Origin of the sequence: Bradyrhizobium sp. USDA 4538 (genome assembly GCF_024171045.1) — a bacterium.
GTDB lineage: Bacteria > Pseudomonadota > Alphaproteobacteria > Rhizobiales > Xanthobacteraceae > Bradyrhizobium > Bradyrhizobium australafricanum.
In genome coordinates this window covers 8,628,630-8,685,864 of sequence record NZ_JALJZE010000001.1, presented here as the reverse complement: position 1 = coordinate 8,685,864, position 57,235 = coordinate 8,628,630, and the positions used below count along the sequence as shown (strand labels likewise).

Below are 57,235 nucleotides of genomic sequence, written 5' to 3'. Positions count from 1 at the left end.
CAACGCGACCAGGGCCGGCTCACGGTTCGTGAGCGCATCGACAAGCTCGTCGACCAGAGCAGCTTCCATGAGGTCGGTGCCATCTCCGGCATCGCCGAATATGACGAGAGCAACGAACTCAAGCACCTGACGCCGGCGAACTGCGTGTTCGGCCGCGCCAGGGTCGACGGCCGCACCGTCGTTGTGGTCGGCGACGACTTCACCGTGCGCGGCGGCTCGGCGGATGCATCGATTTCCGCCAAGCCGTTGATGGCGGAGGAGATGGCGCACGACTTCCGCCTGCCGATCGTTCGCGTGATCGAGGGCTCCGGCGGCGGCGGCTCGGTGAAGACGATCGAGACCAGGGGCGCGGCCAATCTGCCCGGCGGCGTCGGCGGCACGCGCTGGTACTGGTACACGACCGCCAATTTGGCGCGCGTGCCGGTGGTCGGTCTCGGGCTCGGCTCGGTCGCGGGCCTCGGTGCCGCACGGCTTGCCGCCACGCACTACTCGGTCATGACCAAGAGCTCCGCGATGTTCGTCGCCGGCCCGCCGGTGGTGAAGCGCCTCGGTCAGGATCTGACCAAGCAAGAGCTCGGCGGCGCCGACATCCAGACCCGCGCCGGCGCGATCGATCAGGCCGTCGAGACCGAAGAGGAGGCGTTCGACTACGCGCGGCGCTTCCTGTCCTATCTGCCGTCGTCGGTCTACGATCTGCCGCCGACCATTCCCTGCACCGACGATCCGGAGCGTGCAGAGGAATCGCTGCTCACCGCCGTGCCGCGCAACCGCCGGCAGGTCTACAAGATGCGGCCGATCATCGATGCCGTCGTCGACAAGGGCTCGTTCTTTGAGGTCGGCACCAATTTCGGCCGCCCGATCATCACCGGATTGGCACGGATCGAGGGCAGGGCGGTGCTGCTGCTCGCCAGCGATCCGTTCCACTATGGCGGCTCGTGGACCGCGGACGCCTGCCAGAAGGTGGTGCGCTGGGTCGACTTCGCCGAGACCTTCCATCTGCCGGTGGTCTATCTCATGGATTGCCCGGGCTTCATGATCGGGCTCGAGGCGGAGAAGACGGCGACCATCCGCCATGGCGTGCGGGCGATGGCGGCGGTCAACCAGAGCACGGTGCCCTGGTGCACCATCATCATCCGCAACGCCTTCGGCGTCGCCGGCGTGGTGCATCAGCCGGCCAACCGCTTCTCGATGCGCTATGCGTGGCCGTCGGCCTATTGGGGCTCGCTGCCGCTGGAAGGCGGCATCGAGGCGGCCTATCGCGCCGAGATCGATGCGGCCGCCGATCCCGCCGCCAAACTGCGCGAGATCGAGGATCGCCTCAACAAGCTGCGCTCGCCGTTCCGCTCGGCCGAGAAGTTCTGGGTCGAGGAGGTGATCGATCCGCGCAAGACGCGCTCGCTGCTCTGCGAGTTCGCGCGCCTCGCCGAACCGATCCGCAAGGCTGGTCCGCCGAGCAACATGTCGACGCGGCCGTAAGCGGCGCCTCAATCGTCATTGCGAGCGCAGCGAAGCAATCCATATAACCATGTGCTGAGGTATGGATTGCTTCGTCGCTGCGCTCCTCGCAATGACGACACGTATTTACTCCGCTTCGCGATGCACGTCGTGGATCACGATGCCCATGCCGTTCTCGGGCATCTTGATCCATTCGCGCCGCTTCAGCGAGCGCTTGGTGTCCTCGTGCCCGCTCACCCAGTGCTCGCGCATCGAGGTGCCGGAGAATTCGTGATCCTTGGCGTCGCCCTCATAGGCCTTCTGCTGATAGATCAGCTGCAATAGCGTGATGCCCGGCAACCGGGCGTTTGCCTTCTTGAGCTGGCGCTCCTCGTCCGACAGCTGATCGTCGGGGATTTTTCCCAGCGCATTGTGCAGGGCGGTGCGCAGATTGTAGGTCTTGCGATAGACGTCGGTGTTGTAGCGGGTGCGCGACGAATACATGATGTCCTTGTGCCGGGCCATCACGTCCTGGATGTCCCGCGGCAGCGCGCCGCGCGCCGAGAACAGGTCGACCTGGAACACCAGCGAATTCATGTTGTCTTCCTGGTCGAGCAGATGCTGCAGCGGCGTGTTGGACACGATGCCGCCGTCCCAGAAATGATCGGTGCCGACCTTCACCATCGGCAGCGCCGGCGGCAGCGCGCCGCTCGCCATGATGTGCTCGGGAATGATCTCGTCATGGGCATTGTCGAAATAGATGAAGTTGCCGGAGAGCACGTTCACTGCGCCGACCGCGAAGCGTATCTTCTTGGAATTGATGCGGTCGAAATCAACCAGCTCGAGCAAGGACTCGCGCAGCGGCGTGGTGTCGTAGTAGCTGGTGGCGGTGCGCGCGCCGGCCGGGCTGAACCACGGATTGGCCTGGTGCGGGGTGAAGAAGCCGGGTTGTCCGAGCGTGGTCGTCAGCCATGAGCTGGTGAAATTGCGCGCCTTGCGGAAGACGTCGCCGTCCGGAGTGTAGTGCCAGATCTTGCGGCTGGTGATGCGATCCCAGAATGTGTGCAGCCGCTCCAGCCGCTTTTCGGGCGGATTGCCGGCGATGATCGCCGAGTTGATCGCGCCGATCGAGACGCCGCAGACCCAGTCCGGCTCGATGTTGGATTCATGCAGCGCCTGATAGACGCCGGCCTGATAGGCGCCGAGCGCGCCGCCGCCCTGCAGGACCAGGGCCACACGATCGCAGCCTTCTGGACGCCAGCCCGGCGTCGCGTGTTCGACGTCGTCGAAATGCGGGGTTCGCGCGTCCATATCAGACACTCCAGAAATTCGCGGCGAGAATTCAGCGCGCCGATGACGCCGTGATGACAATTGCGGCGGCCGCGCAAGGCGCATCCGGCATGGCTGCCTGCATGGTTAGCATTGGCCCCAGTAGCGCGACGCGGGTCACGACGCGTAACCGCGGTCATGCGCCTGACGGAAATTCCTCACATCGCTGTCAATCTCGGCCGTTAGCTTCCGCGCAAACTTTTCAAACAGGGGTTATTGCGATGCGCAGGGAAGATCTGCTCAAGCTTCCGTCGATGCCGGCCGCCGGCCCGAGCTATCCCGCCGGTCCGTATCGCTTCATCGATCGCGAATTCCTCGTCATCACCTATGAGACCGATCCGGAGTTGATCCGCGCCGGCCTGCCCGAGCCGCTGGAGTCGATCGAGCAGGCGATCGTGCATTACGAATGGATCAAGATGCCCGACAGCTTCGGCTTCGGCAGCTACACCGAGTCCGGCCTCGTGATCCCCGCGCGCCTGCATGGCGAAGAGGTCAACTTCGTCTGCCAGATGTATCTCGACGATGATCCGCCGATCGCGGCCGGCCGCGAGATCTGGGGCTTTCCGAAGAAGTACGCTCATCCCAAGCTCGAGATCGTCAAGGACACGCTGACCGGCACGCTGGAATATGCCGGCCAGCTCGTTGCGATGGGCACGATGGGCTACAAGCACGAGAGCATGGCGGGCAATGGCGACGTCACCCGCGCGACGCTGTCGAAGACGCAAGTTAATCTGAAGATGATCCCCGGCGTCGACGGCCATCTCGAGGTCTGCCAGCTGGTCGCGATCAACTTGACCGACATCGTCGTCAAGGGCTCCTGGATCGGACCCGGCCGGCTTCACCTGGTGCCGCATGTCAATGCACCGGTCGCCGATTTCCCGGTCAAGCGTGTCGTCGGCGCGCACCACTTCCTCGCCGATCTGACGCTGCCGTTCGGCCGCGTCGTGCATGACTACAACAAGGAGGCTGCGGAGGCGGCGCCGACCGGCCTGGCCGCGGAGTAGGGCGGTCGCTGACATAAAACTGTAACAGGCGCGTCCTCCTATGTTGCGTCGAAGGGACGCGCTTGCTCAGCGTTGCGCGTGGGCGAGGTCTTGAACATGTCATTTCGCGCGGTTGCGTTATCGATTGCCTTGGGGGCGGGCCATGCTGGCTGATCCACCTCCCGCTCCGGTCGGGTCGCTGCTGACCCGCGAGGCGGTCCCCGGTCTGGTCTGGGCGTTCCGCCTGCATCACGACGGCCGTGCCGAGGCGCTTCCGATCGATGCGCCGATCGAACCGAGCCATGACGGAAGGCTGTGGCTGCACTTCAACCTGACCGACGTTCGCACCCGGGCATGGCTCGCCAACATGCACATCCCGCAGCTGGCGCGGGACCTGCTGCTGTCGAATGACAATTTCCAGCAGATCCACGTCGTCGACAATTGCGTCTACGGCGTGTTTTCCGATCTGGTGCGGGATATCGACGCCGCGACCCGGGAGACCGGCTTTCTCCGCTTTGCGATGACCGAACGCCTCCTGGTCAGCGGCCGCCATCAGGCGCTGTGCTCCGCCGATGCGACACGCCGCGTGCTCGAGGGCGGCCATCGCGTCGGCAGCGTCGCGGCGCTGCTGGAGAAGATCGTCGACGAGATCGCCGACACCATGGACCGCATGGCCGACAAAATCGGCACCGATATCGATGCGATCGAGGAGCGGGTGCTCGCCGAGGATACCGGATCGGAGCTGCGCAAGAATCTGAGCCGGATGCGCCGCACCTGCGTGCGCCTGCATCGCCAGCTCGCCGGCCTGCGCGTGCTGTTTCACCGGCTCGAGCAGAAGAACACCGACAATCTCAGTCCGGCGCTGCGGCTGCAGGCCGGCAAGCTCGCGCAGCGGCTCGACGGCCTCGACCACGACATCGTGGAACTGCACGAGCGCAGCCGCCTGCTCGAGGAGGAGCTGCGCTTCAAGCTCGAGGAGGAGAGCAACAAGCACCTCCACGCGTTGTCCGTCGTCACCATGATGCTGCTGCCGCCGACGCTCGTCACCGGCATCTTCGGCATGAACACCAAGGGATTGCCGTTGACCGACGTCGACAGCGGGTTCCTGGTCGCGGCCGGCCTTCTGATCGGGTCGGCGCTGCTGGCTTATCTGCTGATGCGGCGGCTCGGCATCGTCAAATAGCGCGAGCGCACCGCGGTATTCCCGATGTGCAGAGTTCTTTCCCGCGCGATGTTGGTGGCCGCGGCCCTCGCGCTCGGCGCGCCGGCGCATGCGGAGGACAAGCCGGCCGCCGACCGGATTGCGGATACGCGGGCTGCGCTCGAGGAGGCCGGCTACCAGTTCAGCCTGACCTATATCGGGGAGGGTTTTGCTAACGTCTCCGGCGGCGTCAGCAATGGCGCGGCCTTTACCGGCCGTCTCGATCTCGGCACCACCATCGACCTCGAGAAGGCGATCGGCTGGACCGGCGCGACCTTCCACGCCAACATGTACCAGATCCACGGCGACGGGCTGTCGCGGAGCTATGTCGGCAACCTGTTCCTGGTGTCCGGCGTCGAGTCGTTGCCGGCGACGAGGCTCTATGAATTCTGGATCGAGCAGAAGCTGCTCGGCGGCAAACTCTCGGTGCGCGTCGGCCAGCAGGGCTCGGACGTCGAGTTCATCGACAGCCAGTACGACGACATCTTCATCAATTCGGCGCTGGGCTGGCCCGGCATTGTCGGCACCATTCTGCCGGCCGGCGGACCGTCGCCGCCACTCGCCGTGCCCGGCATCCGGATCAAGGCCAATCTGTCCGACCGCATCACCGCCTATCTGGCGCTGTTCGACGGTTCGGCTTCGCCGCCGCAGGGGACGGACGATCCGCAGATCTTGAACGCCCACGGGCTGAATTTCCGGGCCAACGATCCGCCGTGGTGGATCGGCCAGCTCAAATACAAGTTCGAGATCGGCGAGAGCCGGCTGCCGGCGACCATCACCGGCGGCGCCTGGTATCACATGGGCTCGTTCGCCGACCAGCGCTTCTCGGCCGACGGGCTGTCGCTCGCCGATCCCGACAGCTCCGGCGACACGCGCTGGCTGCGGCGGGACAACGGCATCTTCATGGTCTACGAGCAGTTGCTTGCGCGCGCCAGGCCGGACGCTGACAAGGGCGTCGCGTTCTTCATGCGCGCCTCGGTCAGCCCATCGGACCGCAACCTGATCAGCACCTATGTCGACGGCGGCTTCCTGTTCACCGGCTTCAGCGAGACATATCCGGACGATCGGTTCGGCATCGCCGCGATCTATGCCAGGATTTCGGACGCCGCGCGTGCGCTCGACCGCGACACCCAGATCTTCACGGGCACGCCGTATCCGATCCGCGACTACGAGGCGATTCTCGAGATCACCTACCAGCACGTGGTGAACCCGAATTTCACCATGCAGCCGATGTTTCAATACATCGCCCATCCCGGCGGCGGCGCCGTCGATCCCAACGATCCGACGCAAACGCATCGGATCAAGGACAGCGTGGTGTTCGGGATGCGCACCATCCTGTCGTACTGACCGGCGCACGTCGCGCGGGAAGCGACCTCAGGCCGCGACCGGCTTCGGCACCGCCACCGATTTCGGCTGCGGCCGCGCGATCGCCAGCGCGATCAGCGCGGCAAAGATGCACAGCGCACCGGCAATGAAGAACGCCGGCAGGTAACTTTGATAGATCGTGCGCGACAGTCCGGCGCCGAACGCGGCGGCGCCTGCGCCGAGCTGGTGGCCGGCGAAGATCCACCCGAACACCAGATTGGCGCGCTCGGCGCCGAAGCGCTGCGCGGTGAGGCGCACCGTCGGCGGCACCGTCGCGATCCAGTCGAGGCCATAGAACATCGCGAACAGCGACAGTCCGTAGAACGTGAAGTCGGAGAACGGCAGGAACAGCAGCGACAGCCCGCGCAGGCCGTAATACCAGAACAACAGATAGCGGTTGTCGTAGCGGTCCGACAGCCAGCCCGAGACGATGGTGCCGAAGAAATCGAAGATCCCCATCGCGGCGAGCAGGCTCGCTGCCTGCACCTGCGGGATGCCGTAATCGAGGCACATCGGGATCAAATGAACCTGGACCAGGCCGTTGGTCGAGGCGCCGCAGACGAAGAAGGTCGCGAACAGGATCCAGAACACCGAGGATTTCGCGGAGTCGCGCAGCGTGCCGAGCGCGGCGGCCACGATCGGCGCATTGGCCGGTGGCGGCGCGGCAAGCGGCGCGGTGCCCTCGTCGCCGAACGGACGCAGGCCGACGTCGCTCGGCCGGTCGCGCATCACCATCAGCACGGCAAAGGCGGCGACGCCGAGCATGACGCAGACCAGCCCAAGCGCGACACGCCAGCCGTAGCGCTCGGTCAGTGTCGCAAGCAGCGGCAGGAAGGCGAGTTGGCCCGTCGCGACGCTCGCGGTGAGGATGCCGACCACGAGGCCGCGCCGCGCCACGAACCAGCGTGCCGCGATGGTCGCGCCGAGCACCAGCGCGGTCATCCCGGTGCCGATTCCGATCACGACGCCCCACAGCAGGATGAGCTGCCAGACCTGGGTCATGGCGAGGGAGGCCAATAGGCCGCAGACCACGATCAGCTGCGCCGCCAGCGTCACGTTGCGCAGGCCGTAGCGGTTCATCAGCGCGGCGGCGAACGGCGCCATCAGCCCGAACAGGATGAAGCGGATCGACAGCGCCGAGGAAATCTCGGCGGTGGACCAGCCGAACTCTTTCTGCAGGGGCACGATGAACACGCCGGGCGCTCCGACGGTGCCGGCGGAGATCAGCGCGGCAAGGAAAGTCACGGCCACCATCACCCAGCCGTAGTGGATGTTGCGGCGGGCGAGGGTGGAAGCAAGCCAGTTCGAGATCATTGTGTTCCGGATCGATTGCGGTGAAAGCTTTGCGTGATGCGCAATATGGCACGGAGGAGCCATGTCTAAAATGCCATAGTTCCCTCGTTTTCGGACTCAGACGCCAGGCCGTCGTACTGCCTCATGGACGCCTTTCATAACTAGCCGTCATTGCGAGGAGCGAAGCGACGAAGCAATCCATCGTTCGGTTTGTGAAAAGAGATGGATTGCTTCGCTTCGCTCGCAATGACGGCATACCGGATCAGTGCGCGACCCGCTCCACCGCGATCGCGGTGGCTTCGCCGCCGCCGATGCACAGCGCGGCAACGCCGCGCTTCAGGTTCTGCGCCTCCAGCGCGTGCAGCAGCGTCACGATCAGCCGCGCGCCGGTGGCGCCGATCGGATGGCCGAGCGCGCAGGCGCCGCCGTTGATGTTCAGCCTGTCCCTGGGAATGCCGAGGTCGCGCTGCGCCGCCATCGCGACCACCGCAAACGCCTCGTTGATCTCGAACAGGTCGACATCGCCGACGCTCCAGCCGACCTTGTCGAGCAGTTTTCTGATCGCCGGGATCGGCGCCGTCGTGAACCACTGCGGCTCCTGGCTGTGGGTGGCGTGGCCCTTGATCTCGGCCAGAACCGGCAGTCCGTCGCGATCGGCGAGCGAGCGCCGGCTGAGGATCAGCGCTGCGGCGCCGTCGGCATTGGCCGAGGAGGCGGCCGGCGTGATGGTGCCGCCCGCGCGGAACGCCGGCTTCAGGCCGGGGATTTTTGCCGGATCGACCTTCAGCGGGTGCTCGTCATTGGCGACGATGCGCGGGCCGGCCTTCTCGGCGAGCGTGATCGGCGCGATCTCGGCCTTGAAGGCGCCGCCCTCGACCGCCTTGCGGGCGCGGCTCAACGTCTCCATCGCGAACGCGTCCTGGTCGGCGCGGGTGAACTGATAGGCCTCCGCGGTCGCCTCGCCGAAATCGCCCATCGAGCGGCCGGTCTCGTAGGCGTCCTCGAGCCCGTCCATCATCATGTGATCGATGATGCGGTCGTGGCCGGCGCGATAGCCGCCGCGCGCCTTCTGCAACAGATACGGCGCATTGCTCATGCTCTCCATGCCGCCGGACAGCACGATCTCGGCCGAGCCGGCCTTGATGATGTCGTGGGCCAGCATGGTCGCCTTCATGCCGGAACCGCAGACCTTGTTGACGGTGGTGGCGCCGGTGGCATCCGGCAGTCCGGCGCCGCGCGCGGCCTGGCGGGCAGGGGCCTGGCCTTGGCCGGCGGGCAGCACGTTGCCCATGAACACCTCGTCGATGCGCTCGGGCGCAAGTTTTGCGCGTTCGAGCGCAGCCCCGATCACATGCGAGCCGAGCTTGTGCGCCGGCAGCGGCGCGAGCTCGCCCATGAAGCGGCCGAGCGGGGTGCGGACGGCGGAGAGGATGACGACGGGATCGGTGCTGGTTGCCATGGCAGGAGTCCCTTCAATGCCGGGAATTTGATTGAATTATTGTCATCATATAATGCAATGCAAAAAATGCAACTGCGGCTCTCATGACAAAATGTCGTGTTCGCATGAGCTGGGGATGGGATCGTTCCGCCATCACCAATGTCCTCCTGGCGAAAGCCAGGACCAATAACCACCGACTTGTGTTGTTGGAGGGTAGCGGCCCCAGCATAGCGAGGCAATTCGCATTCGGGATAATGGGTCCTGGCCTTCGCCCATAGGCGCTAAGATAGTTTGATCATAGTCTGATAGTGGCGCTTATGTCTGGGTGGCTCGCGTAGATGTCGCCGGAGAGCGTGACTGGCTCTGCAGAGTAGAGCGATTGCGGGCTGTGGAATGATCGCTTGCCGTAGCGAAGCTACGAGCTGGCGCAGCAGACGCCACGTCACTGGGTGGGTCAGGCGGCGTCGGCCAAGCGGGGAGAGTCTTCGAGTTCGTCGACGAGCGGCTCGAGCAATAGAATGATCAGCAGATGAGCGAGGATATGGGGTCTGGCGGACCGCTCGTCGGTTCCGGGAGGTCCCTTCAGGCCAATCAGGCTTTTCAGCCGCTTGAAGCCGAGCTCAATGCGCCATCGCAGCCGATAGAGGGCGAGGATATCTGCAGTCGTGAAGTCCTCTGGCCTGAGTGAGGTCACCAGGATCACCCAATCTGCGGCGTCAAGTGTTTGCCTGGAGAGCTGATGACCTCCCTTTTGTGCAGTCCGGCGCGCCTTGCGTCGCGCAGCCGCAGCAGCTTGCGCCGGCTTCTTCGCGGCAACCAGACGCACTGCGAGCGGCGGCGCACCTGACTTGCGCTTTATCCAAATCGGCCGATCGATCAGGCCACGCGCCGAGGCGTTGCGCAGTTCGGCAGTGAGGTCAACAAGATTACCTTCGGCATCGAGCCAGCGCGCGCTCTTCCAGCCGGCCCGGATCACGAAGTCCGCATCGGCATCGACGAGATGCGCCATGCGCTCCGGTTGCAGATAGGCGCGATCGGCAAGACGGATCTCACCGGCAACCGCCGGTATCCGATCCAGCGTCTCGCCCGCTCGCTGATCGGTCAGTTCGAAGTGACCAAAGCGCTCCTGCGGAAGATCGAACGCGCTATGGATACGCCACACTGCGTTCTTGTTCCTGCCGCTCGTCCCAGCCTTGGGGACCGTCGTGGCGTCAACAATACGGATCAGACGACCGCGGCTCGCCTTCGGCGCCGCGGCGGCAAGCGCCTGCTCGACCAAGATTGCCAGCCAATCTCCGCACTGACGTAAGCGATACAACAGAGCCACGTTGGAGATATCGACAAGCCCAACCGACGTGGCCCATGCCGCCGTCAACCGCAGCCCTTTCTCACCAAGGCAATAAGCCAAGATCAGGCGCAGCAAGTCGACCGCATTGCTGATCTCCCGCGGACGGACAAACGCCTTCGTCTTGCGCGCGCTAATGTTCAGAGCCTCGGCTCCGCCAAGTCGGGCGACAACGCGCGCCCAATCTTTGTTCACAAGCGATTCGTGTGCCATTCCATCTTGGAATCACAAGCGAATCCAAGGCGCAAATCCTATTTTAGCGCCTATGGGCCTTCGCCAGGACGACGAGGATGGTCCTCGATTCATGACGATGCCGGGGAGAATGAGAGCGCACGGTTGCTTCCCAGGCGTCGTCTCTGCGAAAGCCAGGACCCATACTCCGCAGCGGATATTGTGAATGGGACTCGTTGTTCGGGCGTCGCTCAACAATGACGGCCTGTGGTTATGGGTCCCTGCTCCCGTGCGCAATTGCGCACTAGGCAGGGACGACACCGAATAGGTGTCCGCATCTCGACCCACGTTCGTGACGATCGCGATTCGCCCCTCGATCGGGTGAGACGGACAAACCATACACTGGATTGGTCTTCGCTTGCGTCGTCGGGCAGTCAGTGATTGAGAATTTCGCAGGGCGGCGGCATCCGAGCTTGTCTGCGATCTGATCTAATCAAACCGCCAGGCGCCGAGCAGAAATCGTCGCTTCGGCGCGGAGCCCGCTTGTTTCTGCACGTCCGGCAGGTCGACGGCATAACGCCGCATCAGCAGCCGGATTGCGATCGCGATGATTACAAAGGGCATCAGGTAGATCGCGAAAACTTCGAAGGCGTTCATGTCGTCCTCCGCTGCCTCGGAACAGGCATGCTAGCACGACCACCTCGCGGGCAGCTAAAACTGTACCGGCGCCGCTGAGTTGGCGTTAACCGAATTCCCGAGCGCCGATCAATTCAAGGTTGCGGAATACGGGTCTGTTTACCGATCCGGCGCTAGGGCTGGCGGATTGTGCAATGGAAAGTCCCACCGCAATGTCCGTGATCGCCGTCGAGCAGCCGTCCGCCCGCATTCCGCTCTCCGTCAAGATCGGCTTCAGCGCCTTCATGGCTGTCCTGGTGCCGGTGTACACCTACTGCTACGGGCCGACCAACTTTCTGTATTTCTGCGATGTCTGCCTGATCCTCACCTTGATCGGGGTCTGGACCGAGAGCGCGCTGTTGATTTCGATGTGTGCCGTCGGACTCCTTGTGCCGCAAACATTTTGGGTGATCGACTTTCTCGCCCATGTCGCCGGCTACTCGCTCACCGGAATGACCGACTACATGTTCGACCAGAACCTGTCGCTGTTCCTGCGGTTCCTGTCGGGCTTCCACGGCTGGCTGCCGTTCCTGCTGCTGTTCCTGGTCTGGCGGCTCGGCTATGACCAGCGCGCGCTGATCGCCTGGGGCGTGCTGGCATGGGCGCTGCTGCTGATCTGCTACTTTGTGATGCCGGGACCGCGGCCGGACCCGGGCATGACCCCGGTCAACATCAACTACGTCTTCGGCACCAGCGACAGGGCGGCGCAAGGCTTCGTGCCGCCGCTGGTGTGGCTGGCCGGCCTGATGATCGGCCTGCCACTGCTCGCCTTCATACCCACCCATTTCATGCTGCGGCGCGCCGCGCCGCCGATGTAGGGCCTGCGCTTCGCGAGGCTACGCCATCACGTCGCTGCGGATACCATCGCGCATGGCCGCATGCGGCGGCCTCGATTGACACCAATCGACTCGGCGCTACGCTGACGGAACAGAGCGTTTTCCCAAGCGACTCGAGACGAATTCAAAGCGCCGCAAGCACGACCAAGAAGCAAGACCCAGAAGAACAAGGAAAAGGGCAGGACACGCCGTGACACGCGTCATCGCGTCTTGAGCGGGACCACGCGGACCTCCGCGCTCGCGCCATTTCGCATCCGCAGCTATCGCTTTCAATGGCCGTCCGATCTGCTCACCTCCTGGGCGTTCGAGGTCGAGACGCTGGTGCTCGGCTGGTACATCATGGTCGAGACCGGCTCGGTGCTGCTGCTGACCGTGCTGGCGTCGCTGCAATATGTCGGCACCCTGGTCGCGCCGGTCGTCGGCATGATCGGCGACCGCATGGGGCACCGCGATCTGCTCGCCGTGATGCGCTTTGCCTATACGGTGCTCGCCGGCACCATCATGACGCTGGCGCTGACCGGGCATCTCGCCCCGCTGAACGTCATGATCATCGTCGCGATCATGGGTGTGATCCGCCCGTCGGATCTCGGCGTGCGCGGCGCGCTGCTCGCCGACATCATGCCGCCGGAGCAGCTGGTCGGCGCCATCAGCCTGACGCGCACCACGCAGGACTCGGCGCGTATCGCAGGAGCCCTGACCGGGGCCGGATTGTTCGCGGCGCTCGGCATCGGCTATGTCTATGTCGGGATCGCCGGCTTCTATTTCGTCGCCGCCATCCTGATGCTCTGCATGAGCCGCCCCAAGTCGCATGGCACGACCGATCTCGCGGCGGGCGACGCGCCGGGTTCAAAGCTGCTGCGCGACCTCAAGGAGGGCATCGTCTATGCGTGGAGCGGCCCGGGCATGCGCGCCGCCCTCTGCGTCGCGTTCCTCGCCAACCTCACGGCGTTCCCGCTCACCAACGGTCTGTTGCCCTATGTCGCGCGCGACATCTTCCATACCGACCAGACCGGGCTCGGCTATCTCTCGGCCAGCTTTGCGGTGGGCTCGCTGATCGGCTCGATCACGCTCAGCATGGCCGGCGGGGTACGCATCGCGCGGCTTCTGATCGGCGCGACGCTCGCCTGGTACGCCATGCTCCTGGTGTTCGTCGAGCTCCGGACCATGCCGGTCGCGATGGCTTGCCTGCTGCTCGCCGGCATCGCGCAAAGCATGTCGATGATCTCGGCCGCCGTGATGCTGATGCGCAATGCCAGCGCGCATCTGCGCGGCCGCGTCATGGGCGTGCGCATGATGGTGATCTACGGCCTGCCGCTCGGGCTGCTCGCCGCCGGCAGCCTGATCGACCTGATCGGCTACACCGCGACCGGCACGCTGCTCGCCGCCGCCGGCTTCATCGCCATGCTGGCGATTGCGCTGCACTGGCGCGCCGACCTCTGGCCGACCCACGCCCCGGCCAACGCCCGGTGAGGGGCGCGGCGCGATGCCGCGCCGCGGTCGCCGATGCGCCAAAAGGACGCGACAGCGCGGGCAAGCTGTCGTAGATCATTTTCTACGCTCCCATTTCCAGTGCCAAGTTCCAGTGCCAGGCCTTTTTCGTTTGATATTGTAATGCTCCGTCTTTTGACCCGCCTTGGACTGCGCTTCGACGACATCGTCGAGGAGCGCCGATTTGTAGACCAGTACGTGCGGGGCAATATCGGCTGGACGCAGGTCGCGATGCTGCTCGGCGCCTTCACCTATGCCGGATATGCGTTCTGGGATTGGGTGCTCTATCCCGACGTCGTGGCGACCACGCTAGCGATCCGCGGCGGGGTCGCCGTGCTGGTCCTGCTGCCGCTCACCGCCTTGCTCTCGGTGCCGGCGATGAAGCCGTGGGCCGAGACGATCTTCCTCGTCTATTGCGTCGTTCCAGGCTGCGTGCTGCCGAGCGTCTACCTCGTGCTGCCCTCCGGATTCACCTATGCGGCACCCGGCGTGATGATGGTAATCCTGTTCGTCTCGACCATGCTGCCGCTGCGGATCGGGCCGCTGGCCGTGTTCTGTCTCACGACGTGGATTGCGCTGTGCATCGCTGAATCGCTCGGGCCGGCGTTGCCGCCGGGGCTGCGCTTCATCAATCATTCCCTGGTCCTCAACGCCTTTGCGCTGTCGCTTTACGCCGTCGCCGCCCGCGAGTTCCGCGCGCGCCGGCAGTTTCGGACGGCGCAGGCGCTGAAGCAGGAGAAGGAGCGCTCGGAAGCCTCGTTGCGCGATCTGCACGCGACGCAATCGCAGCTCGTGCAGGCCGAGAAGCTGGCCTCGCTCGGGCAGCTCGTCGCCGGTGTCGCACACGAGGTCAGCACGCCGCTTGGCCTGGCGCTGACCACGTCGACGACGATGGAGGCGGACCTTCGCGCGATGGGCGAGGCGCTGAACGGCGCAGCCGTCCGGCGCTCCGACCTGACAAGGGGCATTGCACGGATCGAGAACGGCCTTCGACTGACCTCGGAAAACCTGCATCGGGCATCCGAGATGGTGCACAGCTTCAAGCAGGTCGCCATCCACCAAGCCGACGAGGAGCGCCATACATTTGAGCTCGGCGGATGGCTCTCCGAGCTGATCGCAAAGCTCGGGCCGCTGCTGTCCCGTCAGGGATTGATCGTCGAACTCGACTGCCCGCAAGGCATCGTTCTGAACAGCTATCCCGGCGCGCTGGCGCAGGTGATCAGCAACCTGGCGTTCAACGCGGCGGCGCACGCTTATCCCGACGGCCGCGGCGGACGCTTCACCATGACGGTGACGCAGCCGGATCAGGCGCTCGCCCGGATCGCCTGCGCCGACCAAGGCGTCGGCATCCGCGAGGATCTGCAGGCCCGCGTGTTCGATCCGTTCTTCACCACCGGGCGGGAGCGGGGCAATATCGGCCTCGGCCTGCACATCGCCTTCAATACCGTGGTGTCGTCGCTCAGCGGCCGGATCGCGCTGGAGAGCGAACCGGGCCGCGGCACGCTGGTGCTGATCGAGATCCCCGTCTCGAGCTGAGCGGGCGGGCCGACCTCGGGCCGGTGCAGGTGCCTGCGAACGCGCGGCGAAGGTCACCCGCAGCAGCGTAGCCCGGATGAGCGAAGCGATATCCGGGGCATCCGGCCCCGCGTGTGTCGGCGCTCATGCGGGCTACAGGTGCTACAAGCTTCAGCAACTCATGGGGAGTGGACGATGTGTTCCGACTTGGCAGCGCTGCTACCAAGAGACAAATTCGATACGGAGAGGGCCGAGGCCATCGTCGCCTTGGGTTTCCCAGCTGTCGAGCCGATCGTTCCGGCCCTGCTTGAATGGATGCAGGACATGAACTGGCCGGTCGCTCGAGTGCTGCAGCCATTTTTGGCGGGGATCGGTACGCCGCTCTATCCGCACCTTCGACGCATTCTGCAAACAGATGACGACGTTTGGAAGAATTGGACGCTGCGCTTCATCGTTGCGCAATCAGCAGAGCTGCAAGCAAAGCTTAGGACGGACCTTGAACGCCTTGCCACCAGCCCGACGGCAGGTGAACAGGCAGAAGAACTTGATATCGTCGCCAAGGACCTCTTGAGTTGACAGGCGCTGCTAAGCTAGTCGCATTCAGTTACCCGTAGCCCGGATGAGCGAAGCGAGATCCGGGGCATCCGGCCCCCGCATGTCGCTTCGCTCATGCGGGCTACAGATGACATGTCGCGGCGCTCATACGGGCCACAGGTGCTGAACCGCTACCGCTTCCGGTCCAAAAACCCCTGCAGCAGGCGCTGCGGCTCGCCGGTCTGGAACGACTTTCCGAACACGCCGACGCTGAGGTTCACCGACTCGGTCAACGGCAGCTCTTCCCATTGCCGCAACAGGTCCTTCTGGATCCGCAGCGCCTCGGGGCCGCACTCCAGCAGTGCATTGACGGTGTGCTCGACGGCGTCGTCGAGGCCGCCGGGTTTTGCCACGGTGTCGACCAGGCCCCAGGCGAGCGCAGTTTTGGCGTCGATGTTCTCCGCGGTCATCATCAGCCAGCGGGCGCGGCCCCAGCCGATCAAGCGCGGCAGCAGTGCGGCGTGGATCACCGAGGGGATGCCGACGCGCACCTCGGGCATGCCGAACATCGCGTCATGCGCGGCGACGCGGACGTCGCAGGCGGCCGCGACCTCGAGGCCGCCGCCGAGGCACCAGCCGGGCAGGCGGGCGATCACCGGCGCCGGGAATCTGCGCACGGCCTCGCAGAGGTCGCGCAGCCGGCTGATGAATGCTTCGGCGGATGTCTGGTCGAGCGTCGCCATTTCCTTGATGTCGGCGCCGCCGATCATGCTGCGCTCGCTTTCGCCGGCCAGGATCACCGCGCGGATGCTCGGATCGGCGGCCAGATGCTCAAAACCCTCGCGCACGCCGTTGGTGACCGCGGAACTCACGATGTTCAGCTTGCCGGCGTTGCAGATGGTGAGGCGGACGACGCCTCTGTCGTCGCGGGCGATGCCGCAGTGGGGATTGAGCATGTCCATGGAAAAGCCCCGGCGCAGGAATGGATCGACAAGTCATTTCGGGATGGTGCGCAAGCACCAGACCCGGAATCTCGAGATTCCGGGTCTGGTGCTTGCGTCGCCCCGGAATGACTTGCGCCATGTCCCGGACAAAGCATGGCTCTGTCAAGGGACCGGGTGCGGCGGTTGCGCCGAGGGATGCGGATCTATAGAATTATATGCGTCATATAAATGGAGCCGTCATGACCGCCGCCGAAAGCATCGATCTTCGTTCGCCCGATCTAACGCGCACCCGCGTGGTGGAATGGCAGGCGCCCGGACCGGTGGCGAAAGCGGCGCTGCCGATGTCCGGGATCGAGGCGATGCGCGCGATCCGCGACGGCCGGTTGCCGCCGCCGCCGATGGCCAAGCTGATCGGCTTCCGCATGGCCGTGGTCGAGCAGGGGCGCATCGTGATGGAACTCGAGCCGCATGAGAGCCTGGAAAACACCATCGGCCTGCTGCACGGCGCCACCGCCGCGGCGCTGCTCGATACCGCGATGGGCTGTGCGATCTCGACCATGCTGCCGGCGGGGCAGACTTCGGTGACGCTCGACCTCAAGCTGACCTATCTGCGGCCGCTGTCGGCACGGTCGGGCACCATCAGCGCCGAAGGCAAGGTGATCAAGCTCGGGCGCCAGACCAGCTACACCGAGGGCTTCGTCCGCGACGACAAGGGCAATCTTGCGGTGCACGCGACCGCGATGTTTTCGATGCTCGGCGGGGAACCGAAAGTGGCCGACAAGGCGAAATAACTGCAGCATTCCGGCCGCAAATCTGCTATTATATGATTAGAAACATTCCATGAGACCGGCATGCGCTATTCGAAAGAACACAAGCAGGAGACCCACGCGCGGATCGTCAAGAAGGCCGCGACGCGGCTGCGCGAGCGGGGCGCCCACGGCATCGGCGTCGCCGACCTGATGAAGGACGCCGGCCTGACCCATGGCGGCTTCTACGCGCATTTCGACTCGCGCGAGGCGCTGGTGATCGAGGCCTTCAGCTACGCGATGGACCGCGCCATAGAGCGCTGGCGCAAGGTCGCCGCGGACACGCCGCCGGAGAAGCGGCTTTCGACCATCATCGACGGCTATCTTTCGGCGGTGCACCGCGACGATCCCGGCCAGGGCTGCGCGATCCCGGCGCTCGGCGCCGAGATCGCCCGCGAGAGCCCGAAGACCCGCAAGGCGTTTGCCCTCAAGCTCGACCAGATGATCGACATGATGGCCGACCAGATCATCGACGTGCCGCGCAAGACCGCCCGCAAGCAGGCGATGGCGACGCTGGCGACCATGATGGGCACCATCGTGATGTCGCGCATCGCCGGCAGCGGCGAAATGTCCGACGAGATCCTGTCGGCGGGCCGCGAGGCGGTGCTGGGGCGCGCCGCTGGGGCCAAGGCACCGGCGAAGAAGAAGGTGAATTAGCGCTTTAAGCGCCAACTGGCGCGGCGCGCCTAATACTCGGTCCGTCACCCTGAGGAGCGCGCATCGCGCGCGTCTCGAAGGGTCGACGGCCACCAGCCGGGCCGTGCATCCATCGAGACGCGCTACGCGCTCCTCAGAGCCTGACTGAAAAATGAGTGAGTGATCTCAGTGGGGTGTGATTCCATCGGATTTGCAGAGATTCGAGGGAGAGCACGATGCCCTGGACCAAGATCACTCGGGAGCAATATCGGCGGGACGATCTGCGTTATGCAAGCGATATGACCGATGCGGAGTGGGCGCTGATCAGACGCCTGTTGCCGCGAGCGAACCGGCGCGGCCGGCCGCGTAAGACGGAGCTGCGTCGTGTGATCGAAGCGATCCTCTATATCGTTTCGACCGGCTGCCAGTGGCGGGCGTTGCCGCAGGAGTTCCCGCCCTATTCGACGGTGCAGGGCTATTTTTATAGATGGCGGGATACAGGCCGGTGGCAGAGGATTGTCAGCGTGCTTGTCCGACGGGCGCGAAAAAAGCTTGGACGGACACCGAAGCCGACGGCAGCCGTGATCGACAGTCAAAGTGCGCCGACCACCCAAGCTGGCGGACCGCGCGGCTACGATGCAGGCAAGCGCATCTACGGCCGCAAGCGGCATATCGTGACGGATACCAATGGCCTCCTCCTCGGGGTTCATGTTCATCCGGCCAACGTTCAGGACTGCCATGGCGCCGTACCGCTGCTGAAGAACGTGCGGATGAACTTCCCCCGGCTGCGCCACGTCTTTGCCGACCGGATCTACCGCGGAAATCAACTCCTCGACGCGCTCTCAGACTGCGGTCCATGGACTGTCGAGATCGTCGAGCGGCCTCAAGGCGTCAAAGGCTTCCAGCTTCTGCCGAGGCGGTGGGTGGTTGAACGCACATTCGCTTGGTTCGGCAGATGCCGCCGCCTCGCCAAGGACTTCGAGGCGACGGTGGCAACCGAAGCTGCCTGGCTGCTGATTGCACACATCAGGCTCCTGACCCGCAGACTCGCGGCTGCTGGTAAGGTTGGGTGACTTATGAGTCAGACTCTCAGGATGACGGGAATAACACGGTGTCCGCCTCACACCCCGCTGAACAGCGCGCGCTCGGCTTCCACCGTCTCGTAGATGTAGTCCGCCACCGCGCGGATGCGGGCGAGGTCCTTGCTGTCGGCGTGCATCAGCAGCCAGAAGGTGCGGGAGATCCGCACCTCGTCCGGCAGCACCGGCTGCAACTCGGGGTGGGCCGTTGCCATGAAGTGCGGCAGCACGGCGATGCCGAAGCCGGCGATGGTGGCGTTGAGCTGCGCGATCAGATTGGCGCTGCGGAATTTCGCCGAGATCTTCGGCGAGACCTGCGGCAGATAGTCGAGCTCCGGCGTGAACAGGAGCTCCTCAATGTAGCCGACGAAGCGGTGCCGCGGCAGGTCGGCGCGCGCAACAATTGCCGGCGCCTGGGCGAGATAGGCGGGTGCGGCATAAAGCCCGAGCGTGTAGTCTAGGAGCTTGCGGCCGACGATGCGGCCTTCCTTCGGCATGGTCAGGCTGATCGCGATGTCGGCCTCGCGCTTGGAGAGCGAGAACAGCCGCGCGGTGGCGACGAGCTGCAGATCGAGATCGGGATACCGCTCGGTGAACTTGACCAGCCGCGAGGCCAAAAAGTGGCTGCCGAAGCCGTCGGGCGCGCCGATCCGCACCGTGCCGGTGAGGTGGGCGCGCGAGCCGCCGACCGCCTCCTGGTTGGCGACGATGGTGGATTCCATCGCCTCCGCGCTGTCGGCGACGCGCTGGCCGGCCTCGGTCAGCAGATAGCCGGTCTTGCGCCGATCAAACAGTTTTGCGGAGAGGTGGCGCTCCAGCCGGTCGACACGGCGGATCACTGTGGCATGATCGACGCCGAGCTGCTTGGCGGCAGCCGAAACCGACCCGCCGCGCACGATGGCAAGCACGAAACGGAAGTCGTCCCAGTCGATTGTGCCGCCGCCTTGATCCAGCATTTCCGCACATCTATGGTGCAATTTATCGGACTTGAATCCCATAAAATGCAGGGTCAATAGGGTTTGTAAAGCGATCCCGCCGCGAGGAGCGGCGATTCAGGTGCTTCAGGGAGGTTTTTCCATGCGCTCAATCGGACATTTCATCGGTGGCAAGGAGGTCAAGGGCACGTCGGGCCGTACGGCTGACGTCTTCGAGCCGATGACCGGCGACGTCCAGGCCAAGGTGGCGCTGGCCTCCAAGGCCGAGCTCCGCGCCGCGGTCGAGAACGCCAAGGCCGCGCAGCCGGAATGGGCCGCCACCAACCCGCAGCGCCGCGCCCGCGTCATGATGCGGTTCCTCGAGCTGGTGCAGCGCGACTACGACAAGCTCGCCGAGCTGCTGGCGCGCGAGCATGGCAAGACCGTTCCCGACGCCAAGGGCGACATCCAGCGCGGCCTCGAGGTCGCCGAGTTCGCCTGCGGCATCCCGCATCTGATGAAGGGCGAGTACACCGAGGGCGCCGGCCCCGGCATCGACATCTATTCGATGCGCCAGCCGCTCGGCGTGGTCGCCGGCATCACGCCGTTCAACTTCCCGGCGATGATCCCGATGTGGAAGTTCGCGCCGGCGATCGCCTGCGGCAACGCCTTCATCCTCAAGCCATCGGAGCGCGATCCCGGCGTGCCGATGATGCTCGCCGAACTGATGATCGAGGCGGGCCTGCCGGCCGGCATCCTCAACGTCGTCAACGGCGACAAGGAGGCGGTCGACGCCATCCTCGACGATCCCGATATCAAGGCGATCGGCTTCGTCGGCTCGACCCCGATCGCGCAGTACATCTACGAGCGCGCCGCGCAGACCGGCAAGCGCTGCCAGTGCTTCGGCGGCGCCAAGAACCACGCCATCGTGATGCCGGATGCCGACATGGACCAGACGGTCGATGCGCTGATCGGCGCCGGCTACGGCTCCGCCGGTGAGCGCTGCATGGCCGTCTCGGTCGCGGTGCCGGTCGGCAAGACCACCGCCGACCGCCTGATGGAGAAGCTGATCCCGCGCGTCGAGTCGCTCAAGATCGGCACCTCGGTCGATCCGTCGGCCGATTACGGCCCGCTGGTGACCCGCGAGGCGGTCGAGAAGGTCAAGAGCTACATCGACATCGGCATCAAGGAAGGCGCGACGCTCGCGGTCGACGGCCGCGGCTTCAAGATGCAGGGCTACGAGAAGGGCTTCTATCTCGGCGGTTCGCTGTTCGACAACGTCACCAAGGACATGCGGATCTACAAGGAAGAGATCTTCGGCCCGGTGCTCTCGGTGGTGCGCGCCCACGACTATCACGAGGCGCTGGCGCTGCCGTCCGACCATGACTACGGCAACGGTGTCGCGATCTTCACCCGCGACGGCGACGCCGCGCGCGACTTCGCCGCCAAGGTCAATGTCGGCATGGTCGGCATCAACGTGCCGATCCCGGTGCCGATCGCCTATTACACCTTCGGCGGCTGGAAGAAGTCCGGCTTCGGCGACCTCAACCAGCACGGTCCGGACTCGATCCGCTTCTACACCAAGACCAAGACGGTGACCTCGCGCTGGCCGTCCGGCGTCAAGGAAGGCGCGGAGTTCTCGATCCCGACGATGAAGTGATTTCCGGGAACGTCATTGCGAGCGCAGCGAAGCAATCCATCTATCCCCCGCGTGGAAGATTGCTTCGTCGCTTCGCTCCTCGCAATGACGGTGGGGTAACCTTCAGGGCTAGGCGGCGAGATGCAGTTCGCTCTCAACGAGGACCAGATCGCGGTTCGCGACATGGCGCGGGCGTTTGCGGCGGAGAAGATCGCGCCGCACGCGCTCGAATGGGACGAGACAAAGCACTTTCCAGTCGACGTGATGCGCGAGGCGGCAGGCCTCGGCATCGGCGGCATCTATATCAAGGACGATGTCGGCGGCTCGGCGATGACGCGGTTCGACGCGGCGCTGATCTTCGAGGCGCTGGCGACGGGGTGCCCGACCACGTCGGCCTTCATCTCGATCCACAACATGGCGTCCTGGATGATCGATGCCTACGGCAACGACATCCAGCGCCACACATGGCTGCCGAAGCTCTGCACCATGGAGCTGATCGCGAGCTACTGCCTGACCGAGCCGGGCGCCGGCTCCGACGCGGCCGCGCTGCGCACCCGCGCGGTGCGCGACGGCGATCATTACGTGCTCAACGGCCAGAAGCAGTTCATCTCCGGCGCCGGCAGCACCGACCTGCTGGTGGCGATGGTGCGCACCGGCGGCGACGGTCCGGGCGGCGTCTCGACGCTGGTGATCGACGGCAAGACGCCGGGCGTGTCGTTCGGCGCTAACGAGCGCAAGATGGGCTGGAATGCGCAGCCGACCCGCGCTGTGATGTTCGAGAACGCGCGCGTGCCGGTCGCGAACCGGCTCGGGGAGGAGGGCATCGGCTTCAAGATCGCGATGGCCGGCCTCGACGGCGGCCGCCTCAACATCGCGGCGTGCTCGCTCGGCGGCGCGCAGGCGGCGCTCGACAAGGCGTTGGCCTACATGAAGGACCGCAAGGCATTCGGCAAACGCCTCGACGAATTCCAGGCGCTGCAATTCAAGATCGCCGACATGGCGACCGAGCTGGAAGCCGCACGCACCTTCCTGTGGCGGGCGGCCGCCGCGCTCGACCGCAAGGATCCGGACGCTTCCATGCTGTGCGCGATGGCAAAACGGTTTGGCACCGATGTCGGCTTCGAGGTCGCCAACCAGGCGCTGCAGCTGCATGGTGGCTACGGCTACCTCAGCGAATACGGCGTCGAGAAGATCGTGCGCGATCTGCGCGTGCACCAGATCCTCGAAGGCACCAATGAAATCATGCGGCTGATCGTGTCGCGCAAGTTGATCGAGGGCGCGCGATGAATGATGCGGCAGCAGCCGAGGGCGACCTGATCGCGCGCAAGGAAGGTTCTGCCGGCATTATCCGGCTCAACCGGCCGAAGGCGATCAATGCCGTGACGCTGGAGATGTTCCACGACATCGACAGGGCGCTCGATGCGTTCGAGGCCGATCCCGATGTCGCTGTCATCGTGCTGGAGGGCGCGGGCGAGCGTGGCCTGTGCGCCGGCGGCGACATCCGCGCGCTCTGGGAGAGCTCGAAGGTCAAGGGCGATCTCGGCAAGATCCTGTGGCGCGACGAATACATCCTCAACGCGCGGATCAAGAAGTTCCCAAAGCCCTATGTCGCCTTCATGGACGGCATCGTGATGGGCGGCGGCGTCGGGCTGTCGGCGCATAGCCGCCACCGCGTGGTGACGGAGCGGACCAAGCTCGCGATGCCCGAGGTCGGCCTCGGTTTCTTCCCCGATGTCGGCGGCACCTATCTGCTGTCGCGCTCGCCGGGTGAGATCGGCACCTATTTCGGGCTCACCGGCACCACCATGAACGGACCCGATGCGATCTACGCCAAATTCGCCGACGCCGTGGTGCCGAGCGCAAAGCTGCCGGCGCTGCGCGAGGCGCTGACCAAGGTTACGCCGGGTACGAGTTCGGCCGAGATTGATCGGCTGATCGGAGGCTTCGCCACTAGCGAGAGGGCTGGCCCTGTCGCCGCGATGCAGGCCAAAATCGACGGCTGGTTCGCACACGGCCGGATGGAGGACGTCGTCGCCGCGCTGACGGCCGACGGATCGGATATGGCGCAGGCCACGCTAAAGACGCTCAGTGAGAAGTCGCCGCGCGGCATGGTGGTGACGCTGAAACTGCTGCGGCTGGCGCGCGCGACCGCGACGCTGGAAGAGTGCCTGAAGCGCGAATATCGCGCCGCGCTCGAGGTGTTCGCCAGCGACGATTTCCGCGAGGGCGTGCGCGCAGCCGTCATCGACAAGGATCGCAATCCGACATGGTCGCCGGCCGGGATCGAACAGGTGACGCCGGAGATGCTCACGCCTTACTTCGCCGAGATCGGCGCTGACGAATTGAAATTTCCCGACAGCAAATAGAAACGTCGCAAGCGGAGGACTTCCCATGGCAAACGTCGCATTCATCGGGCTCGGCAATATGGGCGGGCCGATGGCCGCCAATCTGGTCAAGGCCGGCCACAAGGTGACCGCGTTCGATCTGGTCGCAGCGTCTCGCGATCAGGCCAGGAGTGATGGCGCCGCGATCGCCGAGAGCAGCGTTGCTGCGGTGAAGGGCGCCGATGTCGTCATCACCATGCTGCCGGCCGGCAAGCACGTGCTCGGTGTCTGGAACGAGGTGCTGCCCGCGATGGCCAACGGCGCGCTGATCATCGACTGCTCGACCATCGACGTCGAAAGCGCAAAAGCAGGCGCATGTGCTGGCTGCCAAGCACGGCATGGCCTCGGTCGATGCGCCGGTCTCCGGCGGCACCGGTGGCGCCAAGGGCGCGACGCTGACCTTCATGTGCGGCGGCGAGCCGAAGGCATTCGCGGCCGCCCAGCCGATGTTGGCAAACATGGGCAAGAAGATCGTGCATTGCGGCGCGGGCGGTGCGGGGCAGGCGGCCAAGATCTGCAACAACATGATCCTCGGCATTTCCATGATCGCGGTCGGCGAGGCTTTCGTGCTCGCCGAAAAGCTCGGCCTCTCGCACCAGGCGCTGTTCGACGTCGCCTCGACCTCGTCGGGACAGTGCTGGTCGCTGACGACCTATTGCCCGGTTCCCGGCCCGGTGCCGACGTCGCCGGCCAACAACGATTACAAGCCGGGTTTTGCTTCGAACCTGATGGTCAAGGACCTGACCCTGGCGCAGGACGCCGCCAATGCCGCCGGCGCGGTCACGCCGCTCGGCAAGCACGCGCAGGAGATCTATAAGACCTTCGACGCGTCGGGCCACGGCGGGGTCGACTTTTCCGGAATTATCCAGCACGTTAGGGCCCTTGCCCCGAAGTAAATCGCCGTCATCCTGAGATGCGAGCGGAGCGAGCCTCGAAGGATGGAAAGATGGTGTCCGTGGCCATCCTTCGAGACGCCGCGCAATGCGCGGCTCCTCAGGATGACGACAGAATACGTGGTGAAGCCGGATGACCACATTTCAGGACGCACGCGCCTTTCTGCTCAAGCACCGCACCGACTACGACGCCGCGGTGAAGGGATTTCGCTGGCCCGATCCGGTGCCGTTCAACTGGGCGCTCGATTGGTTCGATGCCGAACTGGCGCGAAATCTTGACAGCCGCGACCGGCCGGCGCTGTGGATCGTCGATGCCGCCAGCGGCAACGAGACCAAGCTTTCCTTCGCCGAGCTGTCGCGCCGCTCAAGCCAGGTTGCAAATTTCCTGCGCGCGCAGGGGCTGAAGCGCGGCGATCATCTGTTGCTGTTGCTCGGCAATGTCGTGCCGCTGTGGGAGACCATGCTGGCGGCGATGAAGCTCGGCGTCGTCGTGATCCCCGCCACCACGCTCTTGACCGCGGATGAATTGCGCGACCGGCTCGATCGCGGCAAGGCGAGGGCGGTGGTTGCCACGCAGGATCAGGTCGCGAAATTCGCAGGCCTCGGCAGCGACAAGCTCGTCCGCATCGTGGTCGGCGCGACACAGGCGCAGGACGGCTGGCTGCCGTTCGAGGATGCCGCCAAGCAGTCCGACGCATTCACGGCCGATGGCCCGACCAAGGCCGACGACCCGATGCTGCTCTATTTCACCTCGGGCACCACGGCAAAGCCGAAGCTGGTGCGGCACAGCCAGCGCAGCTATCCGGTCGGCCATCTCTCGACCATGTACTGGATCGGCCTGCAGCCCGGCGACATCCATCTCAACATCTCCTCGCCCGGCTGGGCCAAGCATGCCTGGAGCTGCTTCTTCGCGCCGTGGAATGCCGGCGCAACGATCTTTATCGCGAACCAGCCACGCTTCGAGGCGAAAGGACTGCTCTCGATCATCGGCCGCTGCGGAGTGACCACGCTGTGCGCGCCGCCGACGGTGTGGCGGATGTTCATCCAGGAGGACCTTGCGAGCTTCAAGGTCTCGCTGCGCGAGGTGTGCGGCGCCGGCGAGCCGCTCAATCCGGAGATCATCGACCAGGTCAAATCTGCCTGGGGGCTGACCATCCGCGACGGCTACGGCCAGACCGAAACCACCGCGCTGGCCGGCAACTCGCCGGGACAGAAGGTCAAGGTCGGCTCGATGGGCCGGCCGCTACCGGGCTATCGCGTGCAGGTCACCGACAATGACGGCCACGCCGCGAAGGAAGGCGAGGTGACCTTGCTGCTCGGCGCGGATCGGCCGGCGGGCCTGATGCAGGGCTATCAGGGCGACGACGGCAAGCTGATCGGCACCGACGGCGAGATCTATCGCAGCGGCGACGTCGTGTTCACCGATGACGAGGGGTATCTGACCTTCGTCGGCCGCACCGACGACGTGTTCAAATCCTCCGACTACCGCATCTCGCCGTTCGAGCTGGAAAGCGTGCTGCTGGAACATGACGCGGTGGCCGAAGCCGCCGTGGTGCCGAGCCCGGACCCGATCCGGCTGGCGGTCCCGAAGGCCTATGTGCTGCTGGTATCAGGCGTCGAACGAACGCCGGAGACCGCGCTGTCGATCTTCAAACATTTGCACACGCGGCTCGCACCGTTTAAACGCATCCGCAAGCTCGAGCTGGTCACCGAACTGCCGAAGACGATTTCTGGAAAAATCCGTCGCGTGCAGTTGCGCCGGCTCGAACACGACGATGTCAGAAGCGATGCGTTGCGCGGGGTCGAGTTCCGCGAGGAAGAATTTCCGGAGCTGCAGAAGGTGCGGACCTCCGGTTAGCAGAGGTTAGCCAATGAACGAAGTCTGGAAGAAGCCGCCGGTGTCGCTGGAAACCTACCAGGGCATGGTCGGCAAGGAGATCGGCGTGTCCTCGTGGCACCTGCTCGATCAGGGCCGCATCGACACCTATGCCGACGTGATCGAGGATCACCAGTTCATTCATGTCGATCCCGAGCGCGCCAGGAAGGAGACCGCCTTCGGCACCACGATCGCGCATGGCTTCCTGACGATGTCGCTGATGTCGATCATGTCCTACGAGGTGATGCCGGTGCTCGAGGGCACCGCAATGGGCGTCAATTACGGCTTCGACAAGCTGCGCTTCATCTCGCCGGTGCGCTCGGGCAAGCGCGTCCGCGGCCGCTTCGTGCTGGCCGAAGCCACGCTGCGCAAGCCCAAGGAGTTGTTGTCGCGCACCAACGTCACGGTCGAGATCGAGGGCGAGGAAAAGCCCGCGCTGGTCGCCGACTGGCTCGGCCTGATCTATTTCAGCTGAGGGTCACAAGACGCGGTTGTGTTGCAACCGCGAAGGGTTGCGCCACCTGTCCCGCAAGCGGGGGAGGTGCAGCGAGTCACCCCAATCTGATTTTTTTGGCGATGCTCTGCTCTGGCCCATGTGGCGCATTGACGGCTGTGTTCCCTGGTGTCCATGATGCCCGCTTTAGGCGGTGCGGTCCCGGGAGTGGCAGCCATGGTGCAAAACATCGTCGCCGGAATTGTCGTAGTCGCTTTGATTGTGATCGGTGCGATTAGCTACGCTCAAGAGCATCACGAGTGCTGGAGCGGACATCTGCTCAAAAGCCTGAAACCCTGCGGGTCGATGACCCCTTCGGTCTAGCGCGCCCGCTGGCCGTCCTTGGCTGCCCCGGCCGGGCTTGACCCGGCCATCCATCGCTGCTCAAAAGTCTCCAACCTTTTCATGCCGCTCGGGCACTAACCCTCTCCCCTTGTGGGAGAGGGTGGCGAAATCGAGCGGAGCGAGATGAAGCCGGGTGAGGGGTCTCTCTCCGCGTGCTCATCCGTGGAGAGAACCCCTCATCCGGCGCGCTCGCGCGCCACCTTCTCCCACAAGGGGAGCAGGGAAGTCAGAGCAGGAATGACAAGCATGGCAATCAGGTTTGACGGACGCGTCGCTATCGTCACCGGCGCGGGCAATGGTCTCGGACGGGCGCATGCGCTGGGGCTCGCCGGCCGCGGCGCCAAGGTGGTGGTCAACGATTTCGGCGGCGCGCGCGACGGCACCGGTGGGTCGCTGTCGCCGGCCGAGACCGTGGTCGAGGAGATCCGGAAAGCCGGCGGCACCGCGATGGCCGACGGCGCCGACGTCTCGAACTTCGAGCAGGTCACCGCGATGGTCGAGCGCGCCACCAAGGAGTGGGGCAGCGTCGATCTCTTGTGCGCCAATGCCGGCATCCTGCGCGACAAGTCGTTCACCAAGCTCGAGGTCGCCGACTGGGCCAAGGTGCTCGACGTGCATCTCACCGGCACCTTCTTCTGCTGCAAGGCGGTGTGGGCCGGCATGCGCGAGCGCAATTACGGCCGCATCGTGCTGACGACCTCGTCGTCCGGCCTGTTCGGCAATTTCGGCCAGGCCAATTACGGCGCGGCGAAGGCCGGCATGGTCGGCCTGATGAACGTGCTCGCCGAAGAGGGCCGCAAGAACAACATCAAGGTCAACACCATCTCGCCGACCGCTGCGACCCGCATGACCGAGGAACTGCTGCCGCCGCAGGCGCTGGCGCTGATGAAGCCGGAAGCGATCACGCCCGCGGTCGAATTCCTGCTCTCGGAAGACGCACCGACCCGCACCATCATGGGCGCCGGCGCCGGCTCGTTTGCCGTGATCCGCGTGCTGGAGACCGAAGGCGTCAACCTGCCGCAGTCCGAATGGACGCCGGACGGCGTCGCCGCGCACTTCAACGCGATCAGCGACATGTCGACCGCGAAGGCGCTGCAGGGCGCGTTCGAGCAGACGCAGAAGTATGTCGCCCAGGCCGCCGCGCGGGCCGGGATCAAGCTCTGAGCATGACCGTCGCCGTCATCGGAGCCGGGCCTGCCGGCCTGATGGCGGCGGAGGTGCTTGCGCACGGCGGCGCTGAGGTCACCGTCTACGACGCGATGCCGTCGGCGGGCCGCAAGTTTCTGATGGCCGGCCGCGGCGGGCTCAACCTGACCCACTCCGAACCGCTGCCGGATTTCCTCAAACGCTATCGCGAGGCAATGCCGCGCTTGGCGGCTGCGGTCGAGGCATTTCCGCCCGATGCCTTACGCGCCTGGAGCGATGCGCTGGGGCAGCCGACATTCGTCGGCAGCAGCGGCCGCGTATTCCCCGAGGCGTTCAAGGCGTCGCCCCTGCTGCGCGCCTGGCTACGGCGGCTCGATTCCGCGGGCGTCGCGTTCACATTCCGGCATCGCTGGGTTGGATGGGACGCGCGCGGGGGACTGCTGTTCGAGACGCCGGACGGCCAGCGCACAGTCAATGCCGATGCAACCGTGCTGGCGCTCGGCGGCGCGAGCTGGCCGCGGCTCGGCTCGGACGGCGCCTGGGCGGAGATCCTCACCGCGAAGGGCGTCGCGGTGGCGCCGATCAAGCCAGCCAATTCCGGCTTCACGGTTGCGTGGTCGAATATCTTCCGCGACCGGTTCGAGGGCCAGCCGCTCAAGGGCGTCGCGCTCACGATCGGCTCGCATACGGTGCGCGGCGAGGCCATCGTCACCGATGCCGGCATCGAAGGCGGTGCGATCTATGCGCTGTCGGCGGAATTGCGCGAGGCGGTGCTCGCCAAGGGAACGGCGACACTGACGGTGGCGTTGCGGCCCGATGCTGCGGGCGACGAACTGGTCGCGCGTCTGTCGGCGCCGAAGGGCAAGCAATCCCTTTCCAATTTCCTGCGCAAGGCCGCGCAGCTCTCGCCGGTCGGCATCGGGCTGTTGCAGGAGGCGACCGTCGCCGCCGGCCGTTCGCTGACCGCGCTGCCGCCGGCGGAATTGGCCGAGCTGATCAATGCGGTGCCGATCAAGGTGTCAGGCGTGGCACCGATCGCTCGCGCGATCTCGAGCGCCGGCGGGATCAGGTTCGACGAACTCGACACGCAGTTCATGCTGCGGCGGCTGCCCGGCGTCTTCGTGGCCGGCGAGATGCTCGATTGGGAAGCGCCGACCGGCGGCTATCTGTTGCAGGCGTCGTTTGCAACGGGCGTCGCCGCCGGGAGGGGGGTGTTACGATGGTTCGTGCCGAAATCGTAGCTCTGTAGGATGGGTAGAGCCAACGGGGCCGCGCTTTGCGCGGACCCGTTGGCTCTACCCATCCTACGCGATGCCGCTCATTCCGAGCCCGTCTTCGTCGCGATGTCCGTGATCAAGCCGAGCACACCGAACGCTGCGGCCACTGCGCACACCGCGGTCCAGCCACCAAAGCTCCACGCCGCGGATGCCGCTGCCGCGCCGACGGCGCCGCCGATGAAGAACAGCGCCACGAACAGGCCGTTGATGCGGCCGCGCGCCTCGGGGCGCAGCAGGTTGACGGCGCGGCGGCCGAGCGTCTGGTCGGTGGTGATGCCGAGATCGAGCAGGATGGTGCCGAGGCTCAGCGCGACGAGTGCTGCAATCCGCGACTCCAGTACGCCGGCCCAAGCGCACAGCGCCAGCGATGCCGATATCAGCAGGTGCGAGCCGATCAGCATCGGCCGTGCCAGGCCACGGTCGCCCCAGCGGCCGGCCAGCGGTGTCGCGACAGCGCCGGCAACGCCGATCAGCGCGAACAGCGCGATCCCCCTGGCGTCGAGCTTGAACGGCGCATCCGGCAGGCGCAGCGCCACGGCGGCCCAGAACGCGGTGAACGAGGCCATCACCAGCGCCGCGGTCCAGGAGCGGACGCGCAGCACCGGCTCCTCGCGCAGCAGTGTCGGGAACGAACGCAGCAGCGCGCCGTAGCTGACCTTCGCTGCCGGCTGCAGCGTCGGCAGGGTGCGCGCCAGCGCGCCGGCGAGCACCGTCATCAGCACGGCCGAGGTGACATAGTAGCCGCGCCAGTTCCAGCTGTTTGCGATCAGACTCGCCATCGGCCGCGACAGCAGGATGCCGATCATCAGGCCGCTCATCACATCGCCGATCGCCTGTCCCCGGCGCTCCGGCGGCACCATCGACGCCACCAGCGGCACCACCATCTGGATCGCGGCGCACGACGCGCCAAGGATGAAGGTGGCGGCCAGCAGGATCAGCGGCGTCGGCGCCATCGCGGTGCCGATCGCCGCGACGATAGCGCAGGCCAGCGTGCGCAGGATCAGCCGCTTGTTCTCGACGAGGTCGACCAGCGGTACCAGCAACAGCAGCCCGAGCGCGTAGCCGAGCAGGGTCAACGTCGAGATCAGGCCGGCCTCTAGCGCGGTCATGCCGAGCGAGCGGCCCATCAGGCCAACGAGGATCTGCGGCGCAAAGAGATTGGTGACGACGGTGCCGGTCGTGATGGCGCCGATCCAGATCAGCGGACGCACGGCGACGGTGCGCGCCGGGGAGAGTTTGGTGGCTTCGGAGATGGTCATGGGACCTCGCGATGGAGTGGCGAGGCCCCCTTTAGGGGATCGGGATAATATGCTACAATTCAAATAAGATGATGAAGAATATGCGAGATTATTATGAACACCCATGACCTCGTGGCGTTCGTCGCCGTCGTCGAGACCGGATCGATCGTCGCGGCCTCGGCGCGGCTGAACCTGACCCAGCCCGGCGTGACGCGGCGGATCCAGAATCTCGAGGAGATGCTCGGCGCGCAGCTGCTCGACCGGCTATCGAAGCCGCTGAAGCCGACGGCGGCGGGAATCGAGGCCTATGAGCAGGGCCGCCGGCTGCTGCGCATGCTCGACGATCTCAAGTCAGGCGTCGCCAATGACGGCGTGGTGCGCGGCGAGTTCAGGCTCGGCCTGACACCGTTTCTGTCGGAGGCGGGGCTGACCGGACCGCTCGACGCGGTGCGCGGCGAATTTCCGGCGCTGGCGGTGCGTGTCGTCTCGGGCTGGTCGCCCAACCACATGGAGCGGGTCAGCCGCAACGAGCTCGATGCCGCGGCGATCTGCCTTCCTGACGGCACGGCGCCGCCCGACGATCTCGCGGCCTGCGATCTCGGCGCGCAGCCGGTGGTGTTCGTCGTTGCGCGCGACATGAAGACGCCGAAGTCGGTCGATCTCGAATGGCTGTCGCGGACCGGATGGGTGATCAACCAGGACGGCTGCGGCTTTCGCCAGACGCTGAAGCGTCAATTCGATGCGGCGCATCTGCCGTTCAACATCGCGGTCGAGGCGCTCGACAGCGAGCTGCGCCTCTCGCTGGTGGCGCGCGGGCTCGGCATCGGCCTCGTGACGCCGGTGGCGCTGAAACGAAGCCCGATCCGCAGCCGGCTCAAGGCCGTGAAGATCGCCGATTTCAATCCCGCAGTCCGCGCCTGGATCGTGCATCGCCCGCCGGCCGGCCGCCTGGCGCGGCCGATCGAGGTGTTTCGCGCGGCGCTGGATCGCGAGCTGCAGGCGCTGATGCGGGAGTAAATGCGGAGTTCGTAGATTCCATGGGGCGGTGAGCGTGGCCTTTCCGATAGATTTGGGTTTCCACACTCGAACCATCGGAGAAGTCAGATGCAAGCATCGACCGCAGGGACGCCCACCGCCAGCCATTGTGGCACAATTTTTGTTGCGATCGAACTCAGTCAGAAGACGTGGCTTGTGACGCTGCACAGCCCGGACCGGGATCGGATGTCGCGCCACAAGCTGCAAGGAGGCGATCACGCCGAACTGCTGGCGTTGATCGAACGGACCCGCGCCCGGGTGGCGGAGAAGCTCGGATCGGTGCCGCGTGTGGTGAGCTGCTATGAAGCCGGCTATGACGGCTTTTGGCTGCACCGGCTGCTGGAGGCGGCCGGGATTTTGAACTTCGTGTTCGACCCCGCGAGCATTGCGGTGGAGCAGCGGGCACGGCGAGCAAAGACGGACCGGATCGACGGCGAGCTATTGCTGCGCACGCTGATGGCCTATTTGCGGGGTGAGCCGCGGGTGGTCCGGATCGTGCGGGTGCCGCGCGTGGAAGCGGAGGATGCCCGGCGCGCCAGCCGCGAACGCGACCGCCTGGTCACCGAGCAGACCGCCCACAGCAACCGGATCAAGGCGTTGCTGCGTCTTCGGGGGATGGCGGTCGGCAATCCGCGGCGGCGCGACTGGCTTACCTGGCTCGAGCGGCAGCGCGACTGGCAGGGCGAGGCGCTGCCGCCGCATCTTCTGGCCGAGATCAAGCGCGAGCACGCCCGGCTGATGCTGGTGTGTGAGCAACTCGCGGCGCTGGAGCAGACCCAGGCTGCGGACACTTCTCCGGCGGTTCCGACGCCGATGGTCGAGCGACGAGATCAATTGCAGCGGCTCAAGGCGCTCGGCCCGGCCTTCACGGCAACGCTGGTGAACGAGCTGTTCTACAAGGACTTCCGCAACCGCCGCGAGGTCGCCAGCTATTGCGGATTGACGCCCAGTCCCTGGAAGAGCGGCGGCACCGATCGCGAGCAAGGCATCAGCAAGGCCGGCAATCGGCGCGCCCGCCACAAGGCGATCGAACTGGCCTGGCTGTGGCCTCGTCATCAAGGCGACAGCACGCTCAGCCGCTGGTTCCGCACCCGCACCGCCGACGCCGGCAAGCGCGCCAAACGCATCGCCATCGTCGCGCTGGCGCGCAAGCTGATCGTGGCATTGTGGCGCTATCTCACCACCGGCCTCGTCCCCGACCAGGCCGTGATCAAGGCGTAAAACCGACCACCCCACCACGCGCCGCGGCTTCGCCGCGCTCCGTGCGGGATGGATGATGACCGTGCCATCCTAGGGCTTCAACCGCCGTTTCGTAGATGGGTCTCATCCTCGCCAGGCTTCCTCGCCGCAAGCATGCGGAAAGTGGGTACGGATCAAACAATCCGACCGGATATGAGGTGATGCAGTGAACTGCAGCAATCTTCGGAAGCCAATCCCTGTTCGTTGCCCGGTCGTCGCGCTGCGCTACGCTCGGCTCCGCGCGCCGCCCTCTTGCCGTCAAACACCAACCCAGACCTCGCGAAGAGACTTGACTCACAAATCCCCATATGAGGATGGGTAGAGCGTGCGAAACCCATCAAGTCGAACCCGCGGCACCATGATGGGTTTCGCTACGCTCTACCCATCCTACAAGGTCTGTGTATGCGGCTACCGCAATTTCCCCCGCGCCGTCACCGGCAGCGCACCGATGATCTCGTCGCCGCGAACCATCACGACCTCGTCCATCATGTTGACGACGACGCAGACGTGATTGGGCACGATCCGCACCACGTCGCCGACATTGGGCCGCGTGTTGCTGCGAGACAGATCGAGGAAGCCGTGCTCCTCGGCGAAGCGCGCGATCCTGGCCTCCGGATGTTCGAGGATCAGGCCGTGGCCTTCGAGGCCGCCGGTGTCCGAGGTCAGCGTCTTGGAGCCGGCATCGAGGATGCCGCGCTCGGGGCCGGCGCGGCTGACGACGGTGGAATAAATATGCAGCGCGCAATCGTCCCAGGTCGCGACGCGGGCCGCGACCTGCATGCGGTCGTTGTAGATGTAAGTACCGAAGCGATGCTCGGTGCCGCCCTTCAGTTTGCCGAGGTTCTTCAGGTTTGGCGTGCCGCCGGTGGAGACGATGGTCGCGTCGAGGCCGTGGGCGCGAACGCCGGCCAGCGCCTCGTCGTAGAATTTCTGCGCGTCGGCCCAGCCGGTCTCGGTCGGGTACAGCATGAAGCCCGCGAAGCTGAGGCCCTTGGAGGCTGCGATCTCCCGCGCCAGCGCGATCGCCTCGGCCGGGGTCTCGACGCCGGCGCGCTTGCGGCCGGTGTCGCATTCGACCACCACCGAGAGCGGCCGGCCGGAGGCGGCTGCGGCCTTCGGCAGGTCGCCGACGACGACGGAATTGTCGGCGGCGACGGTGACGTTGGCCTTGCCTTGCAGCGCGCCGAGCCGCGCCATCTTCTCGTCGCCGAGCAGATTGTAGCTGATCAGGATGTTGTCGATGCCAGCGTCCGCCATGATCTCGGCCTCGCCAAGCTTCTGGCAGGTGATGCCTTTGGCGCCGGCCTTGATCTGCAGCTGCGCCAGCATCGGGTTCTTGTGCGTCTTGATGTGCGGGCGGTTGGCGACGCCGGCCTCGTCGCAGGCCTTCTGGATGCGCGCGATGTTGCGCTCGACCCGGTCCATGTCGATCACGGCGCAGGGCGTACCGTATTCCTTGGCGATCTTGGCGGCGAGGGGCGTGGTCATCGGGGCGGCTCCATTGCAGAGTTTCCGTCATTGCGAGCGGAGCGAAGCAATTCATCTGTCCGCGTTTGCAGATGCATGGATTGCTTCGTCGCTTCGCTTCTCGCAATGACGGCAAGAATCATTGTGTTCATGCCTGTTCGATCTCTTCGCGCAGGACTTCGAGTTCGAGCCAGCGGTCCTCGGCGGCAGCGAGCTCTTGCTGCGCCTTTGCGATCGCGGCCGAGGCGGCGTCGAATGTCTTGCGATCCTTCGTATAGAGATCGGGATCGTCGAGCAGCTTCTGCTGCTTGGCGATCTCGTTGTGCAGCTTGTCGATCGTCTTCGGCAAGGTTTCCAGCGCGTGCTTCTCGTTGAAGCTCAGCCGGCGCCTCGGTGCTGCTTCGGGCGCCGCGGCCCTGGCTTCCTTCTTCTCTTCGGTCGCGGCTTCCGCCTTCACCGTCTCGCGCTTCACGTCGGCGCCGCGCTGCGCCAGCATGTCGGAATACCCGCCGGCATATTCGATCCAGCGTCCCTGGCCTTCGGGCACGATCACCGAGGTCACGACGCGGTCGAGGAAGTCGCGGTCGTGGCTGATCAGGATCACGGTGCCCTCGTAATCGCCGAGCATGTCCTCGAGCACGTCGAGGGTTTCGAGGTCGAGGTCGTTGGTCGGCTCGTCCAGGATCAAGAGGTTCGACGGCTTGGCCAGCGCGCGCGCCAGCATCAGCCGGCCGCGCTCGCCGCCGGAGAGCGCTTCGAGCGGCGTGCCGCGCTGCTCCTGCGCGAACAGGAAATCCTTCATGTAGCCGATGACGTGCTTCGACTTGTCGCCGACCATGACGTGATCGCCGCGGCCGCCGGTCAAGGCTTCGGCCAGCGTCAGCTTCGGGTCGAGGCTTTCGCGATGCTGGTCGAGCGTCGCCATTTCGATATTGGCCCCGAGCCGCACCGAACCGGAGTCGGGCGGATCGTTGCCGATCAGAAGATGCACCAGCGTGGTCTTGCCGGCGCCGTTGGGACCTACGATGCCGAGCCGGTCGCCGCGCTGGATCCGGGTCGAGAAGCCGTCGACGATCTTGCGCTCGCCATAGGCCTTCACGATGTTCTTGGCCTCGATCACCAGCTGGCCGGACTTTTCGGCTTCGGCGGCGGCGAGCGTGGCATTGCCGGTGGCGCCTCGATAGTTGCGGCGCTGGTCGCGCAGCGCGAAGAGATTGCCGAGCCGCTTGACGTTGCGCTTGCGGCGGCCGGAGACGCCGTAGCGCAGCCAGTGCTCCTCGTTGACGATCTTGCGGTCGAGCTTGTGCTGCTCGCGCTCTTCCTCCGCCAGCACCTCGTCACGCCACGCCTCGAAGGCGCCGAAGCCGCGCTCGATCTGCCTGATCTGGCCGCGGTCGAGCCAGGCCGTGGTGCGCGACAAATTGGTGAGGAAACGGCGGTCGTGGCTGATCAGCACCAGCGCGCAGCGCCGGCTTTCCAGTTCGCCCTCGAGCCATTCGATGGTCGGCAGATCGAGATGGTTGGTCGGCTCGTCCAGCAGCAGGATATCGGGCGAGGGCGCCAGCACGCGGGCCAGCGCCGCGCGGCGCGCCTCGCCGCCGGAGACATGCGCCGGGTCTTCCTCGCCGCTGAGGCCGAGCTGTTCGAGCAGATAGCGCGCCTGGTAGTGGTCGTCGCCGGGGCCGAGGCCGGCCTCGACATAGGCGAGCGTCGTCTTGTGCTCGCCGAAATCCGGCTCTTGCGGCAGGTAGCGGATGGTGGCGCCCGGCTGCACGAAACGGCTGCCCGCGTCCGGCTCGACCAGGCCGGCGGCGATGCGCAGCAGCGTCGACTTGCCGGAGCCGTTGCGGCCGATCAGGCAGACGCGCTCGCCCGCGGAGACCGACAGCTCGACGCCGGTGAGCAGCGGCGTGCCGCCGAAGGTCAGGCTGATGTCCTTGAGTTGGATGAGAGGGGGCGGAGCCATCGCGCTAACCCTGCTGGCTCGCCTGCGCCTGCTCGGCGCGGCGGCGCTGGATGCGGCGGATGGTCTGGTCGAGCGTCGACAGGAAGGTCGAGCGGTCGCGCGGCGAATATGATTTCGGCCCGCCGGTGATCTCGCCCGACGAGCGCAGATCGGTCATCAGGTTGCGCACCGCGAGCGTCATGCCGATTGACTGCTCCGTGAACGGCTTGCCGTTCGGCGCGATCACGTCGGCGCCGGCCTTGACGCAGCGGCTCGCCAGCGGGATGTCCGCCGTGATCACGATGTCGCTCTCACGCGCGCGTTCCGCGATCCAGTCGTCGGCCGCATCCATGCCGGAACCGGCAGCGATGCGCTCGATCAGCGGATCCTGCGGCACGCGGATGAAATTGCCCGCGACCACGCTGACGGGCACGCCGTGCCGGATCGCGACGCGATAGATCTCGTCCTTCACCGGGCAGGCGTCGGCGTCGACATAGATGCGGGTGGGAGCAGGGGTTTCAGTCATCGATTCCAAGGTTGGCAGACGCGGCCTGCGTGTACTCCATCGGGCGGAAAATTGCGAGCAAAACGAGAGGCTTGTCACGCTGACCGGTTCGACTACGATTGCCTGAGAAAAACAACGGAAATAAGGGGAAACCCCATGGATTCGAAGACGGCTTCGCTGACCTACCGCGTCTCGGCCTATAACACCTCGAAACTGTCGGAGAACAAGATCCACGACGACACGGTGGCGCGGAAGTTCGGCTTTTCCGGCGGGCTGGTGCCCGGCGTCGACGTGATGGCCTACATGATGCACCTGCCGGTCGAGAAATGGGGCCGCGATTTCCTCGCGCGCGGCCTGATCGAGGCACGCTTCGTGAAACCCGTCTATGACGGCGAGATCGCGGAATTAACCGGCCAGGAGACCGGCAATGGGCTGACGATCGAACTCCACAGCCGCGGCGAGCTCTGCGCCACCGGCACCGCATCGCTGCCGGCCTCCGCGCCGAAATTCGTGCTCGATGACTACAAGCAGGTCGCCGCGGTCGCCGAGCGCAAGCCGGTCAGCGCCTCGTCCTATGATGAGGGCAAGTGGCTCGGCACCATCCCGCGCGACTGGTCGGGCGATGCCGCGAAGGAGTATCTCGCCGATATCAGGGAGACCGATCCGATCTATCTACGCGAAGGTCTCGGCCATCCCGGCCTGCTGCCGCGGGTGATGAACAAGGTGCTGGTCGACAATGCGATCCTCGGGCCCTGGATCCATGTCGGCACCCGCATGCAGCTGCTGTCGGCGGGCAAGATCGGCGACGAGCTGACCGCGCGCGCCAAGGTGACGGGCAATTACGACAAGAAGGGCCACCGCTTCGTCGAGCTCGACGCGCTGGTGCTCGGCAACGGTGTGCCGCTCGCGCATTGCTGGCACATCGCGATCACCCAGCCGCGCGAGCAGGCCGCGGCGTAACTTTCCACCTCTCCCCGTTCTTAATGGGGAGAGGTCGGATCGCATCGCAGATGCGATCCGGGTGAGGGGCAAGGCACAATTCCAGTTACAACGACCTTGCTCGCCGGATGGAGCCCCTCACCCCAGCCCTCTCCCCGCAAGAGCGGGGCGAGGGAGCAGGAGAGACCTTATGCCGCGCTCGCCTTGGCGTCATGGATCGCGCGCCAGACGCGTTCGGGCTTCAGCGGCATGTTGATGTGCTTGATGCCGTACTCCGACAGCGCGTCGACCACGGCGTTGACGATGCAGACGAGGCTGCCGGCGCAGCCGGCCTCGCCGCAGCCCTTGGTGCCGAGCGGGTTGGATTTCGCCGGCGAGGGATGATCGCCGACCAGCATCGACGGCACGTCGCCGGCACGCGGCAGCGCGTAGTCCATGAACGAGCCGGTGATCGGCTGGCCGGAGGCGTCGTAGCTGACTTCCTCCATCAGCGCCTGGCCGATGCCCTGCGCGACGCCGCCATGCAGCTGGCCCGCGACGATCATCGGATTGACCACGACGCCGAAATCGTTGACCGCCGAGTAGCGCACGATCCGCGTCACGCCGGTGTCGGGATCGATCTCGACCTCGGCGACGTGGCAGCCGTTCGGGAACGTCGACGCCGTCTCCTTGGTGGCGTGATCGACGTCGAGCGTGTCCGGCGTGCCTTCCGGCATCTTGCCGGCGCGCATCCGCTCGGCGAGCTCCATGATGCCGATCGAGCGGTCGGTGCCGGCGATGGTGAAGCGGCCGGCGCCGAATTCGATGTCGGCCTCGGAGGCCTCCAGCATGTGCGCGGCGGCCTTCTTGCCCTTCTCGACCACGAGCGCGGAAGCCTCGACGATCGCTTGTCCGGTCGCGGTGATCGAGCGCGAGCCGCCGGTGCCGTTGCCGAAGCGCACCAGATCGCTGTCGCCCTGTTCGAGCGTGATCTTCTCGAAGGGGACGCCGAGCTGGTCGGACAGCACCTGCGCGAACGGCGTGGCGTGGCCCTGGCCGTAATCCAGCGTGCCGGTGGTGAGCTTCACCGAGCCATCGGGCTCGAAGGTGATCTTGCCGAGCTCGCCACTCGGCGGCGCGGTGACCTCGAGATAGGAGCCGACGGCGATGCCGCGCAGCTTGCCGCTCTTCTTGCTCTCCTTCTTGCGCTTGGCGAAGTTGTCGTAGTCGGAGATCTCCAGCGCCTTCTGGAACACGCCGGCGAAATCGCCGCTGTCATAGGTGACGCCGGAGGCCGCCGGGAACGGCAGCTGCGACGGCTTGATGAAGTTGCGCTTGCGCAGCGTGAAGCGGTTGATGCCCATCTCGTCGGCGGCCGCATCGATCAGCCGCTCCATGTAGTAATTGGCCTCGGGCCGGCCGGCGCCGCGATAGGCGCCCATCAGCGTGGTGTTGGTCAGGACCGTCTTGATATCGACGCCGAGCAGCGGCGTGCGATAGACGCTGGCGAGGTTCTTGCCGGTGTTGAGCGACAGCGGGCCCGGCGCGACGCCGGTGATATAGGCGCCGAGATTGCCGTAGCCGGACAGCCGCACCGCGAGGAACTTGCCGTCGGCATCGAGCGCGAGCTCGGCATGGATCAGCTGCGCGCGGCCCTGGCTGTCGGAGAGGAAGCTGGTCGAGCGCTCGTCCAGCCACTTCACCGGACGGCCGAGCTGCCGCGCCGCATGCGCGATGCAGGTGTATTCGGGATAGTTGAGGTTCTTCATCCCGAACGAGCCGCCGACATTGCCGGTGAGGATGCGGACCTTGTCGGCAGGCACGTTGAGCAGGCGCGCCAGGATCGCCTTGTTGCCGGAGACGCCCTGGGTCGGCACCTGCAGCGTGAAGCGTTCGGTTTTCTTGTCGTAATGCGCGAGGGCGACGCGCGGCTCCATCGAGACCACGGCGACGCGGGTGTTGACGATGTCGAGCTTGGTGACGTGCGCCGCGCCGGCGAACGCCGCCTCGATCTTGGCGGTGTCGCCATAGTGATAGTCGAGCGCGACGTTATCAGGGATGTCGTCATAGAGCTGCGGCGCGCCGGGCGTGGCGGCTTCAGCTGCGTCGGTCACCGCGGGCAGCGGCTCGATATCGACCTCAACGGCCTCGGCGGCATCGCGCGCCTGCGCCGCGGTCTGCGCGACCACGAAGGCGACGGGATCGCCGACGAAGCGCACCTTGTCGGTCACCAGCGCGGGGCGGTTGGTCTGCTTGAGCGGGGAGCCGTCACGGTTCTTCAGCGGTAGGCCGCAGGTGAAGGGGTTGTAGCCGGCGGCCGCAAGGTCGGCGCCGGTCCAGACCCCGAGCACGCCCGGCATCGCCCTGGCGGCCGCCGTATCGATGCCCTTGATGATTCCATGGGCACGCGAGGAGCGAACCATCCAGCAATAGGCCTGGCCGGGCAGCGAGAAATCGTCGGTGTATTTGCCCTTGCCGCGCACCAGGGTGTCGTCCTCCTTTCGTCGAACAGGCTGTCCGACACCGTATTTTTGCAGTGCGATAGCGTTTTCGAGGGAGGCAGGCGGCGTGTGATCTTGCATCGAAAATGACCTGAAATGCCCGGATTTGCTGGAGTTTGGGGGCGCTGAGGAGATAACGCACACCCCCCTTAACGACAACGCCCGATTGGGCATGGACCCAATGTGAACGGAGTTTGCGTAGGGCTTTGACGCTGCTAAAGTTTCCGTGAACGATAATTATTCGGCGGGCCTTTTGGTCCCGCGGAAAGACAGTTTTGATGAACGACCATGTGCGGCTTTGCGACGGCCCCCCGGCCAGCGAAGCCCCGCCAGGGTTGGTTGCGGCAGCGGCGGAAAGTGGCGTCTACGCCGCGCTGGACCTTGGCACCAACAATTGCCGGCTGTTGATCGCCTGTCCCACCGGCGACGGGTTCCGCGTGGTCGATTCATTCTCGCGGATCATCAGGCTCGGCGAGGGCATCGCCGCCACGGGCTCGATCAGCGAGGCCGCGATTGAGCGGGCGATTGCCGCACTGGCCATCTGCAGCGACAAGATCCGCTATCGCAAGGCGCGCCGGCTCCGCCTGATCGCCACCGAGGCCTGCCGCGCCGCCGGCAATGCCGAGAGCTTCCGCGCGCGGGTGGCGGCCGAGACCGGCATCAAGCTCGAGGTGATCGATCGTGAGACCGAGGCGACGCTCGCGGTGATCGGCTGCTCGCCGCTGCTCGATCCGAAGGGGCGGGGCGCCATCCTGTTCGATATCGGCGGCGGCTCGACCGAGCTGGTGCGGATCGAGCGCGACCCCAACGCGCCCGACGCGGCGCCACGCATCAAGGCGTGGATGTCGATCCCGCTCGGCGTCGTCACGCTGGCCGAACATTTCGGCGGCAAGAATGTCACCAGGGATATGTATGCGCGAATGATCGATGAGGTCGCGCGGCACGTTGCGCCGTTCGCGGCCGAGCATGGCAAGGATCTGCGCGACATGCACATGCTCGGCACCTCCGGCACCGTGACCACGCTTGCCGGCGTGTTCCTCAACCTGTCGCGCTACGACCGCCGCCGCATCGACGGCATCTGGATGAACGATTGCGACGTCACCGCGACGATCCAGAGGCTGCTCGGCATGAGCTATGAGGCGCGCGTCAACAACAACTGCATCAGCGTCGAGCGCGCCGATCTGGTGCTCGCCGGCTGCGCGATCCTCGATGCGATCCGCAACGCGTTCCCGATGCCGCGGCTCCGCGTCGCCGATCGCGGCCTGCGCGAGGGCATGCTGGTCGAGATGATGCGCGAGGACGGCGCGCTGCGGGCGTGCTAGAGCTTCTCTTGCCTCGCCCCGCTTGCGGGGAGAGGCCGGATTGCATGTCAATGCAATCCGGGTGAGGGGACTCTCCACGAGCGCATCTCTCACCTTCGTTGCGAAACCAGCCCCTCACCCCAACCCTCTCTCCCCGCAAGAGCGGGGCGAGGGAGTAGAGAAGCAGTATGGCGAAAGACACCACCGGGCGGCTGCACGTCACGGTCAAGAGCGGCGGCAAGCGCAAGCTGTCGTCAAAACTCTGGCTTGAGCGCCAGCTCAACGATCCCTATGTCGCCAAGGCCAAGGCGATGGGCTACCGCTCGCGCGCAGCTTTCAAGCTGCTCGAGATCGACGACAAATACCGTCTGCTCAAGCCGGGCATGACCGTGGTCGACCTCGGCGCGGCGCCCGGCGGATGGAGCCAGATCGCGGCCAAGCGGACCGGCGCTGCCGACGGCAAGGGCAAGGTGGTCGCGATCGATCTCTTGGAGATGGGCGAGATTCCGGGCGTCACCTTCGCGCAGCTCGACTTCCTCGACCACGACGCGCCGGAAAAACTGATCGCGATGATGGGCGGCCGCGCCGACATCGTGATGTCCGACATGGCCGCCAACACGACCGGCCATCGCAAGACCGATCAGCTGCGCATCATTGGCCTGGTCGAGACCGCCGCGCATTTCGCCGGCGAGGTGCTCAATCCCGGCGGCACGTTCCTGGCAAAGGTGTTCCAGAGCGGCGCCGACGCCGAGCTGGTGGCGCAGCTGAAGCGCGATTTCGCCACCGTCCGCCACGTCAAGCCGTCCGCCAGCCGGCAGGATTCGTCGGAGCGCTATGTGCTGGCGACGGGATTTCGCGGGCAGCAACAGCCGTCATTGCGCGGGGCGTAGCGGCGACGCGTTCGCCGAAGCCTCCGCGAAGGCAATCCAGATCCCTCATAGGGCCCGGCCGGAGCGCTGCCCGGTACGCGAGCGCGTCGCGAGCTGACCTGAATCCATTGGAACTCTTTCCGTTACGGCGTATTCTATCTTCCCGGCGCGGTCAGTTCGTTGCGTGTTTCGGCCTGGCGCCATGACAGGTTTGTGCAGCGAGCCGCGCCTCCGTCTTGCGGAGCTCTTCCGTGATGGAACGCAGGTCGAGCATAGGTAATCGCCTTCTGGCGGCCTTGCCGCCCGCCGACCTTGATTTGCTTGCGCCTCATCTCCGCAAGATATCGCTCGAACGCGACGCCGTGCTGGTGCGGTCGGGCGACCTCGTCGAACAGATCTATTTTCCCTGCACGGCATTGATCGCGTTCGTTATGGACATGCCGAACGGACAGGCCGTTGCGACGACAATGATCGGCAACGAGGGCGCCGCCGGCATCCTGTCGACACTCAGGTCAATACGCTCGCCGATGACCGCGGTGGTTCGCGTCGCGGGCACGACGTGGCAGATTTCGCCGGCACGATTTCACGCCGCGCTCGCGCACAGTCACGCGCTTGGCAGCGCGGTGCAGCTCCATATGCGGTCGCTGCTGGTTCAGTTCCAGCATATCGCGGCGTGCAATGCGCTCCATTCCGTGGAGGCCCGTCTGGCCCGGTGGTTGTTGCAGGTTCACGATCAGATCGGCGACGACACGCTGCCGTTGACGCAGGAGACGCTGTCGGAATTGCTGGGCGTGCGACGAACGACCGTGACCCACGTCGTGCACAAGCTTCGCGCCTCGGGCGCAATCCGCTCCAACCGGCGGAGCTCGATCGAGGTTGACAGGCCGCGGCTCGAAACCGCGGTCTGCGAGTGCTACGAGATCATGCGCGGCAGGATCGACCGCATCGTATCCGCGGAAGGGATCAGGTCGTCCGGTCACGGCGGGCCGCCACACGGACATCGGCGTTCGCACGCCGGACCGTGGACCAATGGCGACAAGGTTCATGCACATACCCGCGGCGCGGGTGCTGAGCGATCACGAAGCCATTGAATGCGGTTGCAACGCAGACGCGGGTGTCAGGACGCCTTGCGCAATTCGTGCTCGGGTTCGTGGACCCACGCGTCCCTGGCGAACCATTCGTGATTGGTCCGACAGCTCGTGCAATAGCTGCGCGAAAAGAACACGGTACTGGACCGGAACGTCTCGCGGTCGGATTTCATGCCGGTATTGATCGCACGTCCCGTCCGCGGGCATTTGATCATGATGACGCCCACCTTGGTCTCCTCCTCCAATGTCAGGAATTGCTGGTCCCGCGCACCGTCGGCTGGACCCGCCTCTTCTATTGGAGACGCTTGGTCCAGCCGGCCTGGGAGCGGGGGGGGGGGGGGGCGGCTCCTCAGGAAGGTGTTTTCAGGGCCTTTGCAAAGCTCTTCTTGATCGGCTCGGAGGTCTCGGTCGCGACTTTCTTCGCGATCTCCCAGAGCTCCTTGTTCTGCGCGGTCGTCGCTTCGAAATTCTTGCGGCCGTGATCGGCCGAAAGCTGGATGGCCTCCGACAGCGACCTAGCGCCGGCGAGTTCGGATATGAAAGCGAGGGCCGAACTGGCGTTGGAATGCGAGATCTCGATCACCTTGGCTGCGTAATCCGCAGCGCCCTTGGCGTTGACCGCATATGCCTCCTTGAGCAGGACAGAGATTTCCTCCGAGGCTTCCTTGACCTTCTCGAACTGCTCCCGTGCGCGTGTCGCATTTTGTTCGGCGATGCCCTGAAAGGCCTGGGGCAGCGCGAACAGGGGCAGGCTGAAGCCGCCGGCTTTCGGATTGTCGCTCACTTCATTCGTCTGGACGTCACTCACTGGCTCTGATCCTTTCAAGCGAAACAAAATCAAGGAAAATCGGCGCCTCGCGGTGCACGGACGCTGGGGAAGCGTAGCTGGAGCGCTCCCTTCCACCTGGTTTTTTTGCTGATGCCGGGTCACCGCGTGCCCGCTTGAGCAGGACTATGCAGGATCGGCGGTGCAGCTTCCGTTCGCTTTCTGACTCTCGCGGAGATTTTTTTCCGGGACGAAACGACCGTCGTATGGTGGCACTGTGGGGCGTTCGGCCACCGATCGCGGCGGAGGCGCAGCCGATGCGGCTGGACATCCCGACCGCTTGCCTCAGGAGGGTGGGTAGTCGGGTGTCATCCCGATCTGAAGGCGCGCAGCACGACATTTCGACGCGACTGCTTGGAACCTCGGTGCGTGGCCGGAGTCGACTCCTTTGCTCCCGGCCAATGCCCCCCAAGCCCACCGGGAGAAAACCCCAACTGGGTTGGCGGCCTTGGTGCAGCGTCAGGTTTCGCGCACTGGGGCCGTTTCTTGCAGGACTGGAAAATCGGGCGACGCAAGCGCATATTTCCCAGATGGCGACCATTGTTCAATGCAATTGCGGCGCCGAGTACAGACGCACTGAAGAGAAGTTCTTGGTGCCGCATACGGGTGATGCGATCTGCACGGTCTGCGGAGCAGCGCTGGAATCGTGGCTGGAAGCGACCCACGTTCCCACATACGAACTGATCGAACGTCCGGATCGAAAACAGCCAGGCGGAATGACCGGGCACCCCTGATGGCCTCGTCGTGACCTGACGGCGGCTCGCGGTGTCCGTGCCTCGGGAACGGCTCGTTCGATCGACTAGCCGAGCCGCTGATCGCGCGCGTTCTGGGTGTCCTCGGTCGCGACCTTGACGGCTTCGGTCGCGGCGCGCTTCTCGGCGCCCTTGCGGCTCGAGATGTCGATCGCCTTGCGGCCGGCGATCTCGTTGCCGGCCTCAGCCGGCATCTGCCAGAAGAACCAGGCCGAGGCCGCCGAGATCAACGAGACCACGATGAAGGCCGGCGCGAACACGTCGGCGGAGAGTTCGGTCTGGTGATGCAGCGCCAGCGTGGTTTCAACCGAGAACGCGCCGACCGCGACGCCGGCGGACACCGCGAGCTGCTGGTTGACGCTGACCAGGGTGGTGGCCCGGCTCATCTGCGGCGCCTCGACCTCGGCATAGGCCACGGTGTTGATCGCGGTGAACTGCAGCGAGCGGAAGAAGCCGCCGACCACCAGGATGGTGAAGATCAGCATCAGCGGCGTCGAGATCGTGAACAGGGCGCAGGCGGCGAGGAAGGCCGAACTGACCACTGCGTTGACGGTCATCATGTTGCGGAAGCCGAAGGCGCGGATGATGCGCGCCGCCAGCGTCTTCATCCCCATGGCGCCGACCGCCGACGCAAAGGTGACGAGACCAGACTGGAATGGCGACAGGCCGAAGCCGACCTGCATCAACAGCGGCAGCAGGAACGGCAGCGCGCCGATGCCGAGCCGGAACATGAAGCCGCCGACGATCGACGCGCGCATGGTCGGCAGCCGCAGCAAGCCGAAATCGAGCACCGGCGAGCCGGTCCGCCGTGCGTGGATGACGTAAAGCGTCATCGAGACCGTGCCGACACCGACCAGCGCGGCGACGATCGGCCACGGCAGCAGATTGAGCCCGGCCACCGACAGCCCGAAGGCGATGCCGGCGAGGCCGATCCCGGCCAGCACCAGTCCCACGAGATCGAAGCGCTCGGGATCCTCGCTCTTGATCGGATCGATGTATTTCAGCGCCAGGAAGATGCCGAGCAGCCCGATCGGGATGTTGATCAGGAAGATCCAGTGCCAGGAGAAATAGGTGGTGATGAAGCCGCCGAGCGGCGGCCCGATCACCGGGCCGATCAGCGCCGGGACCGTCACCCAGGCCATCGCGTTGACCAGCGCACTCTTGTCGACCGAGCGCAGCAGCACCAGCCGCCCGACCGGGGTCATCATCGCCCCGCCGAGGCCCTGCAGGATGCGGGCGAACACGAAATCGGTCACCGAGGACGACAGTGCGCAGCCGATCGAGCCCAGCATGAACACGCCGACGGCGCCGGCAAACACGATGCGGGCGCCGAAGCGGTCCGCGGTCCAGCCGCTGGCCGGGATGAACACCGCGAGCGACAGCAGGTAGGAGGTGATGGCCAATTTCAGCGTCAGCGGGCTGGTGCCGATATCGGCGGCGATCGCGGGCAGCGAGGTCGCGATCACCGTGGAGTCCATGTTCTCCATGAACAGGGCGGTGGCCACGATGAGCGGGATCAGACGTTGTTTGTTCATCAAAACAGGACAGCTGTGCTGAAAAGGCGGGCGAGCGGGCCATATCATCCCGCCCAGGGCCACGCTATTGCGGAACCGGCCAAACGCCCTAAATCCTGCGTGACGCTGGTATGCATCCGCCCGTGTCCAAAGGTTCGCCGTGATCTACGTCCTTGCCGCCCTCTTGCCGCCGATCGGACTGCTCCTGAACGGACAGCCGTTTTCGGCCATCTTTAATCTGGTCCTGATCGTGTTTTGCGCGATTTTTGGGCTGTTTTTCCACGTGTTGCTGCTGGTGCCGTCGGCCCATGCCGTGATCGCGGTCCACATGAAGCGCGAGGACCGGCGCCATCGCGAAATGGTCGAGGCGATCCGCCGCCATGGGCCGCCGCCGGGTTACCGGGCGCCCTGAACCGGACCCTAAAAAGGCCTGTGCATGGCTGGCAAACACTTTGATTCGTCAAGCCGCCATGCTATCGACCAGCGTCAACCCCACCGATGGGCGCCGATTCGACGGTGACGCAGCGAGCGTCGCCGCAGGTAGCGTTCATCCGTAAGACCATCGCGGCTGGGCCGCAGATAAAGGAGTTGGCAATGGCCACGGGATTTCCGGCTATCCGCGAAGCCTTCACGTTCGACGATGTGCTGCTGAAGCCCGGTTTGTCCGACGTGCTTCCCTCGGAAGTCGATATTCGCTCGCGCGTCACCCGCGCGATCTCGCTCAACATCCCGATCATGGCGTCCGCGATGGACACCGTCACCGAGGCGCGCATGGCGATCGCGATGGCGCAGGCCGGCGGTCTCGGCGTCATCCACCGCAACTTCGATCCGGAAGGGCAGGCCGCGCAGGTGCGGCAGGTCAAGAAGTTCGAGTCCGGCATGGTGGTCAATCCGCTGACCATCGGCCCCGACGCCACGCTGGCCGATGCGCTGACCCTGATGAAGGAGAACGGCATCTCGGGCATTCCGGTCGTCACCGGTGCCGCCAAGAACGTGCCGGGCAAGCTGGTCGGCATCCTGACCAACCGCGACGTGCGCTTCGCCAGCGATCCCCGGCAAAAGGTCTCGGAGCTGATGACGCACGAGAACCTCGTCACGGTGCGCGAGGGCGTCGGCCAGGACGAGGCGAAGCGGATGCTGCACAAGCATCGCATCGAGAAGCTGCTCGTCGTCGACGACCAGTATCGCTGCGTCGGCCTGATCACCGTCAAGGACATCGAGAAGGCGGTCGCCCATCCGCTCGCCTGCAAGGACGAGCACGGCCGCCTGCGCGTCGCCGCCGCCACCACGGTCGGCGAGACCGGCTATGAACGCACCGAGCGGCTGATCGATGCCGGCGTCGACGTCGTCGTGGTCGATACCGCGCACGGCCATTCGCGCCATGTGCTCAACGCCGTCAACCGCATCAAGCGACTCTCCAACGCGGTGCAGGTGGTGGCCGGCAACGTCGCGACCGAGGGCGGCGCGCAGGCGCTGATCGATGCCGGCGCCGACTGCATCAAGGTCGGCATCGGCCCCGGCTCGATCTGCACCACGCGCATCGTCGCCGGCGTCGGCGTGCCGCAGCTTACCGCGATCATGGACGCGGTCGCGGCCGCGAAGAAGGCCGACGTGCCCGTGATCGCCGACGGTGGCATCAAATATTCCGGCGACCTCGCCAAGGCGCTCGCCGCCGGTGCCGACATCGCCATGGTCGGCTCGCTGCTCGCCGGCACCGACGAGACGCCGGGCGAAGTCTTCCTGTGGCAGGGCCGCTCCTACAAGGCCTATCGCGGCATGGGCTCGGTCGGCGCGATGGCGCGCGGCTCGGCCGACCGCTACTTCCAGCAGGACATCAAGGACACGCTGAAGCTCGTCCCCGAAGGCATCGAGGGCCAGGTGCCCTACAAGGGCCCGGTCGGCAATGTGATGCATCAGCTCGCCGGCGGTCTCAGGGCGGCGATGGGCTATGTCGGCGCCAAGGACATCAGGGATTTCCACGACAAGGCCGAATTCGTCCGCATCACCGGCGCCGGCCTGCGCGAGAGCCACGTCCACGACGTGACCATCACGCGCGAAGCCCCGAACTATCCGGGCGGGGTGTAGGCCCAAGCACCGTCATTCCGGGGCGGTCCGAAGGGCCGAACCCGGAGTCCCGGGAGTCCGGGACGCCATCATCCGCTAGGCGAGCCAGCGCTTGCGTCGCTTGTAGTGCTTCACATCGCGGTATGATTTTCGCTTCTCTCCGGCGACGCCGAGATAGAACTCCTTGACGTCCTCATTTGCGGCGAGCGCGTGCGCTTCGCCGTCCATCACCACGCGGCCGTTTTCGAGGATGTAGCCGTGGCTTGCATATCTGAGCGCCATATTGGTGTTCTGCTCGGCGAGAAGAAACGACACAGCTTCCTTGGTGTTGAGATCCTTCACGATCTCGAAGATCTCTTCGACGATCTGCGGCGCGAGGCCCATCGATGGTTCGTCGAGCAGGATCATCTTCGGGCGTGACATTAGCGCGCGGCCAATCACGCACATCTGCTGTTCGCCGCCCGACGTATAGCCGGCGGTGGAATTGCGTCGCTCTTTGAGGCGGGGGAAATAAGCGTAGACACGTTCAAGATCCTGCGCGATCGCGAGCTTGCCGTCCGTCCGTGTAAAGGCGCCGGTCAGGATGTTCTCCTCGACCGTCAGATGAGGGAAGGCACGCCGACCCTCCATCACCTGGATGCAGCCGCGCCGCACCACGTCGTTTGGCGACAGCGACTTCACCTCGACGCCGTTGAACAGGATCGAGCCCTTGGTGACCTCGCCACGCTCTGCGTGCAGCAGATTGGAAACCGCCTTCAGCGTCGTCGTCTTGCCGGCGCCGTTGGCGCCGAGAAGCGCAACAATGCCGCCTCGCGGGACCTCCAGCGAGACGCCCTTCAACACGAGAATGACGTGATCGTAGACAACCTCGATATTGTTGACCGATAAAATCAGCGCTGCCGCTTCCGTCGCAGCGGTGACGACCTTGGCGATTGACATGCGCAGACCTCCAAACCGAGCAGGGGCTGCGATCCGGGAGCAGGCAATCCTGCCTCCCGGATCACTCGCACGGGGTCAGGTTTCTTTCGCGCAGTCGCGCGGCTTGATCTTCTTTTCCGCGGCATACTTCGCGGACACGTCGGCGACGAGCGGTTCGATGAGCGATTCGTCAGCCGTGTACCAGTCGGAGATCACTTTCCAACCCTTGCCATCCCATTGCTGGACGCGCCCGTAGCGCGCGCCTTCGTGGTCGGAGCAGGAAATGCTGACCGGCTTCAACATTCCCTCAAAGCCGAGCTCCTTGATTCGTGCATCGGTGAGTATGAGATTCTCAAGCCCCCAACGGACCTGCTCGCCCGTCAGCGGTTGCTTGCCGAATTTTTCTTGCGCCTTGCGGATCGCCTCTACGCCGAGCATGGCATTCGTGATGCCGCGGTTGTAGAGAACTTCGCCGATCTTGCCAGGTTCTGTCGAACCCTTTCCTTTGGCGTAGACGTACTTCTCTATGTCGGCGTGCGCGGGGAATTTTCCTGCGCCATGCTGAAGCATCAACGACTTGTAACCGCTGGCCTGATCGCCCGCCGGCGTCACATCCGGCTCTGCGCCTGACCACCAAACACCGATCATCTTGTCGCGCGGATAGGCGACGGCGGCGGCTTCCTTGATTGCCGTACTGTTCATGACGCCCCAGCCCCAGACCAGAACATAGTCCGGCCGATTCTGGCGGATCGCCAGCCATTGCGACTTCTGCTCGACGCCGGGATGCGTGACGGGGATCGGCGTGAATTCAAAGCCGTACTTCTGCGCCAGCACCTGCAGCATCGGAATTGGCTCTTTGCCATAGGGGCTGTCATGGTACAGCAGCGAAATCTTCCTGCCTTTCAACTTGTCGAAGCCGCCGAGTTCCTTGGCGACGTGCTGGATCGCGATGTCGGCCGCGGACCAATAAGTGCCAAGCAATGGAAAATTATATGCGAACACCGCGCCGTTCTTGGAATCGGCACGGCCATACCCCATCGTAATGATCGGGATCTTGTCAGCCGCGGTCTTTTCGGTGAGTGCGAAGGTGATCCCGGTCGACAGCGGATTGATGAAGGCCGCGCCGGTTGGTCCTTTGCTCTTGAGACGCTCGTAACACTCCACTCCCTTGTCGGTCGCGTAGCCCGTCTCGCATTCCTCGATCAGAATCCTGACGCCGTTGATGCCGCCGTCACGTTCATTGATCAGGTTGTAGTAGTCTACCACGCCGTTTGCGTAGGGCGCGCCGTTCACAGCGTAAGGTCCGGTCCGGTAGGACAGAATTGGGATAAACTGTTCGTTTTGCGCTGCGGCCGGTGCGCTAAGCGCCGCGCCGGCCATGGCGGTCGCGAGTATCAGTAACCTGCGTGCAATACTTGCCATATTGATATCCTCCTTGCGGTACTTCCTTCCTCTTCGTTGTCAGCGGCCGCCATTTCCATTGCGATCAAGGCACGATCGCTCCCTCAGTAGGGAAACGGCCAAAGTCTGAGCTTCTCCTTGCCGATCGATATCAGCCGGGCGAAGCCATGGGGTTCCTTGATGAGCAGATAGCAGATCAAGGATCCGAAGATGATGAACTGGAGGTGAGTGATCGTTTGCGTCGACAGTGGCAGGCCGAGCTTGGTCGGAATCACATTCAGCATGATCGGCACGATGAGGATGAACGCTGCTCCGATGAACGAACCCATGATCGAGCCGAGCCCGCCGATGATGACCATGAACAGAAGCTCAAGCGAGCGGTCGATCGAGAACGCAAGCGGCTCCCATGAACCGAGGTAGACGAACGCCCAGAGCGCACCCGCCACCCCGATGATGAACGAAGAGACCGCGAAAGCCGTTAGTTTTGCATAGAGCGGCCTGATGCCGATCAGCTCGGCGGCGATATCCATGTCGCGGATCGCCATCCACTGCCTGCCGAGATTGCCGCGCACGAGATTTTTCGCCAACACCGCCATCACGGTCACGAAGAGCAGGCACAGCAGGTAACGCTCGACCGGCGAGCGAACGACCATGCCGAAGAAATTCAGTTCCGGCGCATTCACTGATCCCGACGGGGCGTAGTTGGTGAACCACGGGATCCGCAGGAACGCCCAATCGAAGAAGAACTGCGCGGCGAGCGTTGCGACCGCCAGGTAGAGACCCTTGATCCGCAGACTGGGAATGCCGAACAGGATTCCGGCACCCGCCGCCATGAACCCGCCAAGCAGAATGGATGCCAGCACGGGCAACGGTGGGATCGCGATCGCGAAGCCGAGCCAGGCAAGCGGGATATGAACGCCGGTCGCCAGCTTGTAGGCGGAATAGGCGCCGATGGCCATGAACGCGCCGCTGCCGAGCGAAATCTGGCCGCAATAGCCGACGAGAATGTTTGTCCCGATGGCGGCGAGTGCCAGGATGAGGAAGGGCAGCAGGATGGCCCACAACAGATAGTCGGTGCCGAACGGCCAGATCCGGAAGGTGGCCAACAGCGGCACACCAATGAAAGCAATCGCGAGCAAGACGGCGAGGGCAATACGATCCTGCCGGATCGGGAAGATCGCCATGTCCTCCGCATAGGTCGCCTTGAACTGGCCAGCTTCGCGATAGAGCACAACGACCTCCTTGCCTCAGACACGTTCGATGATCCGCTCGCCGAACAGGCCCTGCGGCCGCAAGAGCAGCACCGCCAACGCCAGCACATAGGCAAACCAATATTCGATGCCGCCGCCGATGGATGGCCCGAGATATACCTCTGCGAGCTTCTCACCGGCCCCGACAATGAGCCCGCCGACGATGGCTCCGGGAATGGAGGTGAGGCCGCCGATGATCAGGACCGGCAAAGCCTTCAGCGCGAGAAACGTGATGGAGAACTGCACGCCAAGCTTGGTCCCCCACACGGTCGCCGCGACGAGCGCAACGAGGCCGGCAACGAGCCAGACCACGAACCAAATCCAGCTGATTGGAATCCCGATCGAGTGCGCGGCCAAATGGTCGTCGGCCACGGCTCTGAGCGCGCGACCGGTCTTGGTACGCTGAAAGAAGACCGCGAGGCCGGCGACCAGGACGCCCGCGATCAATGCGCCCCAGACATCCAGCTTGTTGACCAGAATCCCGCCCGGGAACAGGCCTTCAAACAAGAACCAGGCGTCGGTCGGGAACAGCCGCAGCGGGTAGACATCCGATCCGAAGATCATCTCCGCGGCGCCCTCGATAACGAATGTCACGCCGATCGTCGACATGAACAGCGTCAAGCCATCCTGATTGACCAGAGGTCCGATCACGAACCGCTCGATGAGCCAGGCGGTTGCTGCCATGATCACGGCGGCAAAGCCGATAGCGAGGATGACCGCGACCCAAAGCGGAAGGCCATTGGCGACCAGGAGGTCGAGGGCGCGAACCAGCGCCAATCCGGCGAGCAACACCATTGCTCCCTGCGCATAGTTGAATACGCCGGATGCCTTGAAGATCAGCACGAAGCCGAGCGCGACCAGCGAATAGAGCACGCCGGACATCAATCCGCCGATCAGGACCTCGAGAAACTGACCCAGTGCGATCATGGACGCACCTCAATGCGCGACGCCAAGATATGCGTCGATGACAGCTTGGCTTCTCTTCACTTCATCAGGCGTGCCGTCGGCGATCTTCACGCCGTGATCAAGCACCGCTACGCGATCCGACAGATCCATGACCACGGCCATGTCGTGCTCGATCAGGGCGATGGTCGTGCCGTAATGGTTGTTCACATCAATGATGAACCGCGACATGTCCTCCTTCTCCTCGAGGTTCATGCCTGCCATCGGCTCGTCCAGGAGCAGAAGGTCGGGCTCCATCGCCAGGGCGCGACCGAGTTCGACACGCTTCTGCAAGCCGTATGGCAAACGCCCGACGGGTACCTTGCGGATTGTCTCGATCTCCAGGAAGTCGATGATCTCCTCGACCTTGCGCCGATGCTCGATCTCCTCTGCGAGGGCAGGGCCATAACGCAGCAGCTGCCACAACAGCCCCCGGCGCACCTTCAAGGTGCGGCCTGCCATGATGTTGTCGAGCGCGCTCATGCCCTTGAACAGGGCGACATTCTGAAAGGTGCGCGCGATGCCGCCGCGCGCCGCCTCGAACGGCTGCATTTTGGACCGGGTCCTGCCCTTGAAGGTGATCGCGCCATGGTTGGGATGATAGAAACCGTTGACGACGTTCAGCATTGAGGTTTTGCCGGCGCCGTTGGGGCCGATGATGGCGCGAATTTCGCCTTTTCTGACGTTGAACGAGACGTCCCGCAGCGCCTTGACGCCGCCGAAGGCCAGTGCCACGCCCTCGACCTGCAGCAGGATTTCGTTGGCGTTTGGCGCTCTCATGCTGCTCTTCCCAGCGATTCTGCCGGACCGATGATTTGCATGTCGCGAATCTCGACTCGTGCCGCGATCGTGCCCTTCCGGCCATCCTCAAACGTCACTTCCGTGGAAATGTCGGCGTCATGCGCTCCGTTGTAGAGTGCCGTGACCAGCGACGCATAGCGTTCGGCAATGAAGCGGCGGCGCACTTTCTGCGTGCGGGTCAGCTCGCCGTCATCCGCGTCGAGCTCCTTGTGCAAAATGAGGAAGCGGCGAATCTGGGCGCCCGCGAGCACCGTTTCCCCGGCTAGGGAGCGGTTCACCGCGGCAACGTCTTTGGCGACCATGTCGTAGACCAGCGGATGCCCGGCAAGCTCCTGATAGGATCCGTAGGCGACGTTGTTGCGTTCCGCCCAATTCGCGACCGCGACCGGGTCGATGTTGAGCATGGCGCATACGAACTCTCTGGAGTCACCGAACGTGATCGCTTCCTTGATATTGGGATAGAACTTCAGCTTGTTCTCAAGGTACTTGGGAGCAAACATCGTGCCGTCAGCCAATCGACCGACGTCCTTCGCACGATCGATGATCTTCAGATGCCCGGTCTTCTCGTCGAAAAAGCCCGCATCGCCAGTCCTGACATATCCGTCGGACGTCATCGCTTCCGCGGTCTTTGCCTGATCCTTGAAATATCCGAGGAACATGCCGGGCGAGCGAAACTGCACTTCGCCCGATTCCGCGATGCGGATGTCGACGTTGGGCGCCGGCGGACCAACCGTATCGGGGTAGATCTCGCCATCGGGCTGACACGTTACATAGAGGAACGCTTCGGTCTGGCCGTAGAGCTGTTTCAGGTTCAGTCCGATCGCGCGGTAGAACGCGAACAGATCAGGACCGATAGCTTCACCTCCAGTGTATGCGACGCGCACCTGAGACAGGCCGAGAACGTTCTTGAGGGGCTCGTAGAGCAGCCAGCGCCCGAGCGCATAGAGCAATCGGCCCGACAGCGGCACCGGACGTCCCGTCAAGACTTGCTCGCCATACCGCCGCGCGACGTCCAGAAAGTAGCTGAACAAGTGCCGCTTGATTGGCGCTGCGTCCTCCATCCTGACCATCAGCCGCGTCAGCATGGCCTCGTAACCGCGTGGCGGGGCGAGGTAGAAGGTTGGTCCTATCTCATGCCGATCCTGCTCGATTGTGTTGCTGCTCTCGGGGCACGCCATGCAGAATCCGGCCACCAAGCCTTGCGCATAGCTGACGTAATGATCGCCCGCCCAAGCCAGCGGCAGATAGGCCAGCACCACGTCCTTGTCGGTCAACTTGTCGAACCGCGTGGTGTCGGTTGCAGCATCGATGCAGCCTCGTGCCGACAGCATGACGCCCTTGGGCGCGCCGGTCGTTCCCGAGGTGTAGAGGATGATCGCGATGTCCGAACCGTTGCCGGCCCGAATGGATTCATCGATCCGTTCGCCAAGTGCTGCGTCGGCTGCAAGCGCGGCGCGGCCGTCATTGATGATATCGCCGATTGCGATCAGTCGACCGTGGTCGTAGCCGTCGATTCCGCGCGGTTCGTCGTAGATAATCCTGTTGAGTTGCGGCAGTCGGTCGGACACCGACAGGACCTTGTCGACCTGCTCCTGGTCCTGCGCCGCGACCAGCGTCACCTCGGCGTGAGCGAGAACAAAAGCAAGCTCATCAGCCACTGCATCGGAGTAGACCGGAACGGGGATTGCGCGCAGCGTCTGCGCTGCCATCATGGTCCAGTAAAGCTTGGGCCGATTGGAGCCGACGACCGCGATTGTCTCGCCCGGCCGCAAGCCAAGGCGATGCAAGCCGGCGGCGTAGCTACGTATGATCTCGGCAACCTCAGCCCAGGTCCAGCTCTGCCAGATGCCGAGATCCTTATGTCGGAACGCTGGCCGCGTGCCAAATTGTGCCGTGTTTCGCAGCAGCAATTTGGGAAACGTATCATACGATCCGTCGCCGGCCATGTCGGTCTCGATCCAAAAACCGAAGCGTTGGTTCGCTCCTGTTATGGTGATGCCTGCCCCATTTTTGGGTAGCAGACATGCGAGTGCCGCATGGTCCGAGATTACAGCGAATCGAAAGTCCGACAAGTGCCAGATTGATAGGTCGCGTTTTTGCCGCGGGCGCGCCCGGCAGAGATAGGTCTACCGGCTGCCAATTCGCCGAAGGTGAATCCGGCCGCCACCAGACGGACATTGCGGCGCGAAGACGCTGATCGGCTCTCAAGAGGTAACCCCAATGCTTCGGAGAGCCTCACGTCCGTCGGGCGGTCCCGCGAAGCGGACCGAAGTCCTGCGCCATCAGGTTTCGAGGGCGACCGGAAACCGATTGCCGATCAGCTGGGCGGCCGCCCTCGTTGCGACCATGGAGGGCCGCCTGACCGCCTTGGCTCCGCCGTGCCGGATCGCGAGGTCGGGTCAGGCGACTTGACGATGGCCGCTTCGTTTGCCGGTGGCGCGCCGTGACAAACTGCCGCCTACCAGGGGGCCCTGCGAACCGCCGCGACGTGACGGTATCGCGTTGGCGCCAATGTGCCTGGCATGATGGCTGTCATTTCAAACAACATTTCAAACAACGCAACGCGAAGACAGCAAATCCATTTCCCTTGCGGGGAGGTGGATTGCATGACTACGTGTGCGC

The 57,235-nt window shown here is 64.8% G+C and carries 48 protein-coding genes and 1 pseudogene (1 of these 49 running past the window's edge); 28 read left to right on the top strand and 21 right to left on the bottom strand.

Annotated elements, in window-relative coordinates; all coding sequences use genetic code 11:
* On the top strand, positions 1–1,476 hold the 3' portion of the coding sequence (locus J2R78_RS40110; protein WP_057019749.1) for an acyl-CoA carboxylase subunit beta. 84 nt of this gene lie to the left of the window's left edge; 1,476 of the gene's 1,560 nt are visible here — the last part of the coding sequence; the start codon falls outside the window, past its left edge; its stop codon occupies positions 1,474–1,476.
* 105 nt (positions 1,477–1,581) lie between these two features.
* Here the strand turns inward: J2R78_RS40110 and J2R78_RS40105 are convergent, their stop codons facing one another.
* Positions 1,582–2,745, bottom strand: a complete 1,164-nt coding sequence (locus J2R78_RS40105) for a patatin-like phospholipase family protein (RefSeq protein ID WP_253609121.1) — start codon at positions 2,743–2,745, stop codon at positions 1,582–1,584.
* Positions 2,746–2,984: 239 nt separating this feature from the next.
* Here J2R78_RS40105 and J2R78_RS40100 point away from each other — a divergent pair, with 239 nt between their 5' ends.
* From J2R78_RS40100 to J2R78_RS40090, 3 genes are all read left to right on the top strand, one after another.
* Complete coding sequence (locus tag J2R78_RS40100) at positions 2,985–3,767, top strand: acetoacetate decarboxylase (RefSeq protein WP_253609120.1); 783 nt, start codon at positions 2,985–2,987, stop codon at positions 3,765–3,767.
* A 142-nt stretch (positions 3,768–3,909) separates the two neighbouring features.
* The gene (locus J2R78_RS40095; RefSeq protein WP_057019751.1) at positions 3,910–4,929 is read left to right on the top strand and encodes a transporter; all 1,020 of its coding nucleotides are present in this window, start codon (positions 3,910–3,912) and stop codon (positions 4,927–4,929) included.
* A 48-nt stretch (positions 4,930–4,977) separates the two neighbouring features.
* Positions 4,978–6,294, top strand: a complete 1,317-nt coding sequence (locus tag J2R78_RS40090) for a carbohydrate porin (protein ID WP_253610034.1) — start codon at positions 4,978–4,980, stop codon at positions 6,292–6,294.
* Between the two features lie 27 nt (positions 6,295–6,321).
* Here the strand turns inward: J2R78_RS40090 and J2R78_RS40085 are convergent, their stop codons facing one another.
* The 4 genes from J2R78_RS40085 to J2R78_RS40070 form a co-directional block, all read right to left on the bottom strand.
* Positions 6,322–7,626, bottom strand: coding sequence for an MFS transporter (locus J2R78_RS40085; protein WP_253609119.1), 1,305 nt, complete (start codon positions 7,624–7,626; stop codon positions 6,322–6,324).
* Between the two features lie 241 nt (positions 7,627–7,867).
* Entirely contained in the window at positions 7,868–9,064 is a 1,197-nt protein-coding gene (locus J2R78_RS40080) for an acetyl-CoA C-acyltransferase (RefSeq protein ID WP_253609118.1), read from the bottom strand.
* Positions 9,065–9,497: 433 nt separating this feature from the next.
* Entirely contained in the window at positions 9,498–10,583 is a 1,086-nt protein-coding gene (locus tag J2R78_RS40075; RefSeq protein ID WP_253604643.1) for an IS4 family transposase, read from the bottom strand.
* A 465-nt stretch (positions 10,584–11,048) separates the two neighbouring features.
* Complete coding sequence (locus J2R78_RS40070; protein WP_253609117.1) at positions 11,049–11,216, bottom strand: hypothetical protein; 168 nt, start codon at positions 11,214–11,216, stop codon at positions 11,049–11,051.
* Between the two features lie 173 nt (positions 11,217–11,389).
* On the opposite strand from J2R78_RS40070, the gene J2R78_RS40065 reads away from it, so the two are divergent.
* From J2R78_RS40065 to J2R78_RS40050, 4 genes are all read left to right on the top strand, one after another.
* The gene (locus J2R78_RS40065; RefSeq protein ID WP_253609116.1) at positions 11,390–12,052 is read left to right on the top strand and encodes a hypothetical protein; all 663 of its coding nucleotides are present in this window, start codon (positions 11,390–11,392) and stop codon (positions 12,050–12,052) included.
* A gap of 228 nt (positions 12,053–12,280) precedes the next feature.
* Entirely contained in the window at positions 12,281–13,540 is a 1,260-nt protein-coding gene (locus J2R78_RS40060; protein WP_253609115.1) for an MFS transporter, read from the top strand.
* Positions 13,541–13,681: 141 nt separating this feature from the next.
* A complete protein-coding gene (locus J2R78_RS40055; RefSeq protein WP_253609114.1) occupies positions 13,682–15,094 on the top strand; it encodes a sensor histidine kinase in 1,413 nt (470 codons plus the stop codon).
* A gap of 174 nt (positions 15,095–15,268) precedes the next feature.
* The gene (locus tag J2R78_RS40050; RefSeq protein WP_253609113.1) at positions 15,269–15,649 is read left to right on the top strand and encodes a DUF5071 domain-containing protein; all 381 of its coding nucleotides are present in this window, start codon (positions 15,269–15,271) and stop codon (positions 15,647–15,649) included.
* Between the two features lie 149 nt (positions 15,650–15,798).
* Here J2R78_RS40050 and J2R78_RS40045 read toward each other — a convergent pair whose 3' ends face one another.
* Complete coding sequence (locus J2R78_RS40045) at positions 15,799–16,569, bottom strand: enoyl-CoA hydratase (protein WP_253609112.1); 771 nt, start codon at positions 16,567–16,569, stop codon at positions 15,799–15,801.
* 221 nt (positions 16,570–16,790) lie between these two features.
* Here J2R78_RS40045 and J2R78_RS40040 point away from each other — a divergent pair, with 221 nt between their 5' ends.
* The 3 genes from J2R78_RS40040 (at position 16,791) to J2R78_RS40030 (ending at position 19,066) form a co-directional block, all read left to right on the top strand.
* Positions 16,791–17,342 (top strand): PaaI family thioesterase, encoded by a 552-nt coding sequence (locus tag J2R78_RS40040; RefSeq protein ID WP_253609111.1) that lies wholly within the window; start codon positions 16,791–16,793, stop codon positions 17,340–17,342.
* Between the two features lie 60 nt (positions 17,343–17,402).
* Positions 17,403–18,014 carry a TetR/AcrR family transcriptional regulator gene (locus J2R78_RS40035; RefSeq protein ID WP_253609110.1) on the top strand — a complete coding sequence of 204 codons (612 nt, stop codon included), beginning with the start codon at positions 17,403–17,405 and terminating at the stop codon, positions 18,012–18,014.
* 215 nt (positions 18,015–18,229) lie between these two features.
* On the top strand, positions 18,230–19,066 hold the full coding sequence (locus J2R78_RS40030) for an IS5 family transposase (RefSeq protein WP_253605076.1): 837 nt from the start codon (positions 18,230–18,232) through the stop codon (positions 19,064–19,066).
* 47 nt (positions 19,067–19,113) lie between these two features.
* On the opposite strand, the gene J2R78_RS40025 is transcribed toward J2R78_RS40030, so the two are convergent.
* Positions 19,114–20,028, bottom strand: coding sequence for a LysR family transcriptional regulator (locus tag J2R78_RS40025; protein ID WP_225641331.1), 915 nt, complete (start codon positions 20,026–20,028; stop codon positions 19,114–19,116).
* Between the two features lie 121 nt (positions 20,029–20,149).
* Here J2R78_RS40025 and J2R78_RS40020 point away from each other — a divergent pair, with 121 nt between their 5' ends.
* From J2R78_RS40020 to J2R78_RS39980, 9 genes and pseudogenes are all read left to right on the top strand, one after another.
* Positions 20,150–21,646: a CoA-acylating methylmalonate-semialdehyde dehydrogenase gene (locus tag J2R78_RS40020; RefSeq protein ID WP_253609109.1), complete on the top strand. Its 1,497-nt coding sequence runs from the start codon at positions 20,150–20,152 to the stop codon at positions 21,644–21,646.
* A 120-nt stretch (positions 21,647–21,766) separates the two neighbouring features.
* Positions 21,767–22,912: an isobutyryl-CoA dehydrogenase gene (locus J2R78_RS40015; protein WP_229191190.1), complete on the top strand. Its 1,146-nt coding sequence runs from the start codon at positions 21,767–21,769 to the stop codon at positions 22,910–22,912.
* On the top strand, positions 22,909–23,991 hold the full coding sequence (locus tag J2R78_RS40010) for an enoyl-CoA hydratase/isomerase family protein (RefSeq protein ID WP_253609108.1): 1,083 nt from the start codon (positions 22,909–22,911) through the stop codon (positions 23,989–23,991). Before J2R78_RS40015 ends, J2R78_RS40010 begins: the two co-directional genes overlap by 4 nt.
* A 25-nt stretch (positions 23,992–24,016) precedes the next feature.
* Positions 24,017–24,905 (top strand): annotated as a pseudogene (gene mmsB / locus J2R78_RS40005) (3-hydroxyisobutyrate dehydrogenase).
* Positions 24,906–25,035: 130 nt separating this feature from the next.
* Positions 25,036–26,760 (top strand): AMP-binding protein, encoded by a 1,725-nt coding sequence (locus J2R78_RS40000; RefSeq protein WP_253609107.1) that lies wholly within the window; start codon positions 25,036–25,038, stop codon positions 26,758–26,760.
* Positions 26,761–26,773: 13 nt separating this feature from the next.
* Positions 26,774–27,253, top strand: coding sequence for a MaoC family dehydratase (locus tag J2R78_RS39995; RefSeq protein ID WP_016846543.1), 480 nt, complete (start codon positions 26,774–26,776; stop codon positions 27,251–27,253).
* A gap of 195 nt (positions 27,254–27,448) precedes the next feature.
* Complete coding sequence (locus J2R78_RS39990; protein ID WP_225159189.1) at positions 27,449–27,595, top strand: hypothetical protein; 147 nt, start codon at positions 27,449–27,451, stop codon at positions 27,593–27,595.
* A gap of 267 nt (positions 27,596–27,862) precedes the next feature.
* Entirely contained in the window at positions 27,863–28,780 is a 918-nt protein-coding gene (locus J2R78_RS39985) for an SDR family NAD(P)-dependent oxidoreductase (RefSeq protein WP_253609106.1), read from the top strand.
* A 2-nt stretch (positions 28,781–28,782) separates the two neighbouring features.
* A complete protein-coding gene (locus tag J2R78_RS39980) occupies positions 28,783–30,003 on the top strand; it encodes a TIGR03862 family flavoprotein (RefSeq protein WP_253609105.1) in 1,221 nt (406 codons plus the stop codon).
* 77 nt (positions 30,004–30,080) lie between these two features.
* Here J2R78_RS39980 and J2R78_RS39975 read toward each other — a convergent pair whose 3' ends face one another.
* Positions 30,081–31,298 (bottom strand): MFS transporter, encoded by a 1,218-nt coding sequence (locus tag J2R78_RS39975; protein WP_253609104.1) that lies wholly within the window; start codon positions 31,296–31,298, stop codon positions 30,081–30,083.
* Positions 31,299–31,391: 93 nt separating this feature from the next.
* On the opposite strand from J2R78_RS39975, the gene J2R78_RS39970 reads away from it, so the two are divergent.
* A complete protein-coding gene (locus J2R78_RS39970) occupies positions 31,392–32,294 on the top strand; it encodes a LysR family transcriptional regulator (RefSeq protein WP_092081807.1) in 903 nt (300 codons plus the stop codon).
* A gap of 87 nt (positions 32,295–32,381) precedes the next feature.
* On the top strand, positions 32,382–33,533 hold the full coding sequence (locus J2R78_RS39965) for an IS110 family transposase (RefSeq protein ID WP_253609103.1): 1,152 nt from the start codon (positions 32,382–32,384) through the stop codon (positions 33,531–33,533).
* Positions 33,534–33,959: 426 nt separating this feature from the next.
* Here J2R78_RS39965 and J2R78_RS39960 read toward each other — a convergent pair whose 3' ends face one another.
* From J2R78_RS39960 to J2R78_RS39950, 3 genes are all read right to left on the bottom strand, one after another.
* Positions 33,960–35,039, bottom strand: a complete 1,080-nt coding sequence (locus J2R78_RS39960; RefSeq protein ID WP_253609102.1) for a D-TA family PLP-dependent enzyme — start codon at positions 35,037–35,039, stop codon at positions 33,960–33,962.
* 127 nt (positions 35,040–35,166) lie between these two features.
* Complete coding sequence (locus J2R78_RS39955; RefSeq protein ID WP_253609101.1) at positions 35,167–36,984, bottom strand: ABC-F family ATP-binding cassette domain-containing protein; 1,818 nt, start codon at positions 36,982–36,984, stop codon at positions 35,167–35,169.
* A 4-nt stretch (positions 36,985–36,988) separates the two neighbouring features.
* On the bottom strand, positions 36,989–37,489 hold the full coding sequence (locus J2R78_RS39950; protein ID WP_076826595.1) for a YaiI/YqxD family protein: 501 nt from the start codon (positions 37,487–37,489) through the stop codon (positions 36,989–36,991).
* A 135-nt stretch (positions 37,490–37,624) separates the two neighbouring features.
* Here J2R78_RS39950 and J2R78_RS39945 point away from each other — a divergent pair, with 135 nt between their 5' ends.
* Positions 37,625–38,428, top strand: a complete 804-nt coding sequence (locus tag J2R78_RS39945; RefSeq protein ID WP_253609100.1) for a hypothetical protein — start codon at positions 37,625–37,627, stop codon at positions 38,426–38,428.
* 167 nt (positions 38,429–38,595) lie between these two features.
* Here J2R78_RS39945 and J2R78_RS39940 read toward each other — a convergent pair whose 3' ends face one another.
* Positions 38,596–40,968 (bottom strand): xanthine dehydrogenase family protein molybdopterin-binding subunit, encoded by a 2,373-nt coding sequence (locus tag J2R78_RS39940; protein WP_253609099.1) that lies wholly within the window; start codon positions 40,966–40,968, stop codon positions 38,596–38,598.
* Positions 40,969–41,165: 197 nt separating this feature from the next.
* On the opposite strand from J2R78_RS39940, the gene J2R78_RS39935 reads away from it, so the two are divergent.
* The 3 genes from J2R78_RS39935 (at position 41,166) to J2R78_RS39925 (ending at position 44,148) form a co-directional block, all read left to right on the top strand.
* Positions 41,166–42,209 (top strand): Ppx/GppA phosphatase family protein, encoded by a 1,044-nt coding sequence (locus tag J2R78_RS39935; protein WP_225159181.1) that lies wholly within the window; start codon positions 41,166–41,168, stop codon positions 42,207–42,209.
* A 167-nt stretch (positions 42,210–42,376) separates the two neighbouring features.
* On the top strand, positions 42,377–43,078 hold the full coding sequence (locus J2R78_RS39930; protein ID WP_253609098.1) for an RlmE family RNA methyltransferase: 702 nt from the start codon (positions 42,377–42,379) through the stop codon (positions 43,076–43,078).
* Positions 43,079–43,311: 233 nt separating this feature from the next.
* Positions 43,312–44,148, top strand: a complete 837-nt coding sequence (locus J2R78_RS39925; protein ID WP_253610033.1) for a Crp/Fnr family transcriptional regulator — start codon at positions 43,312–43,314, stop codon at positions 44,146–44,148.
* 26 nt (positions 44,149–44,174) lie between these two features.
* On the opposite strand, the gene J2R78_RS39920 is transcribed toward J2R78_RS39925, so the two are convergent.
* The 3 genes from J2R78_RS39920 to J2R78_RS39910 form a co-directional block, all read right to left on the bottom strand.
* Positions 44,175–44,372, bottom strand: a complete 198-nt coding sequence (locus J2R78_RS39920) for a hypothetical protein (RefSeq protein ID WP_253609097.1) — start codon at positions 44,370–44,372, stop codon at positions 44,175–44,177.
* Between the two features lie 122 nt (positions 44,373–44,494).
* On the bottom strand, positions 44,495–45,076 hold the full coding sequence (locus J2R78_RS39915; RefSeq protein WP_253609096.1) for a phasin: 582 nt from the start codon (positions 45,074–45,076) through the stop codon (positions 44,495–44,497).
* Positions 45,077–45,770: 694 nt separating this feature from the next.
* Entirely contained in the window at positions 45,771–47,258 is a 1,488-nt protein-coding gene (locus tag J2R78_RS39910) for a DHA2 family efflux MFS transporter permease subunit (protein ID WP_028344675.1), read from the bottom strand.
* Between the two features lie 139 nt (positions 47,259–47,397).
* Between J2R78_RS39910 and J2R78_RS39905 the strand changes: the two genes are divergently transcribed.
* Positions 47,398–47,649 (top strand): hypothetical protein, encoded by a 252-nt coding sequence (locus tag J2R78_RS39905; protein WP_253609095.1) that lies wholly within the window; start codon positions 47,398–47,400, stop codon positions 47,647–47,649.
* A 182-nt stretch (positions 47,650–47,831) separates the two neighbouring features.
* Positions 47,832–49,322 carry an IMP dehydrogenase gene (gene guaB, locus J2R78_RS39900; protein WP_028335041.1) on the top strand — a complete coding sequence of 497 codons (1,491 nt, stop codon included), beginning with the start codon at positions 47,832–47,834 and terminating at the stop codon, positions 49,320–49,322.
* Positions 49,323–49,397: 75 nt separating this feature from the next.
* Here the strand turns inward: guaB and J2R78_RS39895 are convergent, their stop codons facing one another.
* From J2R78_RS39895 to J2R78_RS39870, 6 genes are all read right to left on the bottom strand, one after another.
* Positions 49,398–50,240, bottom strand: coding sequence for an ABC transporter ATP-binding protein (locus J2R78_RS39895; RefSeq protein ID WP_253609094.1), 843 nt, complete (start codon positions 50,238–50,240; stop codon positions 49,398–49,400).
* Positions 50,241–50,315: 75 nt separating this feature from the next.
* Positions 50,316–51,641 (bottom strand): ABC transporter substrate-binding protein, encoded by a 1,326-nt coding sequence (locus tag J2R78_RS39890; protein WP_253609093.1) that lies wholly within the window; start codon positions 51,639–51,641, stop codon positions 50,316–50,318.
* An 83-nt stretch (positions 51,642–51,724) separates the two neighbouring features.
* A complete protein-coding gene (locus J2R78_RS39885) occupies positions 51,725–52,852 on the bottom strand; it encodes a branched-chain amino acid ABC transporter permease (RefSeq protein ID WP_253609092.1) in 1,128 nt (375 codons plus the stop codon).
* A 15-nt stretch (positions 52,853–52,867) separates the two neighbouring features.
* Positions 52,868–53,797 (bottom strand): branched-chain amino acid ABC transporter permease, encoded by a 930-nt coding sequence (locus J2R78_RS39880; RefSeq protein ID WP_080667122.1) that lies wholly within the window; start codon positions 53,795–53,797, stop codon positions 52,868–52,870.
* A gap of 9 nt (positions 53,798–53,806) precedes the next feature.
* Positions 53,807–54,592: an ABC transporter ATP-binding protein gene (locus J2R78_RS39875; RefSeq protein ID WP_253609091.1), complete on the bottom strand. Its 786-nt coding sequence runs from the start codon at positions 54,590–54,592 to the stop codon at positions 53,807–53,809.
* On the bottom strand, positions 54,589–56,559 hold the full coding sequence (locus tag J2R78_RS39870) for an AMP-binding protein (protein ID WP_253609090.1): 1,971 nt from the start codon (positions 56,557–56,559) through the stop codon (positions 54,589–54,591). The genes J2R78_RS39875 and J2R78_RS39870 overlap by 4 nt, the downstream gene beginning before the upstream one ends.
* Between the last annotated feature and the right edge of the window lie 676 nt (positions 56,560–57,235).

What these genes read in the sequence shown, in the direction of transcription:
- J2R78_RS40030 (WP_253605076.1), top strand. Translation starts at nt 18,230, where the DNA reads ATGCCCTGGACCAAGATCACTCGGGAGCAATATCGGCGGGACGATCTG.
- J2R78_RS39925 (WP_253610033.1), top strand. Translation starts at nt 43,312, where the DNA reads ATGGAACGCAGGTCGAGCATAGGTAATCGCCTTCTGGCGGCCTTGCCG.
- J2R78_RS40085 (WP_253609119.1), bottom strand. Translation starts at nt 7,626, where the DNA reads ATGATCTCGAACTGGCTTGCTTCCACCCTCGCCCGCCGCAACATCCAC.
- J2R78_RS39875 (WP_253609091.1), bottom strand. Translation starts at nt 54,592, where the DNA reads ATGAGAGCGCCAAACGCCAACGAAATCCTGCTGCAGGTCGAGGGCGTG.
- J2R78_RS40055 (WP_253609114.1), top strand. Translation starts at nt 13,682, where the DNA reads ATGCTCCGTCTTTTGACCCGCCTTGGACTGCGCTTCGACGACATCGTC.
- J2R78_RS39965 (WP_253609103.1), top strand. Translation starts at nt 32,382, where the DNA reads ATGCAAGCATCGACCGCAGGGACGCCCACCGCCAGCCATTGTGGCACA.
- J2R78_RS39950 (WP_076826595.1), bottom strand. Translation starts at nt 37,489, where the DNA reads ATGACTGAAACCCCTGCTCCCACCCGCATCTATGTCGACGCCGACGCC.
- guaB (WP_028335041.1), top strand. Translation starts at nt 47,832, where the DNA reads ATGGCCACGGGATTTCCGGCTATCCGCGAAGCCTTCACGTTCGACGAT.
- J2R78_RS40000 (WP_253609107.1), top strand. Translation starts at nt 25,036, where the DNA reads ATGACCACATTTCAGGACGCACGCGCCTTTCTGCTCAAGCACCGCACC.
- J2R78_RS39880 (WP_080667122.1), bottom strand. Translation starts at nt 53,797, where the DNA reads ATGATCGCACTGGGTCAGTTTCTCGAGGTCCTGATCGGCGGATTGATG.
- J2R78_RS39890 (WP_253609093.1), bottom strand. Translation starts at nt 51,641, where the DNA reads ATGGCAAGTATTGCACGCAGGTTACTGATACTCGCGACCGCCATGGCC.
- J2R78_RS40015 (WP_229191190.1), top strand. Translation starts at nt 21,767, where the DNA reads ATGCAGTTCGCTCTCAACGAGGACCAGATCGCGGTTCGCGACATGGCG.
- J2R78_RS39985 (WP_253609106.1), top strand. Translation starts at nt 27,863, where the DNA reads ATGGCAATCAGGTTTGACGGACGCGTCGCTATCGTCACCGGCGCGGGC.
- J2R78_RS39955 (WP_253609101.1), bottom strand. Translation starts at nt 36,984, where the DNA reads ATGGCTCCGCCCCCTCTCATCCAACTCAAGGACATCAGCCTGACCTTC.
- J2R78_RS39980 (WP_253609105.1), top strand. Translation starts at nt 28,783, where the DNA reads ATGACCGTCGCCGTCATCGGAGCCGGGCCTGCCGGCCTGATGGCGGCG.
- J2R78_RS39935 (WP_225159181.1), top strand. Translation starts at nt 41,166, where the DNA reads ATGAACGACCATGTGCGGCTTTGCGACGGCCCCCCGGCCAGCGAAGCC.
- J2R78_RS40065 (WP_253609116.1), top strand. Translation starts at nt 11,390, where the DNA reads ATGGAAAGTCCCACCGCAATGTCCGTGATCGCCGTCGAGCAGCCGTCC.
- J2R78_RS39990 (WP_225159189.1), top strand. Translation starts at nt 27,449, where the DNA reads ATGGTGCAAAACATCGTCGCCGGAATTGTCGTAGTCGCTTTGATTGTG.
- J2R78_RS39945 (WP_253609100.1), top strand. Translation starts at nt 37,625, where the DNA reads ATGGATTCGAAGACGGCTTCGCTGACCTACCGCGTCTCGGCCTATAAC.
- J2R78_RS40035 (WP_253609110.1), top strand. Translation starts at nt 17,403, where the DNA reads ATGCGCTATTCGAAAGAACACAAGCAGGAGACCCACGCGCGGATCGTC.
- J2R78_RS39895 (WP_253609094.1), bottom strand. Translation starts at nt 50,240, where the DNA reads ATGTCAATCGCCAAGGTCGTCACCGCTGCGACGGAAGCGGCAGCGCTG.
- J2R78_RS40020 (WP_253609109.1), top strand. Translation starts at nt 20,150, where the DNA reads ATGCGCTCAATCGGACATTTCATCGGTGGCAAGGAGGTCAAGGGCACG.
- J2R78_RS39940 (WP_253609099.1), bottom strand. Translation starts at nt 40,968, where the DNA reads ATGCAAGATCACACGCCGCCTGCCTCCCTCGAAAACGCTATCGCACTG.
- J2R78_RS39870 (WP_253609090.1), bottom strand. Translation starts at nt 56,559, where the DNA reads ATGGCCGGCGACGGATCGTATGATACGTTTCCCAAATTGCTGCTGCGA.
- J2R78_RS40105 (WP_253609121.1), bottom strand. Translation starts at nt 2,745, where the DNA reads ATGGACGCGCGAACCCCGCATTTCGACGACGTCGAACACGCGACGCCG.
- J2R78_RS40100 (WP_253609120.1), top strand. Translation starts at nt 2,985, where the DNA reads ATGCGCAGGGAAGATCTGCTCAAGCTTCCGTCGATGCCGGCCGCCGGC.
- J2R78_RS40090 (WP_253610034.1), top strand. Translation starts at nt 4,978, where the DNA reads ATGTTGGTGGCCGCGGCCCTCGCGCTCGGCGCGCCGGCGCATGCGGAG.
- J2R78_RS39960 (WP_253609102.1), bottom strand. Translation starts at nt 35,039, where the DNA reads ATGACCACGCCCCTCGCCGCCAAGATCGCCAAGGAATACGGTACGCCC.
- J2R78_RS40080 (WP_253609118.1), bottom strand. Translation starts at nt 9,064, where the DNA reads ATGGCAACCAGCACCGATCCCGTCGTCATCCTCTCCGCCGTCCGCACC.
- J2R78_RS40045 (WP_253609112.1), bottom strand. Translation starts at nt 16,569, where the DNA reads ATGGACATGCTCAATCCCCACTGCGGCATCGCCCGCGACGACAGAGGC.
- J2R78_RS40070 (WP_253609117.1), bottom strand. Translation starts at nt 11,216, where the DNA reads ATGAACGCCTTCGAAGTTTTCGCGATCTACCTGATGCCCTTTGTAATC.
- J2R78_RS39975 (WP_253609104.1), bottom strand. Translation starts at nt 31,298, where the DNA reads ATGACCATCTCCGAAGCCACCAAACTCTCCCCGGCGCGCACCGTCGCC.
- J2R78_RS40025 (WP_225641331.1), bottom strand. Translation starts at nt 20,028, where the DNA reads ATGCTGGATCAAGGCGGCGGCACAATCGACTGGGACGACTTCCGTTTC.
- J2R78_RS40095 (WP_057019751.1), top strand. Translation starts at nt 3,910, where the DNA reads ATGCTGGCTGATCCACCTCCCGCTCCGGTCGGGTCGCTGCTGACCCGC.
- J2R78_RS39970 (WP_092081807.1), top strand. Translation starts at nt 31,392, where the DNA reads ATGAACACCCATGACCTCGTGGCGTTCGTCGCCGTCGTCGAGACCGGA.
- J2R78_RS40040 (WP_253609111.1), top strand. Translation starts at nt 16,791, where the DNA reads ATGACCGCCGCCGAAAGCATCGATCTTCGTTCGCCCGATCTAACGCGC.
- J2R78_RS39910 (WP_028344675.1), bottom strand. Translation starts at nt 47,258, where the DNA reads ATGAACAAACAACGTCTGATCCCGCTCATCGTGGCCACCGCCCTGTTC.
- J2R78_RS39930 (WP_253609098.1), top strand. Translation starts at nt 42,377, where the DNA reads ATGGCGAAAGACACCACCGGGCGGCTGCACGTCACGGTCAAGAGCGGC.
- J2R78_RS40050 (WP_253609113.1), top strand. Translation starts at nt 15,269, where the DNA reads ATGTGTTCCGACTTGGCAGCGCTGCTACCAAGAGACAAATTCGATACG.
- J2R78_RS39995 (WP_016846543.1), top strand. Translation starts at nt 26,774, where the DNA reads ATGAACGAAGTCTGGAAGAAGCCGCCGGTGTCGCTGGAAACCTACCAG.
- J2R78_RS40010 (WP_253609108.1), top strand. Translation starts at nt 22,909, where the DNA reads ATGAATGATGCGGCAGCAGCCGAGGGCGACCTGATCGCGCGCAAGGAA.